At 61.2% G+C, this 56401-nt stretch carries 55 protein-coding genes, 1 tRNA gene, 1 pseudogene and 1 riboswitch (2 of these 58 cut by a window edge); of the genes and pseudogenes, 28 read left to right on the top strand and 29 right to left on the bottom strand.

Translation table 11 applies throughout. From position 1 onward, the window contains the following. Positions 1-1430 carry the 5' portion of a methyl-accepting chemotaxis protein gene (locus BLU85_RS19205; protein ID WP_092202475.1) on the bottom strand. The gene continues 628 nt to the left of window position 1, outside the view, so only the first 1430 of its 2058 coding nucleotides appear in the window; the start codon lies at positions 1428-1430; the stop codon falls past the left edge of the window. Positions 1431-1760: 330 nt separating this feature from the next. Here BLU85_RS19205 and BLU85_RS19210 point away from each other — a divergent pair, with 330 nt between their 5' ends. From BLU85_RS19210 to BLU85_RS19225, 5 genes and pseudogenes are all read left to right on the top strand, one after another. Next, positions 1761-2978 carry an MFS transporter gene (locus tag BLU85_RS19210; RefSeq protein ID WP_092202477.1) on the top strand — a complete coding sequence of 406 codons (1218 nt, stop codon included), beginning with the start codon at positions 1761-1763 and terminating at the stop codon, positions 2976-2978. Positions 2979-3057: 79 nt separating this feature from the next. Continuing rightward, complete coding sequence (locus BLU85_RS19215; protein WP_092202646.1) at positions 3058-4119, top strand: ankyrin repeat domain-containing protein; 1062 nt, start codon at positions 3058-3060, stop codon at positions 4117-4119. Positions 4120-4845: 726 nt separating this feature from the next. Next, positions 4846-5868: pseudogene (locus BLU85_RS31790) on the top strand (HAMP domain-containing protein); the annotation flags it as partial. Positions 5869-5979: 111 nt separating this feature from the next. Next, positions 5980-6792 carry a methyl-accepting chemotaxis protein gene (locus BLU85_RS31795; RefSeq protein WP_371128511.1) on the top strand — a complete coding sequence of 271 codons (813 nt, stop codon included), beginning with the start codon at positions 5980-5982 and terminating at the stop codon, positions 6790-6792. A 51-nt stretch (positions 6793-6843) separates the two neighbouring features. Continuing rightward, positions 6844-9069 (top strand): OsmC domain/YcaO domain-containing protein, encoded by a 2226-nt coding sequence (locus tag BLU85_RS19225; protein ID WP_092202481.1) that lies wholly within the window; start codon positions 6844-6846, stop codon positions 9067-9069. Positions 9070-9118: 49 nt separating this feature from the next. Here the strand turns inward: BLU85_RS19225 and BLU85_RS19230 are convergent, their stop codons facing one another. The 3 genes from BLU85_RS19230 to BLU85_RS19240 are packed head-to-tail and all read right to left on the bottom strand — an operon-like array spanning position 9119 to position 11933. Then, positions 9119-9910 (bottom strand): ABC transporter ATP-binding protein, encoded by a 792-nt coding sequence (locus tag BLU85_RS19230; protein ID WP_092202483.1) that lies wholly within the window; start codon positions 9908-9910, stop codon positions 9119-9121. Next, positions 9907-10923, bottom strand: coding sequence for a FecCD family ABC transporter permease (locus BLU85_RS19235; protein ID WP_092202485.1), 1017 nt, complete (start codon positions 10921-10923; stop codon positions 9907-9909). Before BLU85_RS19235 ends, BLU85_RS19230 begins: the two co-directional genes overlap by 4 nt. Then, positions 10920-11933: an ABC transporter substrate-binding protein gene (locus BLU85_RS19240; protein ID WP_092202487.1), complete on the bottom strand. Its 1014-nt coding sequence runs from the start codon at positions 11931-11933 to the stop codon at positions 10920-10922. The genes BLU85_RS19235 and BLU85_RS19240 overlap by 4 nt, the downstream gene beginning before the upstream one ends. A 127-nt stretch (positions 11934-12060) precedes the next feature. Continuing rightward, positions 12061-12256: riboswitch (cobalamin riboswitch) on the bottom strand. A 145-nt stretch (positions 12257-12401) separates the two neighbouring features. Here BLU85_RS19240 and BLU85_RS19245 point away from each other — a divergent pair. Both BLU85_RS19245 and BLU85_RS19250 read left to right on the top strand, forming a co-directional pair. Next, complete coding sequence (locus BLU85_RS19245; protein WP_092202489.1) at positions 12402-12845, top strand: DUF3592 domain-containing protein; 444 nt, start codon at positions 12402-12404, stop codon at positions 12843-12845. Positions 12846-12848: 3 nt separating this feature from the next. After that, positions 12849-13436 carry a hypothetical protein gene (locus BLU85_RS19250; RefSeq protein WP_092202491.1) on the top strand — a complete coding sequence of 196 codons (588 nt, stop codon included), beginning with the start codon at positions 12849-12851 and terminating at the stop codon, positions 13434-13436. A gap of 574 nt (positions 13437-14010) precedes the next feature. On the opposite strand, the gene BLU85_RS19255 is transcribed toward BLU85_RS19250, so the two are convergent. From BLU85_RS19255 to BLU85_RS19295, 9 genes are all read right to left on the bottom strand, one after another. Continuing rightward, positions 14011-15219, bottom strand: coding sequence for an MFS transporter (locus BLU85_RS19255; RefSeq protein ID WP_092202493.1), 1209 nt, complete (start codon positions 15217-15219; stop codon positions 14011-14013). Positions 15220-15502: 283 nt separating this feature from the next. Further along, positions 15503-16603 (bottom strand): redox-regulated ATPase YchF, encoded by a 1101-nt coding sequence (gene ychF / locus BLU85_RS19260; RefSeq protein WP_060740647.1) that lies wholly within the window; start codon positions 16601-16603, stop codon positions 15503-15505. A gap of 22 nt (positions 16604-16625) precedes the next feature. Further along, on the bottom strand, positions 16626-17210 hold the full coding sequence (gene pth, locus BLU85_RS19265; protein ID WP_003185374.1) for an aminoacyl-tRNA hydrolase: 585 nt from the start codon (positions 17208-17210) through the stop codon (positions 16626-16628). Positions 17211-17376: 166 nt separating this feature from the next. Beyond that, positions 17377-17979 carry a 50S ribosomal protein L25/general stress protein Ctc gene (locus tag BLU85_RS19270; protein WP_060740648.1) on the bottom strand — a complete coding sequence of 201 codons (603 nt, stop codon included), beginning with the start codon at positions 17977-17979 and terminating at the stop codon, positions 17377-17379. Positions 17980-18121: 142 nt separating this feature from the next. Further along, the gene (locus BLU85_RS19275) at positions 18122-19063 is read right to left on the bottom strand and encodes a ribose-phosphate pyrophosphokinase (RefSeq protein ID WP_003171603.1); all 942 of its coding nucleotides are present in this window, start codon (positions 19061-19063) and stop codon (positions 18122-18124) included. Positions 19064-19110: 47 nt separating this feature from the next. Further along, positions 19111-19185, bottom strand: a tRNA-Gln gene (locus tag BLU85_RS19280). 37 nt (positions 19186-19222) lie between these two features. Continuing rightward, entirely contained in the window at positions 19223-20074 is an 852-nt protein-coding gene (gene ispE, locus BLU85_RS19285) for a 4-(cytidine 5'-diphospho)-2-C-methyl-D-erythritol kinase (protein WP_092202495.1), read from the bottom strand. 1 nt (position 20075) lies between these two features. Continuing rightward, positions 20076-20693 (bottom strand): lipoprotein insertase outer membrane protein LolB, encoded by a 618-nt coding sequence (lolB, locus tag BLU85_RS19290; protein WP_092202497.1) that lies wholly within the window; start codon positions 20691-20693, stop codon positions 20076-20078. Between the two features lie 4 nt (positions 20694-20697). Continuing rightward, complete coding sequence (locus tag BLU85_RS19295; RefSeq protein ID WP_092202499.1) at positions 20698-22422, bottom strand: tetratricopeptide repeat protein; 1725 nt, start codon at positions 22420-22422, stop codon at positions 20698-20700. A 172-nt stretch (positions 22423-22594) separates the two neighbouring features. Here BLU85_RS19295 and hemA point away from each other — a divergent pair, with 172 nt between their 5' ends. The 6 genes from hemA (at position 22595) to BLU85_RS19325 (ending at position 27973) form a co-directional block, all read left to right on the top strand. Next, a complete protein-coding gene (gene hemA / locus BLU85_RS19300; protein ID WP_092202501.1) occupies positions 22595-23884 on the top strand; it encodes a glutamyl-tRNA reductase in 1290 nt (429 codons plus the stop codon). Then, positions 23881-24963, top strand: a complete 1083-nt coding sequence (prfA, locus tag BLU85_RS19305; RefSeq protein ID WP_092202503.1) for a peptide chain release factor 1 — start codon at positions 23881-23883, stop codon at positions 24961-24963. The genes hemA and prfA overlap by 4 nt, the downstream gene beginning before the upstream one ends. Positions 24964-24977: 14 nt before the next feature. After that, complete coding sequence (gene prmC / locus BLU85_RS19310) at positions 24978-25808, top strand: peptide chain release factor N(5)-glutamine methyltransferase (protein ID WP_092202505.1); 831 nt, start codon at positions 24978-24980, stop codon at positions 25806-25808. Next, positions 25802-26557, top strand: coding sequence for a molybdopterin-synthase adenylyltransferase MoeB (locus tag BLU85_RS19315; RefSeq protein ID WP_092202647.1), 756 nt, complete (start codon positions 25802-25804; stop codon positions 26555-26557). Before prmC ends, BLU85_RS19315 begins: the two co-directional genes overlap by 7 nt. After that, complete coding sequence (gene murI, locus BLU85_RS19320; protein ID WP_092202507.1) at positions 26550-27341, top strand: glutamate racemase; 792 nt, start codon at positions 26550-26552, stop codon at positions 27339-27341. The genes BLU85_RS19315 and murI overlap by 8 nt, the downstream gene beginning before the upstream one ends. Positions 27342-27454: 113 nt before the next feature. Further along, a complete protein-coding gene (locus tag BLU85_RS19325; RefSeq protein WP_092202509.1) occupies positions 27455-27973 on the top strand; it encodes an acyloxyacyl hydrolase in 519 nt (172 codons plus the stop codon). Between the two features lie 113 nt (positions 27974-28086). On the opposite strand, the gene BLU85_RS19330 is transcribed toward BLU85_RS19325, so the two are convergent. The 6 genes from BLU85_RS19330 to BLU85_RS19355 all read right to left on the bottom strand — a co-directional run bounded on the left by BLU85_RS19330 (position 28087) and on the right by BLU85_RS19355 (position 33850). Next, positions 28087-28392 carry a YkgJ family cysteine cluster protein gene (locus BLU85_RS19330; RefSeq protein WP_060740657.1) on the bottom strand — a complete coding sequence of 102 codons (306 nt, stop codon included), beginning with the start codon at positions 28390-28392 and terminating at the stop codon, positions 28087-28089. A gap of 27 nt (positions 28393-28419) precedes the next feature. Next, complete coding sequence (locus BLU85_RS19335; protein ID WP_092202511.1) at positions 28420-29193, bottom strand: SDR family NAD(P)-dependent oxidoreductase; 774 nt, start codon at positions 29191-29193, stop codon at positions 28420-28422. 120 nt (positions 29194-29313) lie between these two features. Beyond that, the gene (gene phrB, locus BLU85_RS19340; protein WP_092202650.1) at positions 29314-30765 is read right to left on the bottom strand and encodes a deoxyribodipyrimidine photo-lyase; all 1452 of its coding nucleotides are present in this window, start codon (positions 30763-30765) and stop codon (positions 29314-29316) included. A 12-nt stretch (positions 30766-30777) separates the two neighbouring features. Further along, entirely contained in the window at positions 30778-31725 is a 948-nt protein-coding gene (locus tag BLU85_RS19345) for a MerR family transcriptional regulator (RefSeq protein ID WP_092202514.1), read from the bottom strand. Next, the gene (locus BLU85_RS19350; protein ID WP_092202516.1) at positions 31725-32687 is read right to left on the bottom strand and encodes a YbgA family protein; all 963 of its coding nucleotides are present in this window, start codon (positions 32685-32687) and stop codon (positions 31725-31727) included. Before BLU85_RS19350 ends, BLU85_RS19345 begins: the two co-directional genes overlap by 1 nt. Positions 32688-32863: 176 nt before the next feature. Then, complete coding sequence (locus BLU85_RS19355) at positions 32864-33850, bottom strand: NAD(P)/FAD-dependent oxidoreductase (protein WP_092202518.1); 987 nt, start codon at positions 33848-33850, stop codon at positions 32864-32866. Between the two features lie 196 nt (positions 33851-34046). Here BLU85_RS19355 and BLU85_RS19360 point away from each other — a divergent pair, with 196 nt between their 5' ends. Together BLU85_RS19360 and hemH are read left to right on the top strand one after the other, a co-directional pair. After that, positions 34047-34946 (top strand): TIGR01777 family oxidoreductase, encoded by a 900-nt coding sequence (locus BLU85_RS19360; protein ID WP_092202520.1) that lies wholly within the window; start codon positions 34047-34049, stop codon positions 34944-34946. A gap of 13 nt (positions 34947-34959) precedes the next feature. After that, the gene (gene hemH, locus BLU85_RS19365; protein WP_092202522.1) at positions 34960-35985 is read left to right on the top strand and encodes a ferrochelatase; all 1026 of its coding nucleotides are present in this window, start codon (positions 34960-34962) and stop codon (positions 35983-35985) included. Positions 35986-36124: 139 nt separating this feature from the next. On the opposite strand, the gene BLU85_RS19370 is transcribed toward hemH, so the two are convergent. Next, a complete protein-coding gene (locus BLU85_RS19370) occupies positions 36125-37399 on the bottom strand; it encodes a uracil-xanthine permease family protein (RefSeq protein WP_072409362.1) in 1275 nt (424 codons plus the stop codon). Between the two features lie 2 nt (positions 37400-37401). Beyond that, positions 37402-38040 carry a uracil phosphoribosyltransferase gene (gene upp, locus BLU85_RS19375; protein ID WP_003185330.1) on the bottom strand — a complete coding sequence of 213 codons (639 nt, stop codon included), beginning with the start codon at positions 38038-38040 and terminating at the stop codon, positions 37402-37404. Positions 38041-38204: 164 nt separating this feature from the next. Here upp and BLU85_RS19380 point away from each other — a divergent pair, with 164 nt between their 5' ends. Both BLU85_RS19380 and BLU85_RS19385 read left to right on the top strand, forming a co-directional pair. After that, on the top strand, positions 38205-38762 hold the full coding sequence (locus BLU85_RS19380) for a hypoxanthine-guanine phosphoribosyltransferase (RefSeq protein ID WP_053125250.1): 558 nt from the start codon (positions 38205-38207) through the stop codon (positions 38760-38762). Positions 38763-38765: 3 nt separating this feature from the next. Beyond that, positions 38766-39239 carry a WbuC family cupin fold metalloprotein gene (locus BLU85_RS19385; protein ID WP_092202524.1) on the top strand — a complete coding sequence of 158 codons (474 nt, stop codon included), beginning with the start codon at positions 38766-38768 and terminating at the stop codon, positions 39237-39239. Between the two features lie 95 nt (positions 39240-39334). On the opposite strand, the gene dauA is transcribed toward BLU85_RS19385, so the two are convergent. Beyond that, positions 39335-41074: a C4-dicarboxylic acid transporter DauA gene (gene dauA, locus BLU85_RS19390; RefSeq protein ID WP_092202526.1), complete on the bottom strand. Its 1740-nt coding sequence runs from the start codon at positions 41072-41074 to the stop codon at positions 39335-39337. 334 nt (positions 41075-41408) lie between these two features. Between dauA and BLU85_RS19395 the strand changes: the two genes are divergently transcribed. From BLU85_RS19395 to BLU85_RS19405, 3 genes are all read left to right on the top strand, one after another. Then, positions 41409-41894: a hypothetical protein gene (locus BLU85_RS19395; RefSeq protein ID WP_092202528.1), complete on the top strand. Its 486-nt coding sequence runs from the start codon at positions 41409-41411 to the stop codon at positions 41892-41894. A gap of 61 nt (positions 41895-41955) precedes the next feature. Then, positions 41956-42243 carry a PA4642 family protein gene (locus BLU85_RS19400; protein ID WP_060740669.1) on the top strand — a complete coding sequence of 96 codons (288 nt, stop codon included), beginning with the start codon at positions 41956-41958 and terminating at the stop codon, positions 42241-42243. Positions 42244-42433: 190 nt separating this feature from the next. Beyond that, complete coding sequence (locus BLU85_RS19405; RefSeq protein WP_092202530.1) at positions 42434-42895, top strand: hypothetical protein; 462 nt, start codon at positions 42434-42436, stop codon at positions 42893-42895. A gap of 64 nt (positions 42896-42959) precedes the next feature. Here the strand turns inward: BLU85_RS19405 and mqo are convergent, their stop codons facing one another. After that, positions 42960-44465 (bottom strand): malate dehydrogenase (quinone), encoded by a 1506-nt coding sequence (gene mqo / locus BLU85_RS19410; protein ID WP_092202531.1) that lies wholly within the window; start codon positions 44463-44465, stop codon positions 42960-42962. Between the two features lie 737 nt (positions 44466-45202). Further along, on the bottom strand, positions 45203-45436 hold the full coding sequence (locus tag BLU85_RS19415) for a hypothetical protein (RefSeq protein ID WP_092202533.1): 234 nt from the start codon (positions 45434-45436) through the stop codon (positions 45203-45205). Between the two features lie 205 nt (positions 45437-45641). Between BLU85_RS19415 and BLU85_RS19420 the strand changes: the two genes are divergently transcribed. Next, positions 45642-46226, top strand: a complete 585-nt coding sequence (locus BLU85_RS19420) for a YajG family lipoprotein (protein ID WP_003205489.1) — start codon at positions 45642-45644, stop codon at positions 46224-46226. Between the two features lie 115 nt (positions 46227-46341). Here the strand turns inward: BLU85_RS19420 and BLU85_RS19425 are convergent, their stop codons facing one another. After that, on the bottom strand, positions 46342-46548 hold the full coding sequence (locus BLU85_RS19425) for a hypothetical protein (RefSeq protein ID WP_003185312.1): 207 nt from the start codon (positions 46546-46548) through the stop codon (positions 46342-46344). Positions 46549-46903: 355 nt separating this feature from the next. Between BLU85_RS19425 and BLU85_RS19430 the strand changes: the two genes are divergently transcribed. Continuing rightward, positions 46904-47185, top strand: a complete 282-nt coding sequence (locus BLU85_RS19430; RefSeq protein WP_060740672.1) for a hypothetical protein — start codon at positions 46904-46906, stop codon at positions 47183-47185. 232 nt (positions 47186-47417) lie between these two features. Here BLU85_RS19430 and BLU85_RS19435 read toward each other — a convergent pair whose 3' ends face one another. Then, complete coding sequence (locus BLU85_RS19435) at positions 47418-48584, bottom strand: 1-acyl-sn-glycerol-3-phosphate acyltransferase (protein WP_092202535.1); 1167 nt, start codon at positions 48582-48584, stop codon at positions 47418-47420. 139 nt (positions 48585-48723) lie between these two features. Between BLU85_RS19435 and BLU85_RS19440 the strand changes: the two genes are divergently transcribed. From BLU85_RS19440 to BLU85_RS19450, 3 genes are read left to right on the top strand one after another with little or no spacing between them, the layout of a single operon-like run. Then, complete coding sequence (locus BLU85_RS19440) at positions 48724-48906, top strand: CPXCG motif-containing cysteine-rich protein (protein ID WP_092202537.1); 183 nt, start codon at positions 48724-48726, stop codon at positions 48904-48906. Positions 48907-48916: 10 nt separating this feature from the next. Then, complete coding sequence (locus tag BLU85_RS19445; protein ID WP_092202539.1) at positions 48917-49177, top strand: putative signal transducing protein; 261 nt, start codon at positions 48917-48919, stop codon at positions 49175-49177. Between the two features lie 39 nt (positions 49178-49216). Further along, on the top strand, positions 49217-49840 hold the full coding sequence (locus BLU85_RS19450; protein ID WP_092202541.1) for an SOS response-associated peptidase: 624 nt from the start codon (positions 49217-49219) through the stop codon (positions 49838-49840). Between the two features lie 138 nt (positions 49841-49978). Here the strand turns inward: BLU85_RS19450 and BLU85_RS19455 are convergent, their stop codons facing one another. The 3 genes from BLU85_RS19455 to algW all read right to left on the bottom strand — a co-directional run bounded on the left by BLU85_RS19455 (position 49979) and on the right by algW (position 54255). After that, positions 49979-50698, bottom strand: coding sequence for a DUF4198 domain-containing protein (locus tag BLU85_RS19455; RefSeq protein ID WP_092202543.1), 720 nt, complete (start codon positions 50696-50698; stop codon positions 49979-49981). 13 nt (positions 50699-50711) lie between these two features. Further along, entirely contained in the window at positions 50712-52817 is a 2106-nt protein-coding gene (locus BLU85_RS19460) for a TonB-dependent siderophore receptor (protein ID WP_092202545.1), read from the bottom strand. A 277-nt stretch (positions 52818-53094) separates the two neighbouring features. Continuing rightward, complete coding sequence (algW, locus tag BLU85_RS19465; RefSeq protein WP_092202547.1) at positions 53095-54255, bottom strand: Do family serine endopeptidase AlgW; 1161 nt, start codon at positions 54253-54255, stop codon at positions 53095-53097. A 103-nt stretch (positions 54256-54358) separates the two neighbouring features. Between algW and BLU85_RS19470 the strand changes: the two genes are divergently transcribed. The 3 genes from BLU85_RS19470 to cysN all read left to right on the top strand — a co-directional run. Beyond that, the gene (locus BLU85_RS19470; RefSeq protein WP_092202549.1) at positions 54359-55117 is read left to right on the top strand and encodes a Nif3-like dinuclear metal center hexameric protein; all 759 of its coding nucleotides are present in this window, start codon (positions 54359-54361) and stop codon (positions 55115-55117) included. Between the two features lie 252 nt (positions 55118-55369). Next, entirely contained in the window at positions 55370-56287 is a 918-nt protein-coding gene (cysD, locus tag BLU85_RS19475; protein WP_003178041.1) for a sulfate adenylyltransferase subunit CysD, read from the top strand. 9 nt (positions 56288-56296) lie between these two features. Further along, on the top strand, positions 56297-56401 hold the 5' end (the start) of the coding sequence (gene cysN, locus BLU85_RS19480) for a sulfate adenylyltransferase subunit CysN (RefSeq protein WP_092202551.1). The gene runs 1794 nt beyond the window's last position; 105 of the gene's 1899 nt are visible here — the first part of the coding sequence; its start codon is at positions 56297-56299; its stop codon lies beyond the right edge, outside the window.

The raw sequence follows: 56401 nt of genomic DNA on the forward strand, positions 1-56401 counted from the left end.
GTGGCGATGCGGCGGGTCTGCTGGGCACTGTCGGAAGCCTGTTCACAACTCTTGGCCACGCCCTGGGAGGTGGCGGCCAGTTGCGTCGCGGCGGCGGCGATCTGGCTGATTTGCATCTGCTGGGCCTCGACTTCTCCCAGGGCGCCGCTGGAGTGGGTATTGAGGGTGCGCACGGCATTGCTCAACTGCAACGTTTCGTGATCCACCCCCAGCAGGCTGGTGCGCAACTGCACCACGGCGACGTTGAGGGCGGTGCTGATGGCCGCCAGTTCATCGCGCCCTTGCACCGGCACTTGCAGGCTGAGATTGCCGTCGCGCAGGGCCTCGGCCAGCAGGGTGATGCCGCTGGCGCTGCGCCGGATCGACGCTTGCAGGCACACAAAAAGATACAGCGCCGCCAGCAGCAGGCAGCCCAGCACCGTCGCTACCAGGACGAACTGGCGAATCGCCGAACCCTGGTAGTGATCCAGTCGCGTATCCAATGCCACCAGTGATTGTTGCCGCAGGGTCGCCAGGTCGGTGAGGAGGGCGTCCATGTGTTTTTCGAAGTCTTCCGGCTTCAAGTTGATGGAGCCGCCGAACACGCCGTCATCCAGCACTTTCAGGCCGGCGTCCAAGTGCTTGAGGCTGCCTTGGAATTGTCCGGCCCAGGTTTGCAAATCGCTGGGCAGGCGGGTTTCCAGCAATGCTCCGGTCTTGACCAGTTGGTCCCGGGCGTCACCGATACGGCTGCGCAGGTCCCGCAGTTGCAGGCGGCTCTGCAGCGTGAACTGGCCCGACACCACGGAGGCCTGGCCAACGCTGGCCAGGCGGCCGACCCGTTCGATCAGGTCCGGTGTCTGCTGGGTCGAAATCTGGGTCAGCAGGTAGGTTTCCAGCCAGGAGGCGAGGGTCAGGCGGTTGTCCATGACCATTTGTTCGCGCAAGGCTTGCAGGGCGCTGAGGGCCGCGGTGAAACGGTCATAGCCGTCCGGCCACCACCCCACGCTGCCCAGGCTCTTGGAGTCCAGACCGTTGAGGCTGGTTTGCAGGGCTTGATAACGGGCAAGCGTGTCGGCTTCGGCACCTTCGCTTTGCAAGGTGGTGCCCAGGTCACTGGCGGCCTGGTTGAGGGCCGGCTGCACCGCATCGAAGGCCGCCATGGCGGCCAGCGTCGCGGGTGTCGGCTGCCGATTGGTCTCGGTGGCGCGCCAGCGGGCGGCGCGGTTGCGCTGGGCGGTGAGCAGGTTGTCGAGATTATCCAGGGCCAGCAATTGGCGAACGCCGGCACGCTCTCCGGAAATCAGGCTGAGCTTGTCGCGATAGTCCTGGCCGATGAGCCACAGGCTGCCCATGAGCGGCAGTATAAAAAGCAGGAACAGCAATTGGAATTTGCGGGCGAAGCCGAAATGCCCCAATAACCTGATTCCCGGTGATAGAAACGCCTGCATGCCCATACTCCCCTGGACACCCATGCACTGTTTTTGTGCGTTTTTTACACAGTGCTAAAACGGGTGCCCTTTTAAAAGGCCTCGAAAGTTTGTCCAAATCGGCTTGGTAGGCCAGCTCTGTAGCGAAACTTCCCATTCTCGGTCTCCTTTGTAAGGAGCCGCGTTATAGCTCATTAACAAGGCAAGATTCAGACCATGGCGTTGGGCTATCACCTTGGAATGGGACAATTTTTTCAAGGTCGATAGCAAGCTAAGGGGATAGCCTTGTCGCACCGAAAAATGGCACATTGACGCACCTGCCCATGTGCACCCTCTCGTATGGAAACTCCCATGGCTATCAGCAATACCCAGGCCGCCACCCCTTCCGTTGCCGCCCTGGCGCAAAGCAGCCCGTTGGTCATGCGCATCATCGGCGCCGTGGCGCTGGCGCACTTGATCAACGATTTGATCCAGGCCGTGCTGCCCTCGATCTACCCGATGCTCAAGGACAGCTATGGCCTGACCTTCACCCAGGTTGGCCTGATCACCCTGACGTTCCAGTTGACCGCATCTTTGTTACAGCCCTGGGTCGGCTATCACACGGATCGCCATCCCAAGCCCTGGCTGCTGCCGGCCGGGACGGTGTGCACGCTGATCGGCATTGTGATGATGTCCATGGTCGGCAGTTTTGCCTTGATCCTATTGGCGGCGGCATTGATCGGTATCGGCTCGTCGACCTTCCACCCGGAAGCATCACGTGTGGCACGACTGGCGTCGGGTGGACGCTACGGGCTGGCGCAATCGACGTTCCAGGTGGGCGGTAACGCCGGCTCTGCCTTCGGCCCGCTGCTGGCGGCGGTGATCATCATTCCCTACGGGCAGGGCAATGTGGCCTGGTTCGGGTTGTTCGCCCTGTTTGCGTTGTTCGTGCTGTACCGCATCAGCCGCTGGTACGCCAACCATTTGAACCTGTTCAAGCTCAAGCAAGGCCAGGCGGCCACCCATGGCCTATCCAAGGGCCGGGTCTTGAGTGCGCTGGTGGTGCTGGGGCTGCTGGTGTTTTCCAAGTACTTCTACATGGCTAGTTTTACCAGCTACTTCACATTCTATCTGATCGAGAAGTTCGACCTGTCGGTGGCCTCTTCGCAGTTGTACCTGTTCCTGTTCCTCGGCGCAGTAGCGGCGGGGACCTTTTTGGGCGGACCGATTGGCGACAGGATCGGGCGCAAGGCGGTGATCTGGTTCTCGATCCTCGGCGTGGCACCGTTCACCCTGATTCTGCCTCACGTCGACCTGCTGTGGACCAGCATTCTCAGCGTGGTCATCGGTTTCATCCTCGCTTCGGCGTTCTCGGCCATCGTCGTGTACGCCCAGGAGCTGGTGCCGGGCAATGTCGGGATGATCGCCGGCGTGTTCTTCGGGCTGATGTTCGGCTTCGGCGGGATTGGCGCCGCGCTGCTGGGGCATCTGGCGGACATTCGTGGCATTGAGTACGTGTATTGGTTGTGCTCGTTCTTGCCGTTGCTCGGGGTGCTGGCGATTTTCTTGCCGAGGACTAAAAAAGTCTGATCCGCCTCCAGATGGCCGTTACCAATGAATATCGAGTTTTATGCTGAAAAATCTTTTGATCAGAACGGTGACCGCCGCCATGGGTAAGCGTAAACGCAAGACACTGCCGAAGGATTTCGGTCAGTTGCTGGAACAGGCCTCGTTTGCCGAGCTGGTCGCCGTGTTCGATGCGTGCGAGCTTGAAGCCACTGGCGGCTACAGCAAAAGCACCGCGCTGGGCTTTTACAACTGTCCCGACGAACTGGCCCGCTGGTTGGTGGAGCAGGGCGCCGATATCAATGCCCGTGACACTTACCAACGAACGCCCCTGCATCATCGCAGTTCGAGTTGGATCGGGGGTATCGACCTGCTGCTGGATTTGGGCGCCGATATCGAGGCGCAGGATTACCAGGGCTACACGCCGTTGCATGCCGCGGCCAACAGCCACAAAGCCGAGGCCATCGCGGCCCTGATCCGCCGTGGCGCCAATGTCGACGCCAAGAGTCGGCAGGGGCACGGTGTCCTGCATATTGCCTTGGCCACTACCCGCAACGCCGATATCGAGGCCACCGCGAAAATCGCCCAGACCCTGTTGGCGGCAGGGCTGCAGCGCGATGAAGGCATGCTCGTTGAAGTGCAACGCATCGGCCGTGAATTCGAATTTCACCGAGCCTCTTTCAACCCGGACTACCTCGAGGCAACGGACGCTGCCCTGACCCGTCTTTATCGCCTTTTCGACGTCGCGCCCGTTGCCTCTCGCAAGGTTCACGACGGTCAGGCCGCCATCGTCGTGACGGCCAGTGGCTGGCCAGACCAGCATCAACAATTGTGGGAGTTGCTGGTGCCATCCTCTGGTGCCGCAGCGACGGCGCAGGGTGAGGTGATCCGCATCAGTGGCCGTATCTCCCGAGAGATCCACCACAACGGATCGGCCAACTGGGACGCCGATTTCAAAACGATGTTGGTGGCTCTGGTCGATCATCTGGGCAGCGCCGTGCCCTTGCCTGAGGCCGACCTCGCGCAAGCCCGGACACTGGCCGCCGTCCTGCGGGGTGGCAACGATGATGGCGAGCAGACTGATCGTCTCTGTGAATTGGCCGTGCGTTGGGTGATCGCCAACCCGCAGCCGGTGCCATTGGCGGCACCTTCCTACGGTAGGTGACGCCCACCTCTTCAGGATCCAATAGCCCGGCGCGACACCTCGTGCGTCGGTGTTGAATTACGACCAAAGTACTGTTTTGTATAACGCCTAAGTTCGATTTTGTATAAAAGTCGAGCGTGTTAATTTGGTGCTGTGGTTATTGGTCTGAATGGATTCTGCGATATTGTTCAAGCGTAACCCCAGGGTTACTGGAAAAGCAGGGATCGCGCATTCTTTCCACCTAGCGCCCTTATGTGCCCTGGCACTTAAGGCCTTCGGTTCTTGATCTGAATACCTCTAGCTGCTTTCAGGTGGATAGAGCGGATTTACGCCCCAACCTGCCACGTTTCAAATATTTATAAAGCGCTGCATCGCCGTGCCCCTTCAAGGCGTTTGTCTTGTGGGCAGCGTAAACAGCCGTGATCGATTGTTATTTGCCGCGTCGTGCACAAGTTAGAGGCCGTCGTCTTTAGCGTTGGCAATCAATAGAATCAGGCAGGGGATGATATGAAGTTCAAGTCATTGCAGGCACGCATTTGTGTCACGGCAGGCGTATGCCTGTTTGTTGCATCCGTCAGTCTGGTTGTCTACGGGCTGTTTACCGCTCGGACCAATGAGCAATACGTCGCTTCCGAAGTCTCGGCGCTGGTTGAAACGTCAACGATCCGGGAAATCCAGAACCTGGCCGAGTCCCGTGCCAATGCCATCCAGGCCAAGTTGCAGAATGCGCTGGACGCCGCCCGCACCATGGCCAACACCTTTGCCGCCAGCAAGGCCGCGCAAAGTCCCTTGGCGTTGGGGCGCGAGCAGATCAACAGCGTATTGCTCAGCGTCCTCAAGGATAACCCGGACTTCAACGGCACCTACTCCTGCTGGGAACCCGATGCGTTGGACGGCCAGGATCCGGCGTTCCGTAATGCTACCGATGGCAATAATCCCCTGACGGGACGTTTCACGCCTTACTGGACTCGCAGCGCCGACGGTCGTGTCGCGGTGCAGCCACTGGTCGAGTATGACTCCCCGGATCGCCATCCCAACGGTGTGCCCAAGGGCGGCTGGTACAGCGGCCCGCGCGACACCCTGAAGGAGAGCGTGCTCGATCCCATTCCCTATGTGGTCCAGGGCAAGAACGTCTGGCTGACCACCCTGTCGGTGCCGATCGTGGCCAACGGCAAGTTCTACGGTGTGGTCGGGGCTGACTTCGATATCGCCTTTATCCAGAAACTCAGTGAGCAGATGTCTGCCGAGCTCTACGGCGGCAAAGGCACGGTTTCGATCCTGAGTAACCAGGGCCTGGTGGTCGCGGACAGCCAGCGCACCGACCTGATCGGGCAATCCATCAAGGCCTTGTTGCCTGATTCCTGGGAAAAAGTGCTCAGCGATATCCAGGGCGGTCGGGGTGACGGCCTGCTCAATCCGCAAACCCAGAATATCGAAGTGCTGATGCCCATTGCCCTCGGTCGCACAGGCAAGCCCTGGGCGGTGCTGATTCGCTTGCCCAAGGCCGTGGTCATGGCCCAGGCCATCGCCCTGGAGCAGGAGTTGCAAGCGCGCAGTATCAGCAACAGCATCTGGCAAGTGTCGGTAGGGCTGGGCATTTCCTTGTTGGCGTTGGTCGCCCTCTGGTTCGCCACGGCGAAAATCGTCGGGCCGATCCGCGAGGCCGCGGCGTTGGCCGCCAACATCAGCCTGGGCGACTTCTCGCGCCGCCTGGTGCAGCAATCCGAGGATGAAGTCGGGCAACTGTCTGCCGCACTCAATGACATGTCCGAAAGCCTGCAGCGGCAGGTGAGGGTGGCCGAGCGTATTTCCGAAGGGGATCTGGACCTGGAGGTCCGCTTGTCGTCGCCCCACGATACCCTCGGCAAGTCACTGGAGAAGATGGTCAGCAACCTGAACCAGCTGATTTCCGAGGTGCAGACCAGCGCCACCCAGATTACCGGCAGCTCGGCGCAGGTCACCGATCTGAGCCAGTCGTTGTCCGACGGTGCGTCGAACTCCGCGTCGTCCATTACCGAAATCAGCGCGGTGATGACGCAAATGGCTGCGCAGACCCGGGACAACGCCGCCAACGCCAAGAAAGCCGATGAGCAATCCCAGGCATCACGGGCCGATGCGGGGGAGAGCGATAAGTTGATGAGCGAGCTGATTGCCGCGATGGCTGAAATCGATAACTCGGGCAAGGACATCACCGCGATCATCACCACCATCGACAATATTGCCGCTCAAACCAATCTGTTGGCGCTGAACGCGGCCATCGAAGCCGCCCGGGCGGGTGAGCTTGGGCGCGGTTTCGCCGTCGTCGCCGACGAAGTCCGCAGCCTGGCCGCCCGCAGCGCCGAGGCCGCCCAGCAGACGGCGGCATTGATCGCTGACTCATCGAGCAAGACCCAGCGCGGCATGATCATCGCCGGCCGGACCGCCGAATCGCTGAAAAACATCGTCACCGGCACCAGCGCGGTTTCCAACCTGGTTTCGCTGATCTACCAGGCCTCCAGCGAGCAGGCTTCGGGCTTGCAGCAGGCCAGCATCGGCTTGGAGCAGATCGATGAAGTGACGCAGAAAAACCAGTCCAACTCGCAAGAGTGCGCGGTGGCGGCCAAGGACCTTTCGGAGCGAGCCTCACTGATGCAGCGTGTGTTGGGACGTTTCAAGGTCAAAAGGGGTGGGCTAAAGCACAAGACTTCCGATTGAAAAAGCGGATAATGGCCGCCTATTTTTTGCTCGTGATGCTGGTAATCCCGTATGGAAATCAAGGTCAACTTTCTCGACAACCTTCGACTTGAAGCCAAGTTTGATGACTTTACGGTGGTGGCCGATCAACCTATCCGCTACAAGGGCGACGGCTCGGCCCCCGGGCCGTTCGATTACTTCCTGGCTTCATCGGCGTTGTGCGCGGCTTACTTTGTGAAGTTGTATTGCCAGACGCGCAATATTCCCACCGATAACATTCGCCTGTCGCAGAACAATATTGTCGATCCGGAAAATCGCTACAACCAGATCTTCAAGATCCAGGTCGAACTCCCGGCGGATATCAGCGACAAGGACCGCCAAGGTATTTTGCGTTCCATCGACCGTTGCACGGTGAAGAAGGTCGTGCAAGCCGGGCCTGAGTTTGTCATTGAGGAGGTGGACAACCTCGACGCCGATGCCCAGGCGTTGCTGATGCCCAATTCGGTTTCCCAAGCGGGCACCTACATCGCCGGCAAGGACCTGCCGCTGGAACAGACCATCGCCAATATGTCGGGTATTTTGGCGGTCCTGGGCATGAAGATCGAGATCGCTTCGTGGCGCAATATCGTGCCCAATGTGTGGTCGCTGCATATTCGCGATGCCCACTCGCCGATGTGTTTTACCAATGGCAAGGGCGCGACCAAAGAGGCCGCCCTGGCGTCGGCGTTGGGCGAGTTCATCGAGCGACTGAACTGCAATTTTTTCTACAACGATCAGTTCTGGGGCGAAGACATCGCCAACGCGGCGTTTGTGCATTACCCGGACGAACGCTGGTTCAAGCCTGGCCGTAAAGATGCGCTGCCAGCGGAAATCCTCGACGAGTATTGCCTGAACATCTACAACCGCGACGGCGAGCTGCGTGGCTCCCACCTGATCGACACCAACTCGGGTAATGAAGAGCGCGGCATCTGCTCGCTGCCGTACGTGCGCCAGTCGGACGGCGAGGTGGTGTATTTTCCGTCTAACCTGATTGAAAACCTGTTCCTGAGCAACGGCATGAGCGCCGGTAACACGCTGGCCGAAGCTCAAGTGCAATGCCTGTCGGAGATTTTCGAGCGCGCGGTCAAACGCGAGATCATCGAAGGTGAATTCGCGCTGCCGGATGTACCGGCCAACGTGCTGGCGAAGTACCCGGGCATCATGGCCGGTATCCAGGCGCTGGAAGAGCAGGGGTTCCCCGTCCTGGTGAAGGATGCATCCCTGGGGGGAGAATTCCCGGTGATGTGCGTCACGTTGATGAACCCGCGCACCGGCGGAGTGTTTGCCTCCTTCGGCGCACACCCGAGCCTGGAAGTGGCACTGGAGCGCAGCCTGACCGAATTGTTGCAGGGCCGCAGTTTCGAAGGCCTCAACGACTTGCCCCAGCCGACGTTCGAGGGGCATGCGGTGACCGAGCCGAATAACTTCGTCGAGCACTTCATCGACTCCAGCGGCGTGGTGTCGTGGCGCTTTTTCAGTGCCAAGTCAGATTACGAATTCGTGGAGTGGGACTTCTCCGGCCAGGGTGAAAACTCGAATGCCGAGGAGGCCGCGACCTTGTTCGGCATTCTCGAAGGCATGGGCAAGCAAGTGTACATGGCGGTCTACGAGCACATCGGCGCGAAAGCCTGCCGTATCCTGGTGCCGGGTTATTCGGAAATCTATCCCGTGGACGATCTGATCTGGGATAACACCAACAAAGCGCTGTTTTTCCGCGCCGACATCCTGAACCTGCACAGCCTGGACGAAGACGAACTGCAAGCGCTGGTCGAGCGTCTGGTGGAAAGCGAGCTGGACGACTACACCGACATCACCACCTTGATCGGCATCGAGTTCGATGACAACACGGCTTGGGGCCAGTTGACGATCCTGGAGTTGAAGCTGTTGATCTATCTGGCCTTGCAGCAGTTCGAAGAGGCGAAGGAAGCGGTGGAAACCTTCTTGCAGTACAACGACAACACGGTTGAGCGCGGGTTGTTCTACCAGGCCGTGAATGTGGTGCTGGAGATGAAGCTGGACGAAGACCTGGAACTGGAAGACTACGAGGCCAATTTCCGCCGGATGTTTGGCAACGAGCGGATGGATGCGGCGATCGGCTCGGTGGACGGCAGCGTGCGCTTCCATGGCTTGACGCCGACCAGCATGAAGCTGGAGGGTCTCGATAGACACCTGCGCCTGATCGACAGCTACAAAAAACTGCACGCGGCGCGGGCCAATGTGTCGGCTTTACCTTCCGGGCTCGCCCCGTCGCTTGGCTGAATCCCGGCACTTGCATGGGGTTCGGTTTTTTCCGAACCCCGAGGCTCAGTCAAACGGAACGAAATCGCAGGATCTGCGCGCCGTCGAAAGGGTCGATCAGGTAATGGGCGTGCACGCCGAACGTATCCTGCAAGCGTTGCGGGGTCAGCACCTCCAGAGGCTTGCCTAGCGCCACCAGCCGACCCCGCTCCAGTACCGCCAGGCGGTCACAGGTCAACGCCTGGTTCAGGTCGTGCAGGGCGATGACCGTCGTGACAGGTAGCGCTTGCACGACTTTCAGGATGGCGAGCTGATGCTGGATATCCAGGTGATTAGTGGGTTCGTCCAGCAAGAGAATCTGTGGGCGCTGGGCCAGGGCCCGAGCGATGTGGACACGTTGGCGTTCACCGCCGGACAGACTGTGCCAGGTGCGGTTTTTCAAGTGCGCCGCATCGACGTCCCACAGCGCCTGCTGGACGATGGCGGCGTCTTCGTTGGACCACGGGCTCAAGGCTGATAGCCACGGCGTTCGGCCCAAGGCAACGGCGTCGAACACGCTGATCGCATCCAGTGTGTCGGCCTGTTGCTCAACCACGGCCAGGGTCTGCGCGACGGTTCGCCGTGCCAGCGTCTTGAGGGGCTGGTTGTTGAGCTGAATGTCGCCCCGGCTGGGGGCACGTACGCCCGCCAGCAGTTTGAGCAGTGTGGATTTTCCCGAACCGTTGGGCCCGACGAGGCCCAGGGTTTCGCCCCGACGGATGTCCAGGTGGATATCGTGCAACAACTCGGCGTCCCGCACATGGAACCCGAGGCCGGAACAACTCAGCACGGATTCGCCGATGACAGCGGTGACGGCATTCATCGGGCATTTCTCCGACCGATCAGGATCAACGCGAACACTGGAGCGCCCACCAGTGCAGTGATGACGCCGACCGGGATGACTTGGCCTTTGATCAGCGTTCGGGAGAATACATCGGCGGCGATCAGGAACACCGCGCCACCCAACGCGCTTGCTGGCAACAGGCGCGCATGCCGGGTGCCCAGCAACAAACGCACGGCATGGGGAATGACCAGCCCGACGAAACCGATGGAGCCCACGATCGACACCATCACCGCTGTCACCAGTGCCGCGCAACTGATCAGCAGAAATTGCACCCGGCGTACCGGAATGCCGAGGGAGGCGGCCGAGTCGGCGCCAAAGGTAAAGGCGTCCAGCGCCCGCCGATGCCACAGGCACACCGCGAGACCGATCAATGCCACGGGCACCGACAGCCACACCGACGGCCAACGGACCCCACTGAGATTTCCCAGCAACCAGAACATGATGCCGCGAGCTTGTTCGGAGCTGGCGGACTTGGTAATCAGAAACGCGGTGAGCGCATTGAACAACTGCGAGCCGGCAATGCCGGCCAGGATGATCTGCCCGGTGCCAGCGGGTGAGCGACTGGCGCGGGCCAGCAAAACGACCACGGCGAACGCGGCAACGGCCCCGGCGAAGGCCCCGGCCGACAACGAAACCAGACCCGCCCCAATGCCCAGCAGCGCCACCAGTACCGCGCCTGTCGAGGCGCCGGCGGAGATGCCGAGCAGGTAAGGATCGGCCAATGGGTTGCGCAACAGCGATTGCAAGATCACCCCGCAGGTCGCCAGGCCCGCACCGCAGGCCGCTGCCACCAGCGCACGGGTCAGCCGGTAGTTCCAGACGATGCCTTCGTCTATCGGGTCGAGGGTATAACCTGCCGCCCACAGTTTGTTGGCCAGCACCTGGAACACCACACTCGGCTCGATACTCGTTTCACCGATGGCCACACCGGCAATCACTGCCAGGAGCAGCGTCACCAACGCCAGCAACGTTCGAATCAGCGTCGGAATCATTTCGGCAGGTCGTAGCCGCTGATGGCCGTCGCCAGGGTTTCCAGGCCGTCGAACATTCTGATGCTCGCTTGCATGGCCATCGCATCGAGAATGATGATGCGGTTGTTTTTCACCGCGTCCATATTGCGGGTCACCGGGTCACTGCGCAGGAATTGCAGTTTCTTTTCATGGTCATCCGCTGGAAAACGTCGGCGATCCATGCGGGCAATGACCAGGAAGGTCGGGTTGGCCTTGGCGATGGTTTCCCAGCCGACGGTCGGCCATTCCTCATCGGATTCAACCACGTTGCGCACGCCCAGGGTACTGAGCATGAAGTCAGGAATGCCCTTGTGCCCGGCTACGTAGGGGTCAATGTCCAGACTGGCGCTGGAGAACCAGAACAGCGCACTCGTCTGCTTCAGATCCTTGGCCTGCACCGTGGCGATAGACTTCGCCAGGCTGGCCTTGAGTTGGGCGTTCAACTGCTGGCCACGCTCCTGTACGTCGAAGATTTCAGCCAACTGGCTGATGCTCTTGTAGATACTGTCGATGCGAAACGCCTCCAGCCGCGTGCCATCCGCACCGACCAGATTATCCTTGGCCTCGCAATCGGAGGGCATCAGGTAGGTCGGGATCTTCAGTTCATGAAACTGCTGGCGGGTACCGACCACGCCTTGCGGCCCGACCATCCATTCCAGTTCCACCGCCACCAGTTGCGGACGTTTGCCGATCACCGCCTCGAAGCTCGGCTCGTTATCGGCCAGGCGTTCGATCTTGTCGTTCTGCGCCTTGTACTTCATCTGCACATCGTTGAACCAGAGCGAAGTGCCGACCACCTTGTCGCTCAACCCCATGGCATAGAGCATTTCAGTGCCGGCCTGGCCGATGGTCACGGCGCGACTGGGTGCTTGCTCAAAGGTCAGTGTGCTGCCGCAATTCTCGAGGGTCAGGGGATAGTGAGTCGGGGCCGCGTGGGCGAGGCTCGGCAGACCCAGGGCAATGACGAAGGGGACAAGGCGGGGCAGCAGCATGATGCAAACTCCAGTTGACCGTACACGGAGCAGGGGACGGACTGGAAAACACATCATCGAACGCTGTCGCTGCCGATCGGCCCAGTGACGCGCAACGCAAGGATGCTCTTCCCGGACACCCCGCCGGTTAGTGATTGACTTGGCCGGCAGGTCTCCTGACTGATGCGTCATCGCCTGGCTCCAGCCTTCCCGGGGCGATCCCAGTGGCCATTGAGGAGCAGGCTCAGCACCTACAGTTGCGGGGGCAGTTCCGTTTGATGCCGTGCGAGGCATCTCGGATTCCCTATTAGTCCCGTGGGGGAACCGGCGGTCGGCATGTTAGTCGATCGGGGTGTTTATCACCACTCGCCACTGAGAGGCGTTCTCCTGGCATCGTACGATTGCGGGAATGATTTTCGGGAGGTGCGGCATAGCGCCGCTTCTTGCTATTCTGATCGCCCTCTTCATGGACGAACACTGAGACAAGCCATGGTTAACTACGCCCCGTCACACATCGGGAAGATATTGCTGGGCCTGCTGTTTGCCCTGATTGGTATCGGTTTGTTGAGCATTGCCATCAATCTCACGCTTGAGCGACGCGAGTTTCTCGACCGCGCACAGACCGCCGATGGCATCGTCAGCCACTTGAATGCCGGTGGTTCGCATCCTGAGATCGCCTTCACCACGAGCAGCGGTGAAAACATCTCCTACCCCCAGGGTGGCTTCATCTTCGGCTATCAGCAGGGTCAGCCGGTGCGGGTGCATTACCTGCCCGAGCAGCCGGCCAACAGCGCCATCGTCGATGACTCGGCCGCGCTGTGGGGCACTTCCGGGGTCCTGGGTCTTATCGGTCTGGTGTTCACGCTCGTCGGTCTGGCAAAAGCTATCCGTCAGCGCGGTCGCGGTACGGTTCATTCACATAAAGGACTTTAACGTATGAGCTACAACATCCCGATCCCGGTCAATGAAAGTCGCTGGCAGTATCAGACCGCCAGCGGCGGCGGCCTGACCGTGGTCATGGTGGCGGGCAGTGGCGGTTCGATCACCCTGCGTTCGCCCCAGGGCGAGGACGTCAGCTACCGCTACGGCGGCGTCGGAGTAGGTGCCGGATTTGGTGCGCGGCTGCCGCGTTTCGGCAAGATCAATATCCAGATCAAGGGCAAGGGTGTGTCGGCAGCGGGGGCGGCGGAGGCTTTTCCCAGCACCGGCAAGGTGTTTGTCAGCGATGCCTTGGCCGCTCGCGACCTGACCAGTGACGACATCACCGGGCCTTGCATGTACACCGAAGTAGGGGTGGGCCTGGGAATCGGTGGTTCGGCCACGGCGCTGTTGTTCGGGCTCGATCCCAAGCTGCTGGCGTTGTCGGTGGCCCTGAGTTCCAACCCGGCGACCTCGCTCATTGCATCCGCCACGGTCAGCCGGCAATTGGCGCGGTCGGCCAAGGGGGCGCTGGTCATGGCCGGCATAAACGCTGGCTTGCAGGCCGGTGGTGGTGGCGCGATTTACATAGGTTATCTGTTCTAGTCGGATTGTGGAGTAATGCCACGGCTATCCCGGCATGCATGCCGGGATGCCCACTCCACAATGCCTGCGTTCGGCCAGCGTGGTTAACGGGGCGCCCAAGATCAAAAGCCAAGCGAGGTGGCCTCATAGCCGGTCTGGCTTAGAGTGAACGCGTTCCTTCTGTGGGAGCGAGCTTGCTCGCGAAAGCGGAGGATCAGTTTGCGGTGATGTGGCTGTGCTGACGTCATCGCGAGCAAGCTCGCTCCCACAGGTTTTTGTGTCGTGTGCAGATACTGTGAACATCCACACCCCCATGTGGGAGCGAGCTTGCTCGCGAAAGCGGAGGATCAGTTTGCGGTGATGTTGGCTGTGCTGACGTCATCGCGAGCAAGCTCGCTCCCACAGGTTCTTGTGTCGTGTGCAGATGCTGTGAACACCCGCGAGTCCATGTGGGAGCGAGCTTGCTCGCGATGACGGTGGTTCAGTGACATAAATGCCGGAGTGAGGGCATGCCGAGCCCTGGCGAGGCACCGAGTGGTGGCCATATTGAATGGACTCTGGAAATCGAGGCATGCATCAAGTCCAGTCATGCACATCACTGGAAGGTGATTTCGTGACCAGTTGCAGACGAAGTGCGCAGTGTACGCAGCCCCAGAAGCACTATCAGCACCATGGCCAGGCCAGCGGCAATCGCGACGCCGAACCCTGCCTGCGCGCCACAGGCGTCGATGACCAGGCCCGCCAATACGCCGCCGAGCGCTACGCCGATGCTGACGCCGGTCGACATCCACGTAAACCCTTCGGTGATCCTGGAAGGCGGAACAATCATCGTGCCGAGATTCATGATGATGACCATCGTTGGCGCAAACGACATGCCTGCCAAAAATAGCATGCCGGAAAGGACGTAGACGTTCGGTGAAAGAATGGGCAACACAGCAGTGACTGCCGTTACCAGCGACCCGATAAAAAACTGCTGGTCAATCGGCATGGAAACCCTCAAGGCGCCGAACGTCAGGCCTGCGATCAGTGAGCCGAGGGCATAGGTTGCCAGGATGAAGCTGGCAGATGCCGGCCAGCCCTGTGCGTTGGCGAAGGCGACAACCGCCACGTCAACGGATCCTCCAATGACGCCCATCGCCAACAGTGCGAGCACGATGGTAGGAACGCCGGGGATAAGCAAGGTCGAGCCTGTGCTCCTCGCTGTGCCCACGACCACCTTCGGTTCCGTCTGCCGCTGCATGAGAAACGCCGTCACACCGACCATCAACAACAAGACCGCAGCAAGGGGCCCGGCTTGGGCGAAAACACTGATGCTCAAACCAATGGCAAGTGGCGGGCCGATGACAAAGGCCAGTTCAGTTATAACGGTATCCAGGGAAAAGGCTGTGTGCAGCTGTGGCTTACCACGGAAAAGCTGTATCCAGCGTGCCCTTATCATGGCGGGCATGCTTGGCATCGTGCCCGCCAATGTCGCGAGAATAAACAGCAGTGTGACAGGAGCGCTCATGTATACGGCAATGATCAGCGCGAGCAGCATACTGGTGCTGAAGGCCGCCAGAGGGGGCAGAACCCTGCGTTGCCCCCGCCGGTCGACAAGTTTCGATACTTGCGGACCGATAAGCGCAGTCGCCAGGGTATAGGTACCGGCGACCGCGCCTGCCAGCCAATAAAGTCCTGTCTGCTGCACCAGCATGGTGATGATGCCAATGCCGATCATCGCCTGTGGCAGACGGGCAATGGCGCTCGTCATCACTAGCCCGATGGCGCCCGGGGTGGAGAAAAGTTCGCGGTAGGGGTTGGCCATGATGCTTCCTTTATCATGTGACACTGATGAATAACCCGCTGCCTGTGACACAAACGAATGGGACGGCAAACCGGAGGCTGGTCATTTGAGCACGCCTGCGAATGGGCCGTTACACGTTATTCGGGCAGGACAGCTATTCAAGCAAACGAAGCCCAGGGGTAGGCGGGCAGCGGATTGATATCGGACGGTTCTGGGTTGCACCGAGATGCTCCAACGCAAAAGCCCCGCATCGCGGGGCGATAACGGGGCTTTTTGGGATGCTGCGTGGAGCGGCGTGGCCGGGTCAGACGTTAAAGCGGAAGTGCATCACGTCGCCATCCTTGACGATGTATTCCTTGCCTTCCAGGCGCCATTTACCCGCTTCCTTGGCGCCCGCTTCGCCCTTGTACTGGATGAAATCCGAGTAGGCGATGACTTCGGCACGGATGAAGCCTTTTTCGAAGTCAGTGTGGATCACACCGGCGGCTTGCGGTGCGGTGGCACCCACGCGGACGGTCCAGGCGCGCACTTCTTCGACACCGGCGGTGAAGTAGGTCTGCAGGTGGAGCATCTCGTAGCCGGCGCGGATCACGCGGTTCAGGCCAGGCTCTTCCAGGCCCAGGGCCTCGAGGAACATGTCTTTCTCTTCACCGTCGTCCAGCTCGGCGATTTCCGCTTCGATCTTGTTGCAGACCGGAACGACCATGGCGCCTTCTTCCTCGGCAATGGCCTTGACCACGTCCAGGTGCGGGTTGTTCTCGAAACCGTCTTCAGCGACGTTGGCGATGTACATGACCGGTTTGGTGGTCAACAGGTGGAAGCCCTTGATCACCAGCTTCTCGTCGGTGCTCATGTTCTTCATCAGGCTGCGCGCAGGCTTTCCTTCGGTGAAGTGGGCGATCAACTGCTCCAGCAGACCCTTCTGCACAACCGCGTCCTTGTCACCGCCCTTGGCGTTGCGGGCAACTTTCTGCAGTTGTTTTTCGCAGCTGTCGAGGTCGGCGAAAATCAGTTCCAGGTCGATGATTTCGATGTCGCGCTTCGGGTCGACGCTGTTGGAGACGTGAATCACGTTCTCGTCTTCGAAGCAGCGCACCACGTGGGCGATGGCATCGGTTTCACGGATGTTGGCCAGGAACTTGTTGCCCAGGCCTTCGCCTTTCGACGCGCCAGCCACCAGGCCTGCGATGTCGACGAATTCCATGGTGGTCGGCAGGATGCGCTTGGGGTTGACGATAGCCGCCAAGGCTTCCAGGCGCGGATCGGGCATCGGCACGATGCCGCTGTTCGGCTCGATGGTGCAGAAGGGGAAGTTCTCGGCCGCGATACCGGATTTGGTCAGGGCGTTGAACAGGGTGGACTTGCCGACGTTAGGCAGGCCGACGATGCCGCAATTGAATCCCATGGTGTTTCCCCTCGGATAAGTGTCAGGCCTTCTGGCTGTGCAGGTTTTTCATCGCGCGGTTCCATTCACCGGCGAGAATATCCGGCAGCACGCCGAGGGCAAAGTCGATGCTGGCATCGAGTTTTTCCTGTTCGGCGCGAGGCGCACGACCCAGGACAAAGTTAGAAACCATACTGGCAACGCCCGGGTGGCCGATGCCAAGCCGCAGGCGATGAAAGGTATTCTGATTGCCCAGTTGCGCGATGATGTCGCGCAACCCGTTGTGACCGCCATGGCCGCCGCCTTGCTTGAGCTTGGCAACGCCCGGAGGCAGGTCGAGTTCGTCGTGGGCCACCAGGATTTCTTCAGGCTTGATGCGAAAGAAACCGGCCAATGCCGCCACGGCCTGGCCGCTGCGGTTCATGTAGGTGGTGGGAATCAACAGGCGAACATCCTGACCCTGGTGCGAGAAGCGCCCGGTCAGGCCGAAATACTTGCGATCGGCCGCCAGGCTGACGCCTTGTGCGTGCGCGATGCGCTCAACAAAAAGGGCCCCTGCGTTATGCCGGGTCTGTTCGTATTCAGCGCCTGGATTTCCCAGGCCAACGATCAGTTTAATGGCAGTCACGATAGGGGCCCTTCCTGGAGTGTGGATAACGATGTCGCAATCAGGCGGTGTTGCGACAGTGGACGAAAATGGCGGATTTACCGTTGAGTAAACTTCGCGTTCTCGCCCGCTGTCTCGCTACGTTCCAGTCCGCGATGTTTCCGGTCACTCCGGCGACAGAGTGAAATTACTCTGCAGCGCCTTCTTCAGTGGCTTCTGGAGCAACACGTGGAGCGTGGACGTTGGCAACAGCCTTGTCGTCGCCGTGCGCCAGAGCAACAAACTCAACGCCTTTAGGAGCCTTGAGGTCGGACAGGTGAATGATCGTGCCGACTTCGGCGTCAGCCAGGTCGACTTCGATGAATTCAGGCAGGTCTTTCGGCAGGCAGGAAACTTCCAGCTCGGAAGTCACGTGCGAGATTTCGCCGCCTTTCTTGACCGGAGCAGCTTCGTTGATGAAGTGCACTGGAACAACAGCAGTCAGCTTCTGACCGGCAACAACGCGGACGAAGTCAGCGTGCATCACGTGGCCTTTGGCCGGGTGACGCTGCAGGGCTTTGATCACGACGTTTTGCTTGGTGCCGCCAACGTTCAGCTCGATGATGTGGCTGTAGGCCGCTTCGTTTTCGAGCAGTTTGGCAACTTCTTTGGCCAGCATGCTGATGGACTCAGGGGCTTTGTCGCCACCGTAGACTACAGCTGGAACCAGGCTTGCGAGACGACGCAGGCGGCGGCTCGCACCTTTCCCCAGGTCGGAACGCACTTCAGCATTCAGAGTAAAATCGTTCATGTTGTATCTCCAAAATAGCCATGACCGAGTGACGTTTGCGACCAGCGTCAGGCACGGTATGGGCAAAAAAGCCCCGCCCCGACAGGTGATGTCGGGGCGGGGCGCTTTTCGTCAACGGGATGTCCTGGAAAGGGCGGGGCCCTTAGCGGAACATCGCGCTGATCGATTCTTCATTGCTGATGCGGCGAACCGCTTCGGCAACCACCGGTGCGATATCCAGTTGACGGATACGCGCACAGGCTTGTGCTGCAGCGGACAGCGGAATGGTATTGGTCACCACCAGCTCGTCCAGCACGGAATTTTCAATGTTCTCGATTGCCCGACCGGACAGCACAGGGTGTGTGCAGTAGGCAAAGACCTTGGCCGCGCCATGCTCTTTCAGGGCCTTGGCCGCGTGGCACAGGGTGCCGGCGGTATCGACCATGTCATCGACCAGGATACAGGTGCGCCCTTCGACGTCGCCGATGATATGCATCACTTCGGAGTGATTGGCTTTCTCACGGCGTTTGTCGATGATACCCAGATCCACGCCCAAGGATTTGGCGACAGCCCGTGCACGCACGACACCGCCAATGTCCGGGGACACGATCATCAGGTTTTCGAAGCGCTGATCTTCGATATCATCCACCAGGACGGGGGAGCCGTAGATGTTATCCACGGGAATATCGAAGAAACCCTGAATCTGGTCAGCATGCAGATCAACCGTGAGGACACGGTCGATGCCGACTACGGTGAGCATATCAGCCACGACTTTCGCGCTGATGGCCACACGTGCGGAACGCGGACGGCGATCCTGACGGGCATAACCAAAGTAAGGAATAACAGCAGTGATACGAGTAGCCGAGGAACGGCGGAAGGCATCAGCCATCACGACGAGTTCCATCAGGTTATCGTTGGTCGGAGCGCAAGTCGGCTGAATAATGAAGACGTCTTTACCGCGAACGTTTTCATTGATCTCGGCAGTGATTTCGCCGTCGGAAAATTTACCGACAGAAATGTCACCGAGAGGGATATGCAGCTGACGTACGACACGCCGAGCCAGATCGGGGTTGGCGTTCCCCGTAAAGACCATCATCTTGGACACGCGCAGTACCTGAAGGCTGAGGGTATACCTGGATGAGTATAGGAAAATGGCAGGGGCGGCTGGATTCGAACCAACGCATGGCAGGATCAAAACCTGCTGCCTTACCGCTTGGCGACGCCCCTGTATCTGTTGCTGCGAGTGCCCAGCACTCGATTCCTTTTAGAGCAGGTCTTGCAGCTTGCGATGCAACATCGAAACGTTGCTTCCTTTTGCCACAAACCCTGTAAGGGTCTCTGTAAGAAGGGCCGAGACTTTATCAGCTTCAGCTTTGCTTGGGAAGCCCCCAAACACACAACTTCCAGTTCCGGTGAGTTTTGCTTCGGTAAATTTACCTAGCAAATTCAAAGCGTTACGAACATCTGGATAACGCCTTGCTACCACCGGTAAGCAGTCATTTCGACTGTTTCCCTTGGGAACGGGGCGCACTTTAATGGGAGGAGAGTTGCGTGTCAACAGTGGATCTGAAAAAATTTCTGCTGTACTTACAGATACTTGCGGCACCAGCACCAAGTACCAGGGTTCCTCGGGTTCCACTGGGGTGAGTTTTTCCCCGACGCCCTCGGCGAAAGCGGCGTGGCCACGCACGAAAACCGGCACGTCGGCGCCCAGCGTCAGGCCCAGGGCAGCCAGGCGATCGATGTCCCAGCCAAGCTGCCACAAATGGTTGAGGCCCAATAAAGTCGTCGCCGCATTCGAGCTGCCGCCACCGATGCCGCCGCCCATGGGCAGGATTTTTTCGATCCAGATATCGATGCCCAGCCTGCAACCGGATTGCGCCTGGAGTTGTTTCGCGGCCTTGACGATCAGGTTGCTGTCGTGGGGCACGCCTTCGAACTCGGTGTGCAGATGAATCTCGCCGTCGTCACGCACGGCGAAGGTGATGTCGTCGCCGTAGTCCAGGAACTGGAAGATCGTCTGCAACTCGTGGTAGCCGTCCGGACGACGGCCGAGGATGTGCAGCATCAGGTTGAGCTTGGCCGGAGAGGGCAGGGTCAGGCGTGCAGCGGTCATGTCATTGCCCCAGCTTGCGCGGCTGCCATTGCTTGATCACCAGCGTGACGTCGAGGTCGCTGCCATGCAACTTGATGCGTTCGGGCAGCCAGTAGCCGTTCTGCTGGGCATAGCTGAGGTACTCGATCTGCCAGTCATCCTGTTCCAGGTTGGACAGGCGACTGTCGGCGTCGAGGGTCAGGCGACTTTTACTGTCCGGTGCCGGCAGCCCGCGGACCCACCAGGTCAGGTGGGAGACCGGCAGTTTCCAGCCCAGCTGTTCTTCCAGCAGCGCTTCGGGGGTGGGAGCCTCGTAGCGTCCCTGATTGGCGACTTCCAGGGAAACCTGGCCCGGCCGGCCAGTCAGGCGGGCCGCGCCGCGCCCCAGTGGGCCCGACAGGCGAATGTCGTAGTAGTCCTGGCGTTGCAGCCAGAACAGCGTGCCGCTGCCCGAGTCTTTCGGGGCGCGGATGCCGATCTTGCCGTCGATCTGCCAGCCGTCGAGGCCGCTCAGTTGTTGCTTGTGCTCGCGCCACTGGGCCTGGTTGCCCTGGCCCTGGACGGATTCACGGGCGCCGAAGCCCGCGCAACCGGCGAGCAAGGCAATGAAGCTGAAAACGATGAAATGGCGCAAAAACATAATTTTAAAGAGTCTCGGATCCGGTCAGGCGTTTGATGGTGCTGCGCAGGATAGGGCTGTCAGGCTGATCCTTGAGGAATCGGCTCCAGATCTGCCGGGCTTCGCGTTGTTTGCCGTTGGCCCACAGGACCTCGCCCAGGTGAGCGGCGACTTCCTGATCGGGAAAACGCTCCAGGGCCTGGCGCAACAGGCGTTCGGCTTCGTCGAGATTGCCCAGGCGGAAATTCACCCAGCCAAGGCTGTCGAGTACCGCCGGGTCTTCCGGATTGATCTGGTGGGCCTGTTCGATCAGCAGCTTGGCTTCGTCATAGCGGGTGGTGCGATCCGACAAGGTGTAGCCCAGGGCGTTGAGGGCCATGGCGTTGTCCGGGTCACGCTGGATGATCAGGCGCAGGTCTTTTTCCATCTGGGCCAGGTCATTGCGTTTTTCCGCCAGCATGGCGCGGGTATACAACAGGTTCAGATCGTCCGGGTACTGCTTCAGGGCTTGCTGCAGTACGTTCCAGGCCTTGTCGCTCTGATTGTTGGCCGCCAGGGTTTCGGCTTCAATCAGGTACAACTGGATGCCATAGTCCGGCTGGGAGTCGCGTTGTACCGCGAGGCGGCTCTGGGCATCGGCGGTCTTGCCATTGCTGATCAGGATATCGGCCTGGCGCAACTGCGCCGGCAGATAGTCGTTGCCCGGGCCGACCTGGGCGTACTCGATCAGTGCGCTCTCGGGGTCGTTGCGTTCCTCGGCGATGCGACCCAGGTTCAAATGGGCCGAGTCGACATGGCTTTCCCGGGCGATCAGGTCTTCCAGATAACCCTTGGCCTCTTCCCAGGCCTTGGCCTCCAGGCAGACCAGTGCCAGGGAATAGCGCAGCTCGTCGTCTTCCGGGTATTGCTGGACCAGGCTGGAGAACTCCACCTTGGCGTCGTCCATGCGGTTGTTTTCCACCAGCATGCGGGCGTAGGTGAGCCGCAGGCGTTTGTCGTCCGGGTACTTCTTGATGCTTTTTTCCAGCAGCGGCAAGGCTTCGTCGCCGCGGTTCAAGCCTTGCAGCAGGCGGGCACGCAGCAGGATCGGCGCCACTTCGCCGGCTTCCGGCGGGTTGTCTTCCAGCAGGGTGAGGGCGCCCTGGGTGTCGCCATCCTGTTGCAGCAGCAGGGCCTTGCCGAAAATCAGCTGGCCGTTATTCGGGTGGCGCTGCAACAGGCGATCGAAGCTTTTCATCAGGCCGTTGCGGGTTTCCTGGTCGGTGTCGGCGGCCGACAGCGCCAGGAAGTCGAAATGGGTGTCGCCCTTGCCCAGCAGGACTTTCTCCATATAGACCATGGAGTCGTCGTAGCGCCCTGCCCGGGCCAGTTGCACGGCGGCGGCGCGCTGCGCTTCCAGGTCATCGGGGGCGTTCCTGGCCCAGATCAGTGCGGTATCCAGCGCGGGTTGGTCGGCGCCCAGGTATTCGGCAATGCGAAATGCCCGTTCGGAGATGCCCGGGTCCTGGGTATTGATGGCCTGGGTCACGTAGTTGTCCAGCGCAATGTCGAAGCGATTGCGCTGGCCTGCCAGTTCGGCGCTCAACAGGCTGAAGATGGTTTCTTCGCTGAACGAGCCATAGACCTTGGGTTTTTCAGGGGCCTGCACGCTGTCTTCGACTGGCGGCGTACCGTCCGTCGAAACGGGGGCCATGGACTGGCAGCCGCTGAGCAAGGCAAGGGCGAGGAGCAACGCGGAAGATCTATTCATATAGGAAGAGGACGACTAACCTGCGGTCGGATCATCATGACACAAGCCTTGGGTCAAACATAACCGCCCCGTCGATTTACAACCCAGGGCAGGGCGATAGAGATCGAGTGGTTGTTCTGAATCTGACGAAGTAGGACAATTACCGGCTTCACGTCACCATCAGCGACCTTGAATGGCCTTCCTTGCACTCGGTATTAACCACAAGACTGCTTCAGTAGACGTCCGCGAGCGCGTGGCCTTTACGCCAGAGCAGCTGGTTGAGGCCCTGCAGCAGCTCTGCCGGCTCACCGACAGCCGCGAAGCTGCGATCCTCTCCACCTGCAATCGCAGTGAGCTTTATATAGAACAGGATCACGTTTCGGCCGATTCAGTGCTGCGCTGGCTGGCCGAATATCACAACCTGAGCCTTGAAGAGCTGCGCGCCAGTGCCTATGTGCACGAAGACGATGCGGCCGTTCGTCACATGATGCGCGTCGCCTCGGGGCTCGACTCGCTGGTGCTGGGCGAGCCACAGATCCTCGGCCAGATGAAATCGGCCTACGCCGTGGCCCGCGAGGCCGGCACCGTCGGCCCGCTGCTGGGGCGCTTGTTCCAGGCCACCTTCAATGCCGCCAAGCAGGTGCGCACCGACACCGCCATCGGCGAGAACCCGGTGTCGGTGGCGTTCGCCGCCGTCAGCCTGGCGAAACAGATTTTCAGTGATTTGCAACGCAGCCAGGCGCTGTTGATCGGCGCCGGCGAGACCATCACCCTGGTCGCTCGCCATCTCCACGACCTGGGTGTGAAACGCATTGTCGTCGCCAACCGGACCCTGGAGCGGGCCAGCACCCTGGCCGAACAGTTCGGTGCCCATGCGGTGCTGCTGTCGGACATTCCCGCCGAGCTGGTGCACAGCGATATCGTCATCAGTTCCACCGCCAGCCAGTTGCCGATCCTCGGCAAGGGCGCCGTGGAAAGTGCCCTGAAGCTGCGCAAGCACAAGCCGATTTTCATGGTGGACATCGCCGTTCCCCGGGACATCGAGCCGGAAGTCGGCGAGCTGGACGATGTTTACCTCTATAGCGTCGACGACCTGCACGAGGTGGTGGCCGAGAACCTCAAGAGCCGGCAGGGCGCGGCCCAGGCGGCGGAAGAGATGGTCAGCGTCGGCGCCGAGGACTTCATGGTGCGCCTGCGCGAGCTGGCGGCGGTGGATGTGCTCAAGGCGTATCGTCAGCAGAGCGAACGCCTGCGCGACGAGGAGTTGCAAAAGGCCCAGCGCCTGCTGGCCAACGGCGGCAGTGCCGAGGAGGTGCTGGTGCAACTGGCCCGCGGCCTGACCAACAAGCTGCTCCACGCCCCCAGTGTCCAGCTCAAGAAGCTGACTGCCGAGGGCCGCCTCGATGCGCTGGCCATGGCCCAGGAACTCTTTGCCCTCGGTGAGGGCTCACCGGATAGCTTTTCGGATAAAAAACCGCAATGAAAGCGTCGCTGCTCAACAAACTGGACATCCTCCAGGACCGTTTCGAAGAATTGACCGCCTTGCTGGGAGATGGCGAAGTCATTGCCGACCAGAACAAATTCCGCACCTATTCCAAGGAATACGCGGAAGTCGAGCCGATTGTCGCCACCTATAAACAGCTGCTTAAAGTGCAGGGCGACCTCGAAGGCGCCCAGGCGCTGCTCAAGGACAGCGACCCGGACATGCGCGAAATGGCCGTGGAGGAAGTGCGCGAAGCCAAGGAGCAGTTGCTCGAACTGGAAAGCAACCTGCAACGCATGCTGCTGCCCAAGGACCCGAATGACGGGCGCAACGTGTTCCTCGAGATCCGTGCCGGCACCGGCGGCGACGAGGCGGCGATTTTTTCCGGCGACCTGTTCCGCATGTATTCGCGTTATGCCGAGCGTCGCGGTTGGCGCGTGGAGATCCTGTCGGAGAACGAAGGCGAGCACGGCGGCTATAAAGAAGTCATCGCCCGGGTCGAAGGCGACAATGTCTACGGCAAGCTCAAGTTCGAATCCGGCGCCCACCGCGTGCAGCGCGTGCCGGCCACCGAATCCCAGGGGCGTATCCACACCTCGGCCTGCACCGTGGCGGTATTGCCCGAGCCGGACGAGCAGGAAGCCATCGAGATCAACCCGGCGGACCTGCGGATCGACACCTACCGTTCCTCCGGGGCGGGCGGCCAGCACGTCAACAAGACCGACTCGGCGATCCGCATCACCCACTTGCCCTCGGGCATCGTGGTCGAGTGCCAGGAAGAACGTTCCCAGCACAAGAACCGTGCGCGGGCCATGGCCTGGTTGTCGGCCAAGCTCAACGACCAGCAGACCAGCGCCGCGGCCAATGCCATCGCCAGCGAACGCAAATTGCTGGTGGGCTCGGGCGATCGCTCCGAACGGATTCGCACCTACAACTTCGCCCAGGGCCGGGTCACCGACCATCGCGTCAACCTGACCCTGTATTCCCTGGACGAGATCCTGGCCGGTGGTGTCGATGCGGTCATCGAGCCGTTGCTGGCCGAATACCAGGCCGACCAGTTGGCGGCGATTGGCGAGTAAGCACAGGTGAATAAATGACCATCATCGCCAGTCTGTTACGCGCCGCCGAGCTGCCGGATTCGCCCACGCCACGGCTGGATGTCGAGTTGTTGCTGGCCGCTGCCCTGGGCAAGTCCCGCAGCTTCCTGCATACCTGGCCCGAGCGGATCGTGCCCAGCGAGGCGGCGCTGCTGTTCTCCGAATACCTGCGTCGCCGTCGCTCCGGCGAGCCGGTGGCCTACATCCTCGGGCAACAGGGTTTCTGGAAACTCGACCTGGAAGTCGCGCCCCATACGCTGATCCCGCGTCCCGACACCGAACTGCTGGTGGAAACCGCACTGGCCTTGCTGCCTGCGACACCGGCCCGGGTCCTGGACCTGGGCACCGGCAGCGGCGCGATTGCCCTGGCGTTGGCCAGTGAGCGTGCGGCCTGGAACGTCACGGCGGTCGACCGGGTGCTGGAGGCCGTGGCCCTGGCCGAACGCAATCGCCAGCGCCTGGACTTGCGTAATGTCACGGTATTGAGCAGCCACTGGTTCAGCGCCTTGGAGGGCGAGCGTTTCCAGTTGATCATCAGCAACCCGCCGTACATCGCGACCAGCGATCCGCACCTGGCCGAGGGTGACGTGCGTTTCGAGCCGGCCAGTGCCTTGGTGGCCGGGCCGGACGGGCTCGATGATCTGCGCCAGATCGTGGCCCAGGCGCCGGCGCACCTCGAACCGGGTGGCTGGCTGATGCTCGAGCATGGTTACGATCAGGCCGAGGCGGTGCGCGATTTGCTGGGCGCCCAGGGGTTTGTCGAGGTCCACAGCCGCAAGGACCTGGGGGGCCATGAGCGCATCAGCCTGGGGTGCCTGCCGTGCTGAACGATCAGGAGCTGTTGCGCTACAGCCGGCAGATTCTGTTGCAGCATGTCGACATCGACGGCCAATTGCGTCTCAAGCAAAGCCGCGTGTTGATCATCGGCCTCGGCGGGCTCGGCGCCCCGGTGGCGTTGTACCTGGCCGCCGCTGGCGTGGGTGAGATGCACCTGGCGGATTTCGACAGCGTCGACCTGACCAACCTGCAACGCCAGGTCATTCACGACACCGACAGCGTCGGCCTGGGCAAGGTCGATTCGGCGATGCGGCGCCTGGGGGCGATCAACCCCGAGGTTCGGTTGGTGCCTCACCGGGCCGCCATGGACGAAGACAGCCTGGCCGCTGCGGTCGCGGCGGTGGATGTGGTGCTCGACTGCTCGGACAATTTCTCGACCCGCGAAGCGGTGAACGCGGCCTGTGTCGCGGCGGGTAAGCCGCTGGTCAGCGGCGCGGCGATTCGCCTGGAAGGGCAGTTGTCGGTGTTCGACCCGCGTCGCCCTGAAAGCCCTTGCTACCACTGCCTCTACGGCCATGGCAGCGAAGCCGAGCTGACCTGCAGCGAAGCCGGTGTGATCGGGCCGCTGGTGGGGTTGGTGGGCAGTCTGCAAGCCCTTGAAGCCTTGAAGCTGCTGGTCGGTTTCGGCGAGCCGTTGGTGGGACGGCTATTGCTGATCGACGCCCTGGGCACGCGTTTCCGCGAATTGCGGGTCAAGCGCGACCCGGGGTGCAGTGTCTGTGGTGGCTCGCATGAATGACGCACCGGTGGGCGTGCTGGACTCGGGCGTCGGCGGGCTGTCGGTGCTGGGGGAGATCCGTCAGTTGCTGCCCGATGAGTCGCTGCTGTATGTGGCTGACTGTGGGCACATTCCCTACGGCGAGAAGAGCCCGGAATACATCCGACAACGTTGCGCGATCATTGCCGACTTTCTCTTCAGTCAGGGCGCCAAGGCGTTGGTGGTCGCCTGCAACACCGCTACGGTGGCCGCGGTCGCCGATCTGCGGCGCGATTTTCCCCGCTGGCCGATCGTCGGCATGGAACCGGCGGTCAAACCGGCGGCCGCCGCAACCCGTAGCGGTATCGTCGGGGTGCTGGCGACCACCGGCACCTTGCAGAGCGCCAAATTCGCCGCCTTGCTCGACCGTTTCGCCACCGATGTGCGCGTCATCACCCAGCCGTGCCCGGGCCTGGTCGAATTGATCGAGGCGGGGGACCTGCACAGCCAGGCCCTGCATCAACTGCTGCAACACTACGTCGAGCCGTTGCTTGCAGCCGGCTGCGATACGCTGATCCTGGGCTGCACCCACTATCCATTCCTCAAGTCTTTGCTCAAGGACATGATCCCAAGGCACATCAGCCTGATCGACACCGGCGCCGCCGTGGCCCGGCAACTTCAGCGCCTGTTGGCCGAACGTGGGTGGCTGGCAGAGGGGGCGCCCCATGAAACGCAATTCTGGACCAGCGCAGACCCGATACATTTGAGAAAAATCCTACCGCTGCTATGGCATTCGTCTGGCGTTGTGCGAAGCTTCGAACTGTAAGAAAAACGTGAAAATTGTGTGAAACGGGCTGAACTTCTGTTTTACCGCGGATTTCTATAGCTTTGTCTGTTTGTAACTAAACTAACTAAGTCTGTTCGCAAAGGATGTTTCTAATGAAGCGCGTATTCTGCTTTGCCGCGTTTGCGGCTGCATTGCTGGGGCACACTTACACCGCTCAGGCGGCGGGTGTGGAGTTTGGGGTTGGCCAAACTAGCGACTCGACCATGACCTATCGCCTGGGCATGCAGTTCGACTGGGACAAGAGTTGGTGGCAGAGCGATGTCGGTCGCCTGACCGGTTACTGGAGCGGTGCCTATACCTACTGGGAAGGGGACGAGACGTCCAGCAACCATAGCCTGTCGTTCTCGCCGGTCTTTGTGTATGAGTTTTCCGGCCAGAACGTGAAGCCTTACATCGAGGCGGGTGTAGGTGTTGCGCTGTTTGCCAACACCGAGGTGGAAACCAACAAGTTGGGGACGGCCTTCCAGTTCGAGGATCGCATCGGGTTCGGCCTGCGCTTCAATGGCGGACATGAAGTGGGCATTCGCGCCACTCACTACTCCAACGCAGGTATCAAGTCGACCAACGACGGTGTGGAAAGCTACGCGCTGCACTACACGATGCCGCTGTAACACCTGAACAATTGTGGGAGCGAGCTTGCTCGCGATAGCGATAGACCAGCCACCCTGGAGTTGTCTGACCTACCGCTATCGCGAGCAAGCTCGCTCCCACAGGTTTTCTTCGCCTACCGATACGCCGTCGCAATGCCCTGGCGCTCTTCCAGGCATTCCGGCGCGCCCATCTCGAACTCGCGGCAGATCAGCGGGCGCTTTTCGTAGATAGTGCACATCATGCTGTCGCGATCCAGGGCCGCGCACCAGCCGTCGTCGAGCCGCAGCATCACTTCCCCACCCCAGTCGTCCGTGTCGATAAAACGCTCCGGGACCCCGGTGTCGGTGATCAGCATCACTTCCAACTGGCAGCAGCACGCCGCGCATGTCGAGCATGTGACGGCCGGTGCCGGGATTTCATGGAGGGGGATGGTTTTCATGGCGCGCAGTGTAAGGCAATCGGCGGCTCAGGGGCGTCCCTTGATCGGATAGCCGTTTTTTGCCTGGCATGAGTCGTTGTCGGCCGGCAGGGTTTCGGTGGATGAAGGCAAGGGCCAAAGCGCGCTCATGGACGCGATGGGAAGCGCGACTTCCCGGGGGCGTTCCACCAAGTGATTCAGCACATGCCGCGCCGCCTCTTCTGGCGACCAGTGGGCCGGGAATGGGAAACAATCGTCGGGCCCCAGCGATGGATCGTCGTAGCCAGGATGCACCCAGGTCACATCGATGCCCGCAGACGCCAGCTCTGCCCGAGTCGATTCGAACAGATGGCGCATCCCGCTTCCGCCCGCCTCGATGTTCGAGGGCGGCAGATAAGTCGCCGGGCTGGCAATACCCACCAGATGAGGTTGGGTCCCGGCGCGCAACAAGGGCATGGCCACTTCGATGCAGAAACTGGCGGCCAGCAGGTTACTGCGCACGATATGTTCGATCAATGTATGGTCAGTATGCTGTTCGTCAACGTACTCAGTCGTTCCAGCATTGAGGATCACCTGATCCAGGGCGCCCCATTGTCGGGTGATCTGTTCACCGATCTCGCGCACGGTCTGGCTGTCGGTCAAATTGCCGGGCACGGTCAGCACTTGTCCTGGATAACGTACCGAAAGGGTTTCGCACGAGCGGGGCGAGTGTGAACTGACGGCCAGGTATGCACCTGTCTCGAGTATCGCTTCAGCCAACGAAGCGCCGATTCCATTGCCGGCCCCGGTGAGCCAATAACGCCGGGGCAGTCTTGAACCCATTCCGTACTCCTTTCGATTGCCAGACGCTGATACACGACTTTCAGTAGCGCTCGTACGTTCAGTACGACTATATGTTATCGGGTAAATATTGCATCCCGCGGCCCGGCAATTTTATGTGCGCTAATCGCCCGCCCCTTCGACGGCTGCGTCCTGTCGCGCCGGCAGGTTTCTGAACGCCGCCAGCGCACGGGCCCTGGACTCGCGCAAATCGACGATCGGTGCCGGATAATCCACTGCGCCAAACAAGCCGCCTTGGGTGTTTGGGCTATGGACCTGTTGCCTGTCCAGATCGTTCAGTTCAGGTAACCAGTACTTGATGAACAGGCCCTCGCGGTCAAATTTTTCCGACTGGCTCAAAGGGTTGAAGATGCGGAACCACGGCGCCGAGTCGGTGCCGGTGGAGGCGCTCCACTGCCAGCCGCCATTATTGGCGGCCAGGTCGCCGTCAATCAGGTGCTGCATGAAAAAACGCTCGCCTTCACGCCAATCGATCAGCAGGTTCTTGGTCAGGAACATGGCGACCACCATCCGCAAACGGTTGTGCATCCAGCCGGTTTCCAGCAATTGGCGCATGGCCGCATCGATAATCGGCAGGCCGGTGCGTGCCTGTTTCCACGCCTCCAGTTCGGTGGGGGCCTTGCGCCACGCCAGCGCCTCGGTTTCCGGGCGGAACGCGCGGTGACGCGACACACGTGGATAGCCCACGAGAATGTGTTTATAGAACTCGCGCCAGAGCAATTCATTTATCCAGGTCACGGCGCCGGTGCTTCCACTTTCGAATTCACCCCGGTTGGCTTGCAGCGCGGCATGCAGGCACTGACGTGGCGACACCACCCCGGCTACCAGGTAGGCCGAGAGCTGGCTGGTGCCGGGCCGGGCCGGGAAGTCCCGCTCGTGCTGGTAATCGTCGAGGTGCTGGTCGACAAAACTGTCCAGGCGCCGTCGGGCTTCCGTTTCACCGGCGGGCCAGAGGGCGCGCAGTGCTTCGCTGGGCGGGGCGAATCCATCGACATGGGGCGGCACCGGATCGCGGGCAATGCCGATACGGGCCTGCTGGCGCGGCGTGGCGACCAGGCTCGGCAGCGAAACATGCAGCCGGTTGTAGCAGACCTTGCGGAACTGACTGAACACCTGGAAATAATTGCCGGTCTTGGTCAGTACGCTGCCAGGCCTGAACAGCAATTGATCGAGGTGACGGTGAAACTCGATGCCCTGATCATTCAACGCACGGGCGACTTCGGTGTCGCGTTGCGTTTCATTCAGGCCGTACTCTTCGTTGACATGCACGGCACCAACGTTCAGTTCGCGACACAGCTTGAGCAGCACGTGCGGCGCCTGGTGCCAATGCGTTGCCTCGCGAATCAGGAGCGGGATGTTCAATTCATCCAGGGCCACGCTCAATACGCCGAGGTTGCGCAGCCAGAAATCGATCTTGCACGCTGCGTCGTCATGGGCACGCCATTGTTCGGGGCTGGTCAGGTATACCGCCACGCATGGGCCTTGGGCGGCGGCCGCCGCGAGGGCGGTGTTGTCGTGCAGGCGCAAGTCGCTGCGCAGCCAGATCAGTTGCAGGCTGTTTTCCATCTAAAGGAGTTCTCTGCGGCTCAGTTCGCGGTGAGCCGATAGCGGGTCTTCGGCCCAGGACAGGTCAATCATCGAAACGCCTGTGGATAACCGGGCTTGATGAATCGACGCGGCCGGGCCGGCAATGATGATCGGGCAATCGATTCCACCCAGCAGCCTGGGCAGTTGGGACAGATTGACGGCATGACTGGAATACAACAGGACGCCGCGAGCCTTGAGGCGTTCGACCGCCAGGGCCAGTTCGCCCGCCGGTAGCGGGCTGTCGAACACCTCCACCGGGCAATCGGCGCTGCTGGCCAGCCAGGCGGTGAGCCACAGGTGCGGCTCCTGGGGCAAATCCGAATGATTGACCAGCAACAGTGGCGCACCGCGCAACTGACGGTTGTTGTGGTAGATCCGGCTGCCAAACTTGCTGCGCAGCCACGAGTACAGGAAGACCCGTTCCAGCTGCGCGCCAAACTGGCCTTGCCAGCGCGAGTGCAGCTCGGCCAGCAACGGCAAGAGCAATTGCTCGCACACGGTCCAGGGCGGATACAGCGCCATCGCTTGGTTGATCAGGTCATCGATCTGACGCTCGGCCAGTTGCGTCACCGCCAGCGCCAGGGCGTTGCGCTGACGTTGCCAATCGTTCTCCGGTGGCGGCGTAGGTGCTGTAGACAGCGGCGGTGTGTCCAGCAACGGCTTGATCTTGCTCACCGCGACGCCACGATCGATCCAAGTGAGGATGCTGCGGATCCGTTGCACGTGGTCGGCATTGAACAGTCGATGCCCCTTGGGCGTGCGGTGCGGCACGATCAGGCCGTAGCGGCGCTCCCAGGCCCGTAACGTGACGGCGTTGACACCGGTCTGCCGGGCGACTTCGCGTATGGGCAGCCAGCCTTGCGCCAAGGCCTTGGCAAAATCGGCCCCCAGGTCTTCGCGGGCGCTGGAATCGGGATCGTTGTTCATCAAATGGCGTTTCGCAAACTGAGGTTTTCCGGGTGCGGCTGCAGATAGACCTGCTGCGCCAGGTAAGGGTCGGGGTGCTGGCGCAGGTGATGCTTGAGCAACGTCAGCGGCACCACCAAGGGCACGATGCCGAGGCGGTACTGGCCGATGAGGTGCTGTACCTCCTGCTTGTCGTCGGCGTCGATGGCGCGCTTGAGGTAACCGCTCAGGTGTTGCAGCACATTGGTGTGGGTGCGGCGGGTGGCGCATTTCTTCAACGCGGCCATCAACGCACTGAAATAGCGTGGACCCAGTTCATTGGGGTCGGCCTTGCCCATGTCGCCCAGCAATTTGCCCAGGGCCTTGTACTGCTCGGGGTTGTGGGCCATGAGTAGGTATTTGTAGCGCGAGTGGAATTCGATCAGGTCGCGCCGGGTCAGGCCCTGGCGGCGCAAGGGTTGCCAGGCGGCATAGGCAAACACCCGGGTCAGGAAGTTCTCCCGCAGCACCGGGTCGTTGAGGCGACCGTCTTCCTCCACCGGCAGATCGGGGTGGCGTTCGCAAAAGGCCTGGGCATAGATACCGCGCCCGCCGCCCTCCTGGGGGACACCGTTGTGGTCGTAGACCTTGACCCGCTCCAGTCCGCAGGATGGCGATTTCTGCATGAAGATATAGCCGCAGAGGTCATCCAGTTCCCCGGCCATCTGCTGCCCATAGTCGGCCAATGGCCGGGTCACGTTGAGGTCGCGATTCACCGTACCGAGCGCCTCGGGGTGTTCAGGATTGCCCACCAGGCGAATCGGCTCCCGGGGAATGCCCAGGCCGATGGCGACTTCGGGGCACACCGGCACGAAATCGAAGTAATCGATAAGGGTGCGGCTGCACAACAGCGATTGCTTGTGCCCGCCATTGAAGCGAACTTCGTCACCCATCAGGCAGGCGCTGATGGCGATTCTGGGTTTGGCGATGGCTGCGCTGGGCATGGGCGACCTCTGATGGCTAATCTTGTACAAGTTTATATTTATGTACAATATTTTCATCATAGGCCCGAATGTACACAAGTCAACCGGATTCATAGCGGGGCTGGGCGACGTCAGTGGGTGCCGCGGGCAGGCTGCTGTCTCTTTCGACAGCAGCGAAGAGCGATGGGTGACGCGATCTATTGCAGGCTTGCGTGCAGGCGGCGTGCAGCCTCCTGGCCGCTGAGCCATGCGCCTTCGACACGGCCGGACAGGCACCAGTCACCACACACGTACAGACCCAGGTCGGCATCGGCCAGGGCGCCCCATTCATGGCTGCCGGCGGGGCGGGCATAGAGCCAACGATGGGCCACGCTGAAGCTTGGTGCAGGCATCGCGCTGTGCAGCAACTCGGCGAAAGCACCGTGCAGGTGTTCGATCACTGCCTCCTTGGACAGGTCGATGTGCTGCCGGCTCCAGTCGCTGGTGGCGTGCAGTACCCAGGTGTCGAGCTTGCTGTCGCGTCCCGGTTTGCTGCGGTTGCGCGCCAGCCAGTCCAGGGGGCTGTCCTGTACGAAGCAGCCTTCCATGGGCGTATCCAGCGGTGTTTCGAAGGCCAGGGCCACAGCCCAGGTCGGGTCCATCTTCACGCCAGCGGCCACGGCGGCCAGCTTCGGTACGGCCGCCAGCAAGGCGGTGGCCTGGGGCGCGGGCGTGGCGATCACCACGTGGCCAAAGGGGCCGTGGGTGAAACCTTCCGCGTCCTGCAGATGCCAATGCTCCTGGCCGCGGTACACCTCGGTGATCCGGCAGGAAAACTGCACCTGCAGCTTGTCGAGCAAGGCGCGGGTGATGGCGCTCATGCGCGGGGTACCGACCCAGCGAGTCTGTTCGTCCGGCGATGGGCTCAGTTGCCCATTCTGGAAGTTGTAGAGCTGCGGGTTCCATTCCGCGGCCCAGCCGTTGGCTTGCCAGCGCTGGACCTCTGTGACAAAGCGGCGATCGCGGGCAGTGAAATACTGCGCGCCCATGTCCAGTGCGCCAGCGTCGCTGCGCTTGCTTGACATGCGTCCGCCACTGCCGTGGCTTTTATCGAAGAGTTGAACGATATGCCCGGCCTCCGTCAGGGCCTGGGCGGCTGAAAGTCCGGCGATGCCGGTGCCTATGATCGCGATAGGTACAGTCATGAGGGCCTCGTTTACCTTTCTGTACAGACTACGCCGTCGTTAAAACCTGTACAATTTGGGTTTTTGGTATAAGTTTTACCGTTCGCGTTTGGACAGCTTGTCCTATTGTTAAACACAGACCTTGTCCGATACGAAAAATCCCTGCCTATAAAAATAGACTAATGGACCGGGTAAAACGCGATGCGAGGAACATCTCATGCACATATTGCTGACCGGCGGTACTGGTTTGATCGGACGTCAGCTCTGCCGCCTCTGGTTGCAGCAGGGGCATCGCCTGACGGTATGGAGTCGCCGACCCGAAGAAGTGGCGAAAATCTGCGGGACACCGGTGCGGGGCGTGGCCAAGCTCGACGAAATCCATGAACCGGTGGACGTGGTGGTCAACCTCGCCGGCGCCCCCATCGCCGACCGCCCATGGAGCCACAAACGCAAGATGTTGTTGTGGAGCAGTCGTGTCACGTTGACGGAAGTCTTGCTGGCGTGGCTGGAGCGTTGCGAGCAGAAACCGCAGGTGCTGATTTCCGGTTCCGCGGTGGGCTGGTACGGCGACGGTGGCGAGCGTGAATTGACCGAGGAATCGGGACCGGTGAGCGAAGATTTCGCCAGTCAGTTGTGCATCGCTTGGGAAGAAACCGCGCAACGGGCCGAGGCCTTGGGCCTGCGCGTGGTGCTGGTGCGTACCGGTCTGGTCCTGTCCGCCGAGGGCGGCTTTTTGTCGCGGCTGCTGTTGCCATTCAAACTGGCGCTGGGCGGGCGTATCGGCAATGGGCGACAGTGGATGCCGTGGGTTCACATCGACGATCAAATCGCCCTGATTGATTTTCTTCTGCACCGCACCGATGCCAGCGGTCCTTATAATGCGTGCGCGCCGAACCCGGTGCGCAACCGCGATTTTGCCAAGGCCCTGGGGCGCGTATTGCATCGGCCGGCCGTGGTGCCGATGCCGGAGCTTGCGCTGAAGGTCGCGCTGGGGGAATTGTCCCTGCTGTTGCTCGGCGGCCAGCGCGCTACGCCGGCCCGATTGCAGGCGGCGGGTTACACATTCCGGTTCACTGATTTGCCTGCGGCCCTGGACGACTTGTCCAGCCGCCTTTGAAATAGGACGTTGCATGACCGATCACGCGTTGCTTCTGGTGAATCTGGGTTCGCCTGCCTCCACCTCGGTGGCCGATGTGCGCCGCTACCTCAATCAATTCCTGATGGACCCGTATGTCATCGACCTGCCATGGCCGGTGCGGCGTTTGCTGGTGTCGCTGATCCTGATCAAGCGCCCCGAGCAGTCGGCCCACGCCTACGCCTCGATCTGGTGGGAAGAGGGGTCGCCGTTGGTGGTGCTCAGTCGCCGGCTGCAACAGGCCATGACCGCACAGTGGACCCAGGGGCCGGTGGAGCTGGCGATGCGTTATGGCGAGCCGTCCATTGAATCGGTGCTGGTGCGGCTGGCGAGCCAGGGTCACAAGACGATCACGTTGGCGCCGTTGTATCCGCAGTTTGCCGACAGCACCGTGACCACGGTGATCGAGGAGGCCAAGCGGGTCGTGCGGGAAAAGAAACTCAACGTGCAGTTTTCGATCCTCCAACCGTTCTACGATCAGCCCGAATACCTCGACGCCCTGGTGACCAGCGCCAAGCCGTACCTGATGCAGGAACACGATCATCTGTTGTTGAGTTTCCACGGCTTGCCGGAACGGCACCTGACCAAGCTCGACCCGACCGGATTTCATTGCTTCAAGGATGCCGACTGCTGCAAGAATGCGCCGCCGGAGGTCATGGCGACCTGTTACCGCGCGCAATGCATCCGTACTGCCGAACGGTTTGCCCAACGCATGGGGCTGGCGGATGGCAAATGGTCGGTGTCGTTCCAGTCGCGCTTGGGGCGTGCCAAGTGGATCGAACCCTACACCGAGGCGCGCCTGGAGGAGTTGGCCAAAAGCGGCGTGAAGAAAGTGCTGGTGATGTGCCCGGCGTTCGTGGCCGACTGCATCGAAACCCTGGAAGAAATCGGCGATCGCGGGCGCGAGCAATTCCGCGCGGCAGGGGGGGAGGAGTTGGTGCTGGTGCCTTGCCTCAATGATGAGCCACAGTGGGCACAGGCGTTGAGTACTCTCTGCGAACGGGCTCCGATCGCGTTGTGAGGTTCAAGGGTCTCATCGCGAGCAAGCTCGCTCCCACATGGAATCTGCGGTGGACACAAATGTTGTGACCACTCGAGACCCACTGTGGGAGCGAGCTCGCGATGGCTATCAGGCTGACAATAAAGCTTTCAAGCTTGAGTCACAGCAGCGGTTCATCCGCCTTCTTCTGCTTCCAGCCGTCATTGCCCGGCAGCAGCAGGTTCAGCGCGATCGCCACCACCGCGCACAATGCGATGCCTTTGAGGCCGAAGTCGTCCGGGCCGGTGCCGGTGCCCACCAGCACGCCGCCGATGCCGAACACCAGCGTCACCGAAACGATCACCAGGTTGCGCGCCTCGCCCAGGTCGATCTTGTGGCGGATCAGCGTGTTCATGCCCACCGCCGCAATCGAACCGAACAACAGGCACAGGATCCCGCCCATCACCGGCACCGGGATGCTTTGCAGCAGCGCGCCGAACTTGCCGATGAACGCCAGGCTGATGGCAAAGATCGCCGCCCAGGTCATGATCTTCGGGTTGTAGTTCTTGGTCAGCATCACCGCGCCGGTCACTTCGGCGTAGGTGGTGTTGGGCGGGCCACCGAACAGGCCGGCGGCGGTGGTGGCAATGCCGTCACCGAGCAGGGTGCGGTGCAGGCCGGGTTTCTTCAGGTAGTCGCGACCGGTCACGCTGCCCACGGCGATCACGCCGCCGATGTGCTCGATGGCCGGTGCCAGGGCGACCGGCACGATGAACAGGATCGCCTGCCAATTGAACTCCGGCGCGGTGAAGGCTGGCAGGGCGAACCAGGGGGCGGCGGCGATTTTCGCGGTGTCCACGACCCCGAAGAAAAACGCCATGGCAAAGCCCACCAGCACACCGGAAATGATCGGCACCAGGCGGAAAATGCCTTTGCCGAACACCGCCACGATCAGGGTGGTGAGCAGGGCCGGCATCGAGATCATCATCGCGGTCTGATAATGAATCAGCTCGGTGCCGTCGCCGGCCTTGCCCATTGCCATGTTGGCGGCAATCGGCGCCATGGCCAGGCCGATGGAAATGATCACCGGACCGATGACCACTGGCGGCAGCAGCCGGTCGATGAACCCGGTGCCCTTGATCTTCACGGCCAGGCCCAGGAAGGTGTAGACGAAACCCGCCGCCATCACCCCACCCATGGTCGCGGCCAGGCCGAACTGGCCCTTGGCGAGGATGATCGGGGTGATGAAGGCAAAGCTCGAAGCCAGGAACACCGGCACCTGGCGCCCGGTGACGAGCTGGAACAGGATCGTTCCCAGGCCGGCGGTGAACAGCGCCACGTTAGGGTCCAGCCCGGTGATCAGCGGCATCAGTACCAGCGCGCCGAAGGCGACGAACAGCATCTGCGCGCCGGACAAGACCTGGCGCCAGAGCGGATCGTTGAACTCATCCCGCATGCTCAAGCGTCCTTCTGCTTGGTGCCGAAGATCTTGTCGCCGGCATCGCCCAGGCCCGGGATGATGTAGCCATGCTCGTTGAGTTTCTGGTCGATGGACGCGGTGTAGATGGTCACATCCGGGTGGGCGTCCTGCACGGCCTTGATGCCTTCGGGAGCGGCGACCAGCACCATGGCGCGGATGTCCCGGCAACCGGCCTTTTTCAACAGGTCGATGGTGGCGACCATGGAGCTGCCGGTGGCGAGCATCGGGTCGATGATCATCGCCAGGCGCTCGTCGATTTCCGGCACCAGTTTTTCCAGGTAGGTGTGGGCTTGCAGGGTCTGCTCGTTGCGAGCCACGCCCACGGCGCTGACCTTGGCCCCCGGGATCAGGCTCAGTACGCCTTCGAGCATGCCGATGCCGGCGCGCAGGATCGGCACCACGGTGATTTTCTTGCCGGCGATTTTCTCGACCTGGACCGTACCGGCCCAGCCATCGATTTCGTAGGACTCCAGCGGCAGGTCCTTGGTGGCTTCGTAGGTGAGCAGGGCACCGACTTCCTGGGCCAGTTCACGGAAGTTCTTCGTGCTGATATCGGCGCGGCGCATCAGGCCGAGTTTGTGTCTGATCAGCGGATGGCGGATCTCGAGGATGGGCATGGGGAAGGCTCCGGCGGCGGGCAAAAAAACCGGCCTAGATTAATCTATCCGAGGGTGTTGTCCTATAGACAATACAGAACGTTAGTCCACAAACGCTTGATCTGGCCGGGCGGGATGCGTACCTTTGCCGGCTTTTCCGAACCCTGCCACCCCTGGAGAGCGCCATGTCCGCTGATCTCGAGCATATCCGTCAAATCATGCGAGAGGCTGACTGCCTGTACACCGAAGCCGAAGTCGAAGCGGCCATCGCCCGTGTCGGTGCGCAAATCAACGAGCAACTGGCCGATGCCAATCCGGTGGTGTTCTGCGTCATGAACGGCGGGCTGATCTTCTCCGGCAAGCTGCTGACCTACCTGAACTTCCCCCTGGAAGCGTCCTACCTGCACGCGACGCGTTATCGCAACGAAACCAGCGGTGGCGACCTGTTCTGGAAAGCCAAGCCGGAAGTCTCGTTCATCGACCGCGACGTGCTGATCATCGACGACATCCTCGACGAAGGTCACACCCTGGGCGCGATCATCGACTTCTGCAAACACGCCGGCGCCCGCGCCGTGCACACCGCCGTGCTGATCGACAAGGACCACGACCGCAAGGCGCGACCGGACTTGAAAGCCGATTTCGTCGGCCTGCCGTGTATCGACCGCTACATCTTCGGCTACGGCATGGACTACAAAGGTTACTGGCGTAACGCCAATGGCATTTTCGCCGTCAAGGGGATGTAATCGATGACTCGGCCAAGTTTCCTGGAACACGCGTTGTTCGATGAATTGGCCGAGAAAGCCGCGGCCAGTCCTCGCGGACGCCAGCACCATAACTTCCATGAGATGGATGAGCCGTGCCACCGCATGGCGGTTGGCTTGCAGCCTTGCACCTACATCCCGCCGCACCGCCACCTGAGCGCCGATAAGGCGGAAACGTTGCTGGTGCTCAAGGGGCGGCTGGGGGTGTTGATTTTCGACGAGGCCGGTGCGGTGGTGGACAAGCGCATCCTGCAGGCCGGTGGCGATTGCCTCGGCGTCGACCTGCCCTCTGGCGTGTATCACGGGTTGGTGGTGCTGGAAGCCGACAGCCTGATGTTCGAATGCAAGGCCGGTCCCTACCGGCCCGTGGGCGAGGGCGAACTGGCTCACTGGGCACCCCGCGAAGGCGAGGCGGGCGTGGCCGAGTACCAGGCCTGGATGCGTGCGCAGTTCGACTGAGCACCGAGTCAGGCACAGGCAGCGGAGCTTTTGTGGCGAGGGGATAAATCCCCTCGCCACATGAATCTGCTGTGCACCAGCGATCTCACTATGAATCAGGCAAGTCTTGGATGAGCCGCGCCGCCGGCCAACCATTGCTCACTCTTGACCCGCGCCTGCTCCAGGGTCTGCACATACGCCAATTGCCGCTGTTCGCGATGAATGCCGGCGCGGCGCAGTTTCAGGCGCACCCTGGGTGCGGTCGCCACCAGGATCAGGCCGATGCCGTGCTTGCGGTAATCCTTCAGGATATTTTCAAACGCAGCCAGCGCGGTCATGTCCAGCATGGGCACGGCACTCATTTCCACGACCACCACCCGAACGCCCGGGTCGAACCGGCGCAGCACATCCAGGGCTTTTTCCGCCGCGCCAAAGAACAACGGTCCACGAATGGCGTAGCAGCGAACGTGCTCGGGCATGTCCAGCAGGGCCTGGTGAAAATGGCGCGGCAACTCGGCGCTGTCGGTCAATTCGCTCATGCGCTTGATGAACAGCCCGGCGGCCAGCAGCAGGCCGACGGCGACGGCCAGGACCATGTCGAACAGCACCGTCAGGCCCAGACAGGTCAGCAGCACCAGCACGTCGCTGCGCGGGGCGATGCGCAGAGTGTGCAGCACATGCCCGGCTTCGCTCATGTTCCAGGCGACCATCACCAGTAGCGCGGCCAGTGCGGCCATGGGCAAGTAACTGAACAGCGGCGCCAGCAGCACAATCGCCACCAGCACCACGAGGCTGTGGATGATCGCGGCCAGCGGTGAAAAGGCGCCACTGCGCACATTGGTGGCGCTGCGGGCAATGGCAGCGGTGGCGGTGATGCCACCGAACAGCGGCGCCACCAGGTTGCCCAGGCCCTGGCCCATCAGTTCGGCATTGGGATCGTGCTTGCTGCCGGTCATGCCGTCCGCCACCACCGCGCACAACAGTGATTCGATGGCACCGAGCATGGCGATGGCAAAGGCGGGCGCCAGCAATTGGCGGATCAGGTCATAGGACAGGATCAAGGGATGTCCCTGGCTGTCCGGCAGGTTCCAGGGCCAGTCGAAGCTGGGTAGAAAGGGCGGGATGCCCGGGTGAGCGATGCCATCGACGACGTAGCTGAAACGTTCGCCCAATGTCGCGATCGGCCATCCGCCGCGCTCCATCGCCAGCCCCAGCAACGTGCCCACCAGCAACGCCACCAGATGCCCGGGCACCCGTGGCACCCAGCGCGGCCAGGCAATCAGCACCGCCAGGCACACGGCCCCGATGACTCCATCGCCGAGACGGGCACCGGGCAGCGCCACGATCAATTCGCCCAGCTGTTCTATGTAGTGTCTGGCTTGGCCTGCGGTGGTCAGCCCCAGCAGATCCTTCAGTTGCAAAGTGGCGATGACCACGCCGATGCCCGCGGTGAAGCCGAGGATGACCGGATAGGGAATGTACTGGATCAAGCGGCCGGCGCGTAACAGGCCCAGGGCGATCAGGATCAGGCCGGCGAGCATGGTGCACAGCAGCAGGCCGCCCAGGCCGTATTGTTGGGTGATGGGCAGCAGGATCACCACGAACGCCGCTGTCGGCCCGCTCACGTTGAAGCGCGAGCCGCCGGTGAGGGCGATCAACGGTGCCGCCACCAACACCGTGTACAGGCCGTTCTGCGGCGGCACGCCGACGGCAATCGCCAGGGCCATGGCCAGGGGGATGGCGATAATGCCGACGGTCAGCCCGGCCACCAGATCGCCGCGCAGGCGTTCCAGGGTGTAGCCGGCGCGCCAGGCCTGGCGCCAGGCGGCGAATAACGGTGGGGCGGAGAAAGCCATGAATACTCCTCGCAAGGGGGGGGTGGCACTGGCCGTGGCGAGGGGGCTTGCTCCCGCTGGGCTGCGCCCGTAGGAGCTGTCGAGTGCAACGAGGCTGCGATCTTTCCCCTGTCACTTGAGTCTCAAGCGAAAGATCAAAAGATCGCAGCCTTCGGCAGCTCCTACCAAACCCAGCGGGAGCAAGCTCCCTCGCCAAAGGCAGGCGCCAGTAAGATCGACGCTGATGGCCTCTTTGAGTATGCCGCGCCCGCTGTCCGGATGTATTGATCCGGATCGCTTATTTTTACTGTCCGTGCTCATGCTAGAGTGCCCGGCCAAGATTCCGGAGGTTGTCATGCGTGTATCGATCCGCCGCTGCGCCACTTCACTGTTGATCGCCAGCCTGCCTTTGACGGTCGTGGCCGCGCCGATGCACAGCCAGTTCCTGCCGCCGGATGACCTGGTGGTGCGCCAGGAACAGCCTGAACAGCAGCAGTTGCTGCAAGTGACCGAGTATTCGGTGGTGCTGGGGAACCAGCGCCAGTCCAACCAGCAACCGATCCCGGTCACTTCGCCCTTGCTGGTCCGTCTCAAGGGCAAGTCCTTGAACAAGGGGGCGACCATCAGCCAGGTGATCCTCAACTTCGATGGCGAAAGCAAAAGCTTGAAGAAACCGGCCTTCGACGAGGCGAGCAAGACCCTGACGCTGTCTTATCCACAGGCCCAGTACCGGGTGGTCATCGATCTGTTGCGCAACAACACGGTCTACGTGCAGTTCCTCACCTACGCCAACGGCCATATCTGGGCCGACCTGCACACCGGCATCGAACGCCCGCGTTGAGCCCCGAGGCCTGCCGGGGGTAAACTGCCCGCCCCGTGAATTGTGCGAGTTGGAGCCGGCAATGCGTAAAGACAAGAAACAAGTGATTGGCGACGAGATTGGCGATGAGCAGATCAAGCTGTTCCTCAATTTCGAGCCGGTCGATGCCACTTCGCCTTCGTTGCACAAGCTGATCAAGGCCTACCGTGGCCTGCGGGTCGACGATTTCGAGCGTTTCCTGACGTTCTTCGTCGAGGCCGGCCATGACCTCGACGGCAAGGATGAGCACGGCAACGATTTCGTTGCGCTGATCCAGGACCAGCGCAATGCCGAGGAATATATCGAATTGATCAACAAGGCGCGCCGCTGAATTGAGCCCCTGTCAACGCTCTTCAGAGCGTTGACTCGTTCGAGCCGAGCGCAACTAATCTCTTCTTCTGCAAGTTGCTCCGAAAGGTTATGTCACCATTCGGACTGTTTTGTTTTATTTGAATTTCCATTACGTTTGCGTCGAAGCCAAGTGGCTTTGATGTCATCGTTTAAATGGAGTTGTATTCATCATGGAAGATCAAAAGAAGTGTATCGCCGGGGTGTTGTTGTCCCTGGTGGCGTGTCTGGCAAGTTCAGCTTCCTGTGCGCGGGATGAAATTGTCAATGTCGAAGTCTACAACGCAACTGCCGCCGTCATCGTTCCCGACAGCGATTTTACCTGGACGCAGAATCCGGCCAACGCGGGCCACAGCTTTTCGATAAGCCCGGGTGAGAGCCAGGAATTAACCTACTACCTGCCCCAGTCACGCGCCGAGCGAGAGGCTTTCAGCTATAGGCAAGGCAGCCGAACCTGTCATTTCAGCTTTGGACATGTCCCAAGGGCACCGGGCAATGATAAAGAGGCAATGCCTTATCATCGCTGGGTCAAGGCGGAACCGGCGAGTTTCTGTGTGGCTGAATTGTTTTATGTTGAAGATGATGACGACTATGTGAGTCACGGTGGAACACGCATCAAATTCAGCATGAACTAACACCGAGGAAATAAAAAAAGCCTCCCGTCTGCACGGGAGGCTTTTTTATATGAGTGGCAAGGTGTCAGGCGTAACTTTGAGCCTTGCTGTCTTCAACCAACTCCAACGCAATGTTGTTCTGCGCGTTGATCTTGCGATACAGCGCCGCGTCGGTTTCCAACACTTTTTCCCGGGCCGGGAATATCTCTGCGAGCTTGGCAGCCCACTCGCCCTTGGCCTTGTCCGGGAAGCAGCGCTCGATCAGTTCCAGCATGATCGATACGGTCACCGAAGCACCCGGCGATGCGCCGAGCAGGGCGGCGAGGGTGCCGTCCTTGGCCGCCACCAGTTCGGTGCCGAACTGCAGGACGCCACCTTTCTTCGGGTCTTTCTTGATGATCTGCACCCGCTGGCCGGCCACTTCCAGGCGCCAGTCTTCGGCTTTCGCCTCGGGGTAGAAGCGACGCAGGGATTCCAGGCGCTGCTCCATGGACTGCATGACTTCGCTGATCAGGTACTTGGTCAGGTCCATGTTGTCCCGGGCCACGGCCAGCATCGGGCCGATGTTGCCGGCGCGTACCGACAGCGGCAGGTCCATGATCGAACCGTGCTTGAGGAACTTGGTGGTGAAGCCGGCGTATGGCCCGAACAGCAGGGATTTCTTGCCGTCGACCACGCGGGTGTCCAGGTGCGGCACCGACATTGGCGGCGAGCCCACGGCGGCCTGGCTGTAGACCTTGGCCTGATGGTGCTTGACCACTTCCGGGTTGTCGCAACGCAGCCACTGGCCACTGACCGGGAAGCCACCGAAGCCCTTGCTTTCCTCGATGCCCGAGGCTTGCAGCAGCGGCAAGGCCGCGCCGCCGGCACCGAGGAACACGAACTTGGCGTCGACTTCGCGGGTGCTGCCGGAATTGACGTCCTTGATGCTCACGGTCCAGCCGTTGCCGTTGCGCTTGAGGCCGGTGACGCGCTTGCAGTATTTGACCTGGGTGTCAGGGGCGCTGGTCAGGTGCTTGAGCAACTGATTGGTCAGGGCGCCGAAATTGACGTCGGTCCCGTTCATGACGCGGGTGGCGGCGATGACTTCATCGGCCGGCCGGCCAGGCATCATCAACGGCATCCACTCGGCCATCTGGCCCTTGTCTTCGGTGTATTCCATGTCGGCGAAGGCGTGATGCTGGCGCATCAGCTCGAAGCGCTTCTTCAGGAACGCCACGCCTTTCTCACCCTGTACGAAACTCAGGTGTGGCACCGGGGCGATGAAGGACTTGGAGGAGCCGAACGTGCCTTTGCGGGTCAGGTACGTCCAGAACTGCTTCGACACTTCGAACTGGGTGTTGATGTGCACGGCTTTCTTGATGTCGACCGTGCCTTCGGCCGCCTGGGGTGTGTAGTTGAGCTCACACAGCCCGGCGTGGCCGGTACCGGCGTTGTTCCACGGGTTGGAACTCTCCGCGGCACCGGAGTCCATCAGCTCGACGACTTCCAGCGAGATCGCGGGGTCGAGCTCCTTGAGCAGCACGGCCAGGGTGGCACTCATGATGCCGGCCCCTACCAGAACTACATCGACTGCTTCGTTATGCGCCATTTAACGCGTCTCCAAAATCTGCAGCACCAAATTGTCGGCATAGCGGCCAGGAGTGGCGGGGCAGGTCAGTTGCGCCCCAGTTATCCATGGCCAGGATCGCCATGTCCGAATCTTCGCAATTTTTCGCACCTACTGCGGATGCATGCAGCCTGGCCTCAAGAGTCACATGAACTCATTTAAGCGCCGGGCGGGCAATTCGACTTATGGCCGAGACATCCGTTCGTGCAACCAAATCCGTAGCGGACAGGCTTCAGGCGCCGGTTCTTGAGCGATATCCGGTCCTGTGTCGTTGGGCTGTTTCAGACGCCAATGGTGCTTGTTCAGACGCAAAACTCTTCATTTGCTCGCCACACTCTCGTGAAGTTGTGAAAACCCGTTTTTTCACGCTCTTTTGAAGACGTGAACCTCAAAAAAGGGCTGTCCCAGCCTGGCACCGTGCCCGGTTTGGTTGCCCCCATGTAGTACATGACAGGCAAAACAGGCAGACAGCTCAGTGACCGAGCGTAATGACAGCTCTGCAGATTCGCGAAAAGTGGTGATTTGCCTGGAGAACAGCAAGCGCGCCAGCTTCACTCGATCTGTGTGGGCGGCTCTCTGTGGGCGGTGCGGGGTGCCAATACCAGCGCATCAGCGGTGTTGCGAGGCCCGATCAGGAGACGTCCTTATAATCGGGGGGAGATTGTATCGAAGAAACGCAGGGAAATGGTCGTGTTTAATGACTTTTATTAGCCGTCCGGTCAGATGGTCAACAGTTGCCGGTTGCGTGCGCGGGCACGAAGCGGTTGTACGCGGGCGCTGGCGGGCAATGGCTGGTGCAACCAGTTGAGGCGGATTTCGTCGATTTCCACCCAGCCCTCGCCCATGGGTTGCAGGCTGCACTGCTTGAAGGCCTGGCAACGGCCGTTGCGATCAAGCAGGGCGAAGCTGCGGTGCTGGGGACGCGGGGTGAACAGGGAAATGAGGAAGCGCATGAGCGGATACCGGGTCAGGGAGCTTGGAGCAAGCCTGACAGCGGGCCATGACATGCCGGTGTAAGGACCGTGACAATGGGGTGACAGGAACCGGCAATCACGGCCCGTGTCAGACATTTCAGTATTCATCGCAAGGCGCTAGTTCACGGCGATGGCGCACCGCTATACTGCCGGCCTGTTTGTGCCCGATTCTGGAGAGAAGAGCATGTTGCAACGCCTGTTGTTCGGTTTGATCGCTGTGACCAGTCTGACCCTCGTCGGCTGCGCCCACAGCCCGCAACAACTTAACCCGGAGCCCAAGCTCAATGCCCAACTGGCGCCTGTAGGGCGTGGCCAGCCGGTGGTGGTGCGGGTCGTGGACGGTCGTCCGTCGCCAACGCTCGGCACCCGTGGCGGGCTGTACCCGGAAACCAGCGTGATCACGGTGCAGGGGGCGCAGATCCTGCCCAAGCTCCAGGCCCAGGCTGAAGCCGCGGTGCGTTTGCTGGGCTTCACGCCGACCGCCAATGCCTTGAATGCACCGCAACTGACCGTGACCCTGGCCGAACTCAAGTACCAGTCGCCCAAGGAAGGCATGTACGTGACCGAAGCCACCATCGGCGCGACCTTCCGCTCCGACGTGCAGAACGCCAACCGCCGCTACAGCGGCCGTTACGGGGCGTCCCTGGACCAGCGCTTCGGCATGGCGCCTAACCAGGACACCAACACCAAACTGGTCAGCGACGTATTGAGCGATGCCCTGACCCGGCTGTTCAAGGACCCGACCATTGGCCAGGTGCTGGCTGAGTAAGCATCAAGTCCTGTAACCCCTGTGGGAGCGAGCTTGCTCGCGATAGCTGAGTGTCAGCCATCTCGATGTCGGCTGATCCACCGCTATCGCGAGCAAGCTCGCTCCCACAGTTTTTTCAGGCGGCCTGGGAATAGAATTCCAGCACGCTGATCCCGGTCAGCAGGTCTGTCTCTGGCAGGTCGGCATGTTGATGGCCGCCGAGGGCGCAGTACACCAGCCAATGGCGGTCCTGCACATTGAAGGACAGGCTGTCGACGAGGTTCTGTTGTTCGTCGCTTGGACTGATGAGATAGAGGCGATCCTGGTTTTCGGCGTGCAGCATGACGGGTTCCGTGCGGGTTTGAAGGGCGACAGAGTGGCCTAATCAGATGACGAAACCGTGACGTAAAGAATTACGATGGATTGAGGCCTTTCTCCTGTGGCGAGGGGATTTATCCCCGTCCGAGTGCGTAGCACTCGCAAGCTCTTGGGCGCTGCAGAAAGCTCGGGGCTGCTTCGCAGCCAGCGGGGATAAATCCCCTCGCCACAAAGTCACTACGCTAACATCCGTAGGCGCCGGAGAAGGTCGTTACTGGTCGGAAAAAACGGTGCAGGACGGCAGGCTTTCGGTAGAATCCGCGCCCTGTTCGTAGGCCATGGGCGTGTCTGCCCTGTCCGTTTTTCGCTTGAGGTTCGTGATGTCGCTGCATCTGTTTTCGTTGTTCGCCGCCCACCCCGCCAAACTGATCAACCTGCTCGCGTTGCTGTTTGCCTGCCCGGGCGGCTGGGTGCTGCACGCGACGCGTCGCCGTGAACAACGGGCGCGAGCCTGCTTGCAAGCACGCAATGGCAATGGCGAGGAGCGCTTCGAAGCACTGCTGGACCTGGCCACCCAGCGCATGAACCGGTTCTTCTATCGGTTCGGCTTTGGCTGCCTGGCGCTGGCGTTGCTGGTGTCGTGGATCAGTACGCAGTTCTGACTGCGTAGAGGGCAAGCGAGGGCCACCAGGCAAAGGTGCTTTTGTGGCGAGGGAGCTTGCTCCCGCTGGGCTGTGCCCGTAGGAGCTGTCGAGTGCAGCGAGGCTGCGATCTTTCCCTTGTCACTTGAGTCTCAAGCGAAAGATCAAAAGATCGCAGCCTTCGGCAGCTCCTACCAAACCCAGCGGGAGCAAGCTCCCTCGCCACAGGGACCCATGTCCTCAGACCTGTCGCTTAAAGCGCCAACCCCGCCTTGACCCGATACTGATTACGCACCGGCGTCGCGTATTGCAGCACCAGGAACGGCCGGTGTTCCGGCGGGCAAGCGTCCAGCCGGCGCTGCCATTCTTCCTGGGCCTTGGCCAGTTCATCGGCACCAAACACCTCGGCCGCCGCCGGCACCTGCAACTGCGGGTCGGCGTCGGCCCATTGGGCGTAAGCCAGGTAATGCACCGGGAACAGGCGGTAGCCGCCGAGAATCTGCCGGTCCATTTCCAGGGCCAATTGCTTCGTGTCCTCGAACAGCTCGGTGATGGGCGCGGCGAAGTTCACATGGACCCGGCCCTTGTAGCCGGTGATGCCCTTGGCGATGCTCACGTCGTCCTCGCCCGGTGCCTTGGTGTAGGTGCCGGTGGTGGCGCGGATGTACAACTCGCGGGCCTTGGCCTGGTCGCACGGGTCATATTCGTAGCTGATTGACACCGGCGTGAGGTTCAGCGACTGGATCACCTCGCCGAACGGCTCGTCCTTGCGGCTCATGTGGAACATCTTGAGGATCGCCGATTCGGTCCGGTCGTCGCCGTCCTTGGCCCGCCCTTCGGCCTGGGCGATCCAGATCGAGGCGCAGTCGTTGCGGATCGAATGGTTGATGTACGCCGACAGCAACTGGTACGCCGCCATTTTTTCCCGCCGTCCGGTGATGGAGCGGTGCACGATGAAGCTCTTGTTCAGGCGCATCAGGTCGCTGACAAAAGGCTTTTGCAGCAGGTTGTCGCCAATGGCGATGCGCGGCGTCGGCAGGCCGGCGTGGTAGACGGCGTAGTTGACGAAGGCCGGGTCCATCACGATATCGCGGTGGTTGGCGATGAACAGGTACGCGCTGCCGGACTTGAATTGCTCCACGCCGGTGTAGGTCACGCCATCGGTGGCGCGCTCGATGGTGTGGTCGACGTAGAACTCCACCTTGTCCTGCAAAGTGGCGACCGACGTCACACCGGCGAACTCACGGCGCAATCTTTGCGCTATAAGGGGTTTGAGCATCCAGCCGAAGGCGCCGGCCAGGCGTGGGAAGCGGAAGTGGGTGAGGATATCTAGAAACGCCTTGTCGCCGAGCAGCCGTGCCAGCACCGCTGGGACTTCGCTGTCGTCGTAAGGTCGGATGGCATCGAATTCGCCCATCATGCTCTCTTGTTGGAAACGGCTAGGGTAAGTAAAGGTTCGATCGAAAAAACGACGGGGCACGGCCTGGAAGATAAGCCAGACGAAAATAGCCCTGCAAATAGACCGGCGATTATACGCACAAGTCACTTGGGAGACCGCGATGCTGGAGCAGGCTCGTTATGATTGTCCCTATTGCGGGGAGGATGTGGAGACAACCGTGGACTTGTCTGGCGGCGACCAGACCTACATCGAGGACTGTCAGGTGTGCTGTCGACCGATCACCTTTGTGCTGCAGGTCCATGGCGAGGAATGGCATCTCGAAGTCTTCAGCGAAAACGAATGATGGGGCGCCCATGCAGCGAATCTACGAGCTGGAAAACCTGATGGAAGGCGAGTTGTTGCAAGGGATGCTTGCGAGCGAAGGCATCACGGCGCATCTGGTGGGGCGTGATTTGCTGGGCGGCGCGGGAGAGTTGCCCATGCAGGGCCTGCTGGGGCTGGCGGTGGAGGACGAGCAGGCGCAATACGCCCGTGAGTTGATCGCCGCGTACAATGCCGCGCTGCCGCTGCCCGGCGATGAACCGGACAGCTACCCCGGCACGCTGGTCTGTTAGGCTGGCGGTCGTTCGTTCGATCAAGAGTCGTGTTGCCCCATGTGTGGACGTTATGCCCTGTTTCGCTGGAACCCCACCTTTGCGGCCCTGCCCGGTTTTCCCGCCGATCAGAAGGCCCAGTGGAATATTTCGCCCAACGATTCGGTGCTGATACTGCGGGCCGGCGCCGAGGGCCAGCGCGAGCTGGCCCGGGCGCGCTGGGGCCTGACGCCGCCGTGGCTGACCGATCTGTCCCGCACCCCGGCCCACGCCCGGGCCGAAACCGTGGCCGAGCAGCCGATGTTTCGCGAGGCCTTGCGCCTGCGCCGCTGCCTGCTGCCTGCCAACGGTTTTTATGAGTGGCGCGGCGGCACGCGCAAGCGTCCGTACTGGCTGACGCCGGGGGAGGGCTCGTCACTGTTTTTTGCCGCGATCTGGGAAGCGTATCCGGTGCAGGAGCAGGTGTGGCTGAGCACGGCGGTCATCACCCAGCCGGCGGCGGGCCAGCGCCGGCCGTTGATCCTGGATGACGAAGGCCAGCGCCTGTGGCTCGACCCGCAGACACCGCTGCATGCCTTGCAAGGGTTGTTGGCAAGCGAGCCGGCGCCACTGCGTGAGCGGGTATTGGCCAATATGGTCAATGATCCGAAGCTCAATGGGCCGGAATGCTTGACCCCGGCTTGAGCTTTGCGGTGATTGTGCCGGCCTCATCGCGAGCAAGCTCGCTCCCACAAGGGTTAGGCGGTGAACACATTTTTTGTGAACACCCCAGTAACCCACTGTGGGAGCGAGCTTGCTCGCGATGGGGTCGTGTCAATCAACCTACTCGTGATGCGGTTCGCCCAGGAAGGTCAGCGAGGTGAACACGCCGCGGGTGGCCACGTCCTTGTTGTCCTTGAGCGCTATTTCCATCTGCGCCGCGATCACATTCAGGCCTTCGTTGCGCACCAGCACCTTGGCCCGGCCTTCCGCGTCGGTTTCAGTCGAGACGGTGTTCGGCGCGCTGCGGTAGTCGCCCACCAGTTTCACACCGGCCGCCGGTTTGCCATCCAGCAGCACCCGTACCGGCAATGACTGGCCCGGGCCTACGGTCAGCGGGTCGACTTCCGGCAGGATCACGAACTTGATCGGTGCAAGCGCCGGCAGTTTCGCCCCCGGCTCATAGATCGCCAGGCTGTACTTGAACGTCTGGGTCGACTCGATCGCCCCGGGCACTTTGCTGCGGCCTTCGTTGATCCACTTCTTGTCCGCCGTCTGGGACCACATGCCATTGTCCAGTGCCACCGCCAGCACGGCCGGCGGCTTGAGCGGTTGCAGGCGGGCGTGGTCCGGCAGGCGCTCTACGGTGACCGGAATCATCTTGCCGCCCAGGTCATAGGCCCAGGCACCGCTGATTTTCTGTGCCTTGAAGGCATTGTCTTCGGCACCGTGGCCGTAGATCACTTCGATGTTGCCGCGACGCTGTTCGGTCCACAGGCCATGGGCCGAGGCCTGTGTGGCCAGGAGCAGGCCGAGCAGGGCGAAGGTCTTGGGGTGTTTCATGGCGTTTTTCCTTTTACAGAGCGAGGGTAAGACTGACGGTGAAATTGCGCGCTTCGCCGGGGGTGACCCAGTAGTTGCTGTAGGCGCGTTCGTAGTACTTTTCGTCGAAGACGTTGTTCAGGTTCAGGCCCACGGTGACATCGTCGCTGGCCTTGTAATGGGCCAGCAGGTCCACGGTGTGGTAGGCCGGCAATTCGAAATCCTTGCCGGCTTCGCCCGAGCGATCGCCGACATACGTGAACGCCGCGCCGAGGTCCGAACCGCGCAGGTGCCCGTCCTGGAATTCGTAGACCCCCAGCACGCTGCCGCTGTGTTTGGCGACGCCGAGAATCCGGCTGCCGGTGGGATTGTCCCGGTCGCCCCGGGTCACTTCGGCATCGATGTAGGCATAGGCACCGATCACGCGCACGGCGTCGGTCACCTGCCCAGTCACTTGCAGGTCGATGCCCTGGCTACGGGCCTTGCCGATGGCACGGCTGAAGTCGGTCCCGGCGACCGGGCTCAGGACGTTTTCCTTCTCTATATGGAAGGCCGCCAGGGTGGTGCTCAGGCGATCGTCGAACAGTTCGCTCTTGATCCCCACTTCATAGCCGACCCCTTCCTCGGGATCGAAAGTCTTGCCGCTGGCGTCCAGGCCGTTGTTGGGCTTGAACGAGGTGGAGGCGTTGGCGAACAGCCCGGCTTCGGGCGTCAGTTGGTACAGCAGGCCGGCCCGGTGCGTCAGGGTGTCGTGGCGCTGACGGCTGGTTTTACTGCGGGTGTGGTCGTCGATGCGCTGCTCGAAATGCTCATACCGCACGCCGAGCATGCCCCGCAGCTTGTCGGTGAAGATGATCTGGTCCTGCAGGTTCAGCGCCCGGCTTTGCACATGTTCGAAGAAGTTTGTGCCGGTCCGGGCACCATTGGGTTTCGGCTGGCCGTAGATCGGCTGATAGAGGTCGATAGGGTAGAGGCCGCCACCGATGGTGGTCACGCGCTCGTGCTTGCGGTAGTCCTCGTACTCGCTGCCGACCAGCAGTTCGTGCTGCCACGGGCCGAGGTCGAACAGGCCACGCAATTCCAGCTGGGTGATGCTGTCGTGCCAATTGTTGTCGCGCTCGCGATAGCGGCGGTTCACCGTATGGCCGTCGGCGTTCAGCGGGCGCGCTTCGGAGGCGAAGCCCCAGAGTTCACCTTGCTTGTAGTGGCTGGCCAGGCGCAATTGCCAGGTGTCGTTGAGCTGGTGTTCGAGGGCGGCCTGGAGCATGTTGTTGTGATTGTCGATGTCGCCGTCGTTGGGTTCGCCCAAGAAGGTCGAACGGGAAACGCCGCTCCAGCGATTGTTCGGGACGACGATGCCACGGTCGAACGTCGAGCTGTGGCGCACGATTTCGCTCTCCACCCGCAACCGCGTGTCAGGGTTCAACTGCCAACTGATGGAAGGCGCGACGAAAACGCGCTTGCTGTCGACGTGATCGCGAAAGCTGTGGTTGTCCTCGACCGCCAGGTTGACCCGCGACAGCAGGTTGCCTTCGGTATCCAGTGGCGTGTTGACGTCCAGCGCGGTGCGGTAGCGATCCCAGCTGCCGGCGCTGGTTTGCAGGGTGGTGAAGGCTTCGGGCTGGGGTTTCTTGGTGACAATGTTCACCGTACCGCCGGGATCGCCCCGGCCATACAGGCTGGCGGCCGGGCCCTTGAGCACTTCGATGCGTTCGATGTTCGCAGTGTCCGGCGTGCTTGGATAACCGCGGTTGGCGCTGAAGCCGTCCTTGTAGAACTCCGAAGTGGTGAAGCCGCGCACACTGTATTCGTAGAGCGTCAGGCCGCCGAAGTTGTTCTGCTTCGACACGCCGCCGGCATATTCCAAGGCCCGCTCGACGCTGGTGCTGCCCAGGTCCTTGAGCACGCTGGCGGGAATCACGCTGATCGATTGCGGGATGTCGCGCAGGGCGGTGTCGGTTTTGGTGGCGCTGGCCGAGCGGGTGGCGCGGTAACCCGTGACAGGTCCGGTGGCGGATTCGTAGTCGGACGTCACGGTGATGGCGTCCAGCTCCAGGGGTTGGATTTCTTCGGCGTAGGCCGGATCGCCCAGTAGGCCGAGGGCGAGGCTGGTCGCTGAAATCCGTTTTAGGGATGACATGTTATGTTGTTCCAATTTCTATTATTGAAACAATATAACACTGCCAATGAGAATTTATGATATCTGTATTTTCGGTGAAAACCGAACACAGTTTTTGTGGCGAGGGAGCTTGTTCCCGCTGGGCTGCACCTGTAGGAGCTGTCGAGTGCAACGAGGCTGCGATCTTGTCCCTGACAGTTGAGTCGCCAGCGAAAGGTCAAGATCAAAAGATCGCAGCCTTCGGCAGCTCCTACAGAGCCCTGCGAGAGCCAGCTCCCTCACCATGGGACTGGGAGGCTTACTGCTCTTCCTTGAGCACCATTGGCGCCGGCGGTGGGCGCAGGCCGATTTCAGCGGTGAGCTTGAGCTCCTTGCCGTTGCGCATGACCTGGATCGTCACCTTGTCGGTGGGCTTGATCCGCGCCACCTGGTTCATCGAGCGGCGGCCATCGCCGGCCGGTTCACCATCGATGCTCAGGATCACATCGCCCAGTTGCAGGCCGGCCTTCTGCGCCGGACCGTCGCGGAAAATTCCCGCCACCACGATGCCGGGCCGCCCGGACAAGCCGAAGGACTCCGCCAGTTCCTGGGTCAGCGGCTGGACTTCAATGCCCAGCCAGCCACGGATCACCTGGCCGTGTTCGATGATCGACTTCATCACCTCCATCGCCAGCTTTACCGGAATGGCGAAACCGATGCCCTGGCTGCCGCCGGACTTGGAAAAGATCGCCGTGTTGATCCCGGTGAGGTTGCCGTTGGCATCCACCAGCGCGCCGCCGGAGTTGCCGGGATTGATCGCGGCGTCGGTCTGGATGAAGTCCTCGTAGTTGTTCAGGCCCAACTGATTGCGCCCGGTGGCGCTGATGATGCCCATGGTCACGGTCTGGCCGACGCCGAACGGGTTGCCGATGGCCAGGGCGACGTCACCGATGCGGATGCTGTCGGAGCGGCCGATGGTGATGGCCGGCAGGTTCTTGAGGTCGATCTTCAGCACCGCGAGGTCGGTTTCCGGATCGCTGCCGATCACCCGGGCCAGGGTTTCACGGCCGTCCTTGAGGGCCACCACGATCTGGTCGGCACCGCTGGTGACGTGGTTGTTGGTCAGGATGTAGCCTTCCGGGCTCATGATCACGCCCGACCCCAGGCTCGACTCCATGCGTTTCTGCTTGGGCGAGTTGTCGCCGAAGAAACGACGGAATTGCGGGTCTTCGAACAGCGGATGGCTGGGCTTGTTGATGACCTTGGTGGTGTACAGGTTCACCACGGCCGGCGCGGCGATGGTCACGGCGTCGGCATAGGATACGGGCCCCTGCTGCACCGCCTTGGTTTGCGGCGCCTGCTGCAGGTTGACGTCGAGGCTCGGCAGGCCGACCCATTCCGGGTAGCGCTGGATAATCAGTAGAGCGACAAGCACGCCGGCCAACAGCGGCCAGCCGGAAAAACGCAGCGCCTTGAGCATTAAGCATGTCCTACAAAGGTTGCAGGCGGTATGAGACCGCCCATAATGTCGCGCATTATACGAGGCCGCGCGCGCCTCTGAACGGGATATTTAGGAGTCTTTTATGGCCGTAGCCCTGAACACCCTGGTTGAAGAAGCGGACCGTTACCTGGCCAGCAGCCGGATTGCCGATTATTGCCCCAACGGCCTGCAGGTCGAAGGCGCGCCCCAGGTGATGCGCATCGTCAGCGGTGTCACCGCCAGCCAGGCGCTGCTCGATGCTGCCGTCGAGGCCGAGGCCGACCTGGTGCTGGTGCATCACGGTTATTTCTGGAAGGGCGAGAATCCTTGCATCACCGGCATGAAACAGCGTCGCCTCAAGACGTTGCTCAAGCATGACATCAGCCTGCTGGCCTATCACTTGCCCCTGGACCTGCACCCCGAGGTGGGCAATAACGTGCAGCTGGCCCGCCAGTTGGACATCACCGTCGAGGGCCCACTGGACCCGGATAACCCCAAGATTGTCGGGCTGGTCGGCTCCCTGTCCGAACCGATGACGGCGCGGGATTTCGCGCGCAAGGTCCAGGATGCCCTGGGGCGCGAGCCCTTGCTGATCGAAGGCGGGCAGATGATCCGCCGGGTCGGCTGGTGCACCGGTGGCGGCCAAGGTTATATCGACCAGGCGGTGCTGGCCGGGGTCGACCTGTACCTCAGCGGCGAGGCATCGGAACAGACCTTCCACAGCGCCCGGGAAAACGGCATCAGCTTCATCGCCGCCGGGCATCATGCGACCGAACGCTACGGTGTCCAGGCGCTGGGTGACTACCTGGCGCGACGGTTTGCCCTGGAACACATCTTCATCGATTGCCCGAATCCCATCTGACTGCTTATAACCCCTGTGGGAGCAAGCTTGCTCGCGATGGCGGTGGGTCAGTCAACCTCAGTGCTGACTGATACACTGCTATCGCGAGCAAGCTCGCTCCCACAAAAAGCGGTTGCAATACCCGAACCACCAGGCATATCCATATGCTGTTTCGATCTAGTTGGCGCCCTGATTAGAAGAGGTCGCTGTGCTAGGATTCCCCGCTCGAACACGGCCCGCTGGCCGTTCATAAGAAAGTTTTCGTGAGTAGCCATGGTCGACAAACTGACGCATCTGAAACAGCTGGAGGCGGAAAGCATCCACATCATCCGCGAGGTGGCCGCCGAGTTCGATAACCCGGTGATGCTGTACTCCATCGGTAAAGACTCCGCCGTGATGCTGCACCTGGCACGCAAGGCGTTCTTCCCGGGCAAGCTGCCGTTTCCGGTGATGCACGTCGACACCCGCTGGAAATTCCAGGAAATGTACAAGTTCCGCGACCGCATGGTCGAGGAACTGGGCCTGGACCTGATCACCCATGTGAACCCGGACGGCGTGGCGCAGGGCATCAACCCGTTCACCCACGGCAGTGCCAAGCACACCGACATCATGAAGACCGAAGGCCTCAAGCAGGCCTTGGACAAATATGGTTTCGACGCCGCGTTCGGCGGTGCCCGTCGCGATGAAGAGAAATCCCGCGCCAAGGAGCGCGTGTACTCGTTCCGTGACAGCAAGCACCGCTGGGACCCGAAGAACCAGCGTCCGGAACTGTGGAACGTCTACAACGGCAAGGTCAACAAAGGCGAGTCGATCCGCGTCTTCCCGCTGTCGAACTGGACCGAGCTGGACATCTGGCAGTACATCTACCTCGAAGGTATCCCGATCGTGCCGCTGTACTTCGCCGCCGAGCGCGAGGTGATCGAGAAGAACGGCACGCTGATCATGATCGACGACGAGCGCATCCTCGAGCACCTGTCCGACGAAGACAAAGCCCGTATCGTCAAGAAAAAAGTGCGTTTCCGTACCCTTGGCTGCTACCCGTTGACGGGCGCGGTGGAGTCCGAGGCCGAGAGCCTGACGGACATCATTCAGGAAATGCTCCTGACGCGAACTTCCGAGCGCCAGGGCCGGGTCATCGACCACGATGGCGCAGGCTCGATGGAAGATAAGAAACGTCAGGGTTATTTCTAAGGGGTTGTCATGTCGCACCAATCTGATTTGATCAGCGAGGACATCCTCGCCTACCTGGGCCAGCACGAGCGTAAAGAGCTGCTGCGCTTCCTGACCTGCGGTAACGTCGACGAC

It is taken from the genome of Pseudomonas sp. NFACC14, assembly GCF_900106885.1.
GTDB lineage: Bacteria > Pseudomonadota > Gammaproteobacteria > Pseudomonadales > Pseudomonadaceae > Aquipseudomonas > Aquipseudomonas fluorescens_AA.

Coding starts and splice junctions, on each gene's coding strand:
- BLU85_RS19380 (WP_053125250.1), top strand. CDS start 38,205: ATGTCCGCTGATCTCGAGCATATCCGTCAAATCATGCGAGAGGCTGAC.
- murI (WP_092202507.1), top strand. CDS start 26,550: ATGAATGACGCACCGGTGGGCGTGCTGGACTCGGGCGTCGGCGGGCTG.
- BLU85_RS19420 (WP_003205489.1), top strand. CDS start 45,642: ATGTTGCAACGCCTGTTGTTCGGTTTGATCGCTGTGACCAGTCTGACC.
- BLU85_RS19430 (WP_060740672.1), top strand. CDS start 46,904: ATGTCGCTGCATCTGTTTTCGTTGTTCGCCGCCCACCCCGCCAAACTG.
- BLU85_RS19345 (WP_092202514.1), bottom strand. CDS start 31,725: ATGAACAACGATCCCGATTCCAGCGCCCGCGAAGACCTGGGGGCCGAT.
- mqo (WP_092202531.1), bottom strand. CDS start 44,465: ATGGCGCATAACGAAGCAGTCGATGTAGTTCTGGTAGGGGCCGGCATC.
- BLU85_RS19445 (WP_092202539.1), top strand. CDS start 48,917: ATGCAGCGAATCTACGAGCTGGAAAACCTGATGGAAGGCGAGTTGTTG.
- prmC (WP_092202505.1), top strand. CDS start 24,978: ATGACCATCATCGCCAGTCTGTTACGCGCCGCCGAGCTGCCGGATTCG.
- BLU85_RS19450 (WP_092202541.1), top strand. CDS start 49,217: ATGTGTGGACGTTATGCCCTGTTTCGCTGGAACCCCACCTTTGCGGCC.
- BLU85_RS19295 (WP_092202499.1), bottom strand. CDS start 22,422: ATGAATAGATCTTCCGCGTTGCTCCTCGCCCTTGCCTTGCTCAGCGGC.
- BLU85_RS19250 (WP_092202491.1), top strand. CDS start 12,849: ATGAGCTACAACATCCCGATCCCGGTCAATGAAAGTCGCTGGCAGTAT.
- BLU85_RS19325 (WP_092202509.1), top strand. CDS start 27,455: ATGAAGCGCGTATTCTGCTTTGCCGCGTTTGCGGCTGCATTGCTGGGG.
- hemA (WP_092202501.1), top strand. CDS start 22,595: ATGGCCTTCCTTGCACTCGGTATTAACCACAAGACTGCTTCAGTAGAC.
- BLU85_RS19385 (WP_092202524.1), top strand. CDS start 38,766: ATGACTCGGCCAAGTTTCCTGGAACACGCGTTGTTCGATGAATTGGCC.
- BLU85_RS19350 (WP_092202516.1), bottom strand. CDS start 32,687: ATGCCCAGCGCAGCCATCGCCAAACCCAGAATCGCCATCAGCGCCTGC.
- BLU85_RS19455 (WP_092202543.1), bottom strand. CDS start 50,698: ATGAAACACCCCAAGACCTTCGCCCTGCTCGGCCTGCTCCTGGCCACA.
- BLU85_RS19355 (WP_092202518.1), bottom strand. CDS start 33,850: ATGACTGTACCTATCGCGATCATAGGCACCGGCATCGCCGGACTTTCA.
- BLU85_RS19425 (WP_003185312.1), bottom strand. CDS start 46,548: ATGCTGCACGCCGAAAACCAGGATCGCCTCTATCTCATCAGTCCAAGC.
- BLU85_RS19235 (WP_092202485.1), bottom strand. CDS start 10,923: ATGATTCCGACGCTGATTCGAACGTTGCTGGCGTTGGTGACGCTGCTC.
- BLU85_RS19210 (WP_092202477.1), top strand. CDS start 1,761: ATGGCTATCAGCAATACCCAGGCCGCCACCCCTTCCGTTGCCGCCCTG.
- BLU85_RS19370 (WP_072409362.1), bottom strand. CDS start 37,399: ATGCGGGATGAGTTCAACGATCCGCTCTGGCGCCAGGTCTTGTCCGGC.
- BLU85_RS19435 (WP_092202535.1), bottom strand. CDS start 48,584: ATGATGGGCGAATTCGATGCCATCCGACCTTACGACGACAGCGAAGTC.
- BLU85_RS19400 (WP_060740669.1), top strand. CDS start 41,956: ATGCGTAAAGACAAGAAACAAGTGATTGGCGACGAGATTGGCGATGAG.
- BLU85_RS19470 (WP_092202549.1), top strand. CDS start 54,359: ATGGCCGTAGCCCTGAACACCCTGGTTGAAGAAGCGGACCGTTACCTG.
- BLU85_RS19270 (WP_060740648.1), bottom strand. CDS start 17,979: ATGAACGATTTTACTCTGAATGCTGAAGTGCGTTCCGACCTGGGGAAA.
- BLU85_RS19215 (WP_092202646.1), top strand. CDS start 3,058: ATGGGTAAGCGTAAACGCAAGACACTGCCGAAGGATTTCGGTCAGTTG.
- BLU85_RS19335 (WP_092202511.1), bottom strand. CDS start 29,193: ATGGGTTCAAGACTGCCCCGGCGTTATTGGCTCACCGGGGCCGGCAAT.
- algW (WP_092202547.1), bottom strand. CDS start 54,255: ATGCTCAAGGCGCTGCGTTTTTCCGGCTGGCCGCTGTTGGCCGGCGTG.
- BLU85_RS19240 (WP_092202487.1), bottom strand. CDS start 11,933: ATGCTGCTGCCCCGCCTTGTCCCCTTCGTCATTGCCCTGGGTCTGCCG.
- BLU85_RS19245 (WP_092202489.1), top strand. CDS start 12,402: ATGGTTAACTACGCCCCGTCACACATCGGGAAGATATTGCTGGGCCTG.
- BLU85_RS19440 (WP_092202537.1), top strand. CDS start 48,724: ATGCTGGAGCAGGCTCGTTATGATTGTCCCTATTGCGGGGAGGATGTG.
- ychF (WP_060740647.1), bottom strand. CDS start 16,603: ATGGGATTCAATTGCGGCATCGTCGGCCTGCCTAACGTCGGCAAGTCC.
- cysD (WP_003178041.1), top strand. CDS start 55,370: ATGGTCGACAAACTGACGCATCTGAAACAGCTGGAGGCGGAAAGCATC.
- dauA (WP_092202526.1), bottom strand. CDS start 41,074: ATGGCTTTCTCCGCCCCACCGTTATTCGCCGCCTGGCGCCAGGCCTGG.
- upp (WP_003185330.1), bottom strand. CDS start 38,040: ATGCCCATCCTCGAGATCCGCCATCCGCTGATCAGACACAAACTCGGC.
- BLU85_RS19330 (WP_060740657.1), bottom strand. CDS start 28,392: ATGAAAACCATCCCCCTCCATGAAATCCCGGCACCGGCCGTCACATGC.
- BLU85_RS19460 (WP_092202545.1), bottom strand. CDS start 52,817: ATGTCATCCCTAAAACGGATTTCAGCGACCAGCCTCGCCCTCGGCCTA.
- ispE (WP_092202495.1), bottom strand. CDS start 20,074: ATGACCGCTGCACGCCTGACCCTGCCCTCTCCGGCCAAGCTCAACCTG.
- BLU85_RS19360 (WP_092202520.1), top strand. CDS start 34,047: ATGCACATATTGCTGACCGGCGGTACTGGTTTGATCGGACGTCAGCTC.
- lolB (WP_092202497.1), bottom strand. CDS start 20,693: ATGTTTTTGCGCCATTTCATCGTTTTCAGCTTCATTGCCTTGCTCGCC.
- BLU85_RS19225 (WP_092202481.1), top strand. CDS start 6,844: ATGGAAATCAAGGTCAACTTTCTCGACAACCTTCGACTTGAAGCCAAG.
- BLU85_RS19230 (WP_092202483.1), bottom strand. CDS start 9,910: ATGAATGCCGTCACCGCTGTCATCGGCGAATCCGTGCTGAGTTGTTCC.
- BLU85_RS31795 (WP_371128511.1), top strand. CDS start 5,980: ATGGTCAGCAACCTGAACCAGCTGATTTCCGAGGTGCAGACCAGCGCC.
- BLU85_RS19415 (WP_092202533.1), bottom strand. CDS start 45,436: ATGCGCTTCCTCATTTCCCTGTTCACCCCGCGTCCCCAGCACCGCAGC.
- BLU85_RS19395 (WP_092202528.1), top strand. CDS start 41,409: ATGCGTGTATCGATCCGCCGCTGCGCCACTTCACTGTTGATCGCCAGC.
- BLU85_RS19405 (WP_092202530.1), top strand. CDS start 42,434: ATGGAAGATCAAAAGAAGTGTATCGCCGGGGTGTTGTTGTCCCTGGTG.
- hemH (WP_092202522.1), top strand. CDS start 34,960: ATGACCGATCACGCGTTGCTTCTGGTGAATCTGGGTTCGCCTGCCTCC.
- prfA (WP_092202503.1), top strand. CDS start 23,881: ATGAAAGCGTCGCTGCTCAACAAACTGGACATCCTCCAGGACCGTTTC.
- BLU85_RS19255 (WP_092202493.1), bottom strand. CDS start 15,219: ATGGCCAACCCCTACCGCGAACTTTTCTCCACCCCGGGCGCCATCGGG.